Below are 56849 nucleotides of genomic sequence, written 5' to 3' on the forward strand. Positions count from 1 at the left end.
GAAGGCGGCCGAAAAGATTATGGTCGAAGACATGCCGATCATCCCCATCTACTTCTACACGCAACCCAGATTGCAAAAGGCCAATGTCACCGGCGTTTATAAGCCGATCCTCTTCTACCCCATCTTTACCTACGCGGATATCGAGGCGAAGTAAGAGGCATGGAAATTGCATGACAGGCATATACAAATAGAGAGAGCCGCAGGGCGGTTCTCTCTATTCTGTGTATCGGCCCCAATTCGTTCGATTAGAAAGGACAGAACATGAAAAAGTTTGTGTTGCGGAGATTGCTCATGGCCATCGCCACCATGTGGGTAATCATCACCATCACCTTTGTAATGATGCACTCGATCCCGGGCGATCCCTTTGCCAAAGAGGGCAAAATGCCCGAGCGGGTGTATGAAAACCTGCGCGCACAGTACGGCTTGGACAAGCCTCTGGCGGAGCAATACGTCATTTATCTGAAAAATATCGTCCGCGGGGACTTCGGCCAGTCCATGAAATCCCAGGCGGAAACCGTCAACCAAATGATTCGAAGAGGCGCACCGGTATCGGCGCAAATCGGGCTGCAGGCCTTTGTCGTCGCCATGATTTTGGGCCCGGCCCTCGGGAGCATCGCCGCCTTGTACCAGAACAAGTGGCCCGACTATGTCACTATGATTATCGCGATTATCGGGATTTCGGTGCCGAGCTTTATCTTTGCGACGCTGCTGGTGCAGTTTGTGGCGAAAAACGTCGCCTGGCTTCCCATCAGCGGGTGGGGAGAATTTCGCCACAGCATTCTGCCTTCCTTGGCCTTGGCGCTGATGCCCATGGCATCGAGCGCGCGGCTGATGCGCTCTTCGATGCTCGAGGTGCTGGGCCAGGACTACATTCGCACAGCGCGCTCCAAGGGCTTGTCGCAATTTAAGGTGATTATGAATCACGCGGTGCGAAACGCCATTCTGCCGGTGGTCTCGACCTTGGGCACCACCCTTTCGGGGCTGTTGACGGGCTCGTTTGTCATCGAAAAGATCTTCGGCGTGCCCGGTTTGGGCAGTTTCCTAATCTCCTCCATCACCAATCGGGACTACACGCTGATTATGGGGACAACGATCTTTTACTCGGCGGTGTTGATCGTGCTGCTCTTGATCGTCGACATTCTGTATGTGGTCATTGACCCGCGGATCCAATTGACGGGAGGGAAACGATGATGCAAAAAGACAACTTCAACCGCACCGCCGTCGACCCCTCTTTGTTTGCGCCGGCGGTCAAAGATGAAAACAGGGAGCGCATTACCCGCCCGGTGATCGGCTACTGGGCCGACGTGTTCCGTCGCCTGCGCCAAAACAAACTCGCCATGGTGGGGCTGATTACCATCCTCCTCCTCTTGATCCTCGCCTTTGTCGGCCCCGCCATCGTGGGCTACGACTACGCGTCCCAAGACTATACCAAGATTAATATGGCCCCCAGTGCCGAAAACCTCTTCGGCACCGACGAATTGGGCCGCGACCTCTTTACCCGGGTGTGCTACGGGATTCGCTATTCCCTCTTGATCGGGATTTTGGCGGCGGCGATGGACTTTGTCGTCGGCGTGACCTACGGCGGGATCGCCGGTATGGCGAGCGCGCGCGTGGACAATATCATGATGCGGATCGCCGAAGTGGTCTATGCCATTCCCTACTTGCTGATCGTCATCTTAATTTCCGTCATGTTTTCCAGCGAACAGGGCGCGAGCCTCTTTACCCTGGTCCTCGCCATGAGTATCACCGGCTGGGTGCCGATGGCGATTATGGTGCGGGGGCAGGTGCTCCAGCTGCGGGAAAATGAGTATGTAACGGCATCGCGTTCCTTGGGCGCGGACAACGGCTATATTCTAAAAAATCACATTATCCCCAATACATTGGGCCCCATCCTCGTCAACATTACCCTTACCGTGCCCCGGGCGATCTTTTCGGAGGCGACCCTGAGCTTTATGAGTTTGGGACTGCAGCCGCCCCAACCGTCTTTGGGCGTGCTCTCCAACGACGGGCTCGGCGTTATGGGCATCGGGTTATTCTATCAGATCTTTTTCCCGGCGCTGATGATTTCTCTCATTATGTTCTCCTTTAATGTGTTGGGCGACGGTCTGCGGGACGCACTCGACCCGAGACTTAGAAAGTAGGTAGGCAAGTGACTCAAAATATACTGGAAATACAGGACCTTTCCGTATCCTTCGCGACCTTCTTCGGCGAAGTCGAGGCCGTGCGCGATGTCTCCTTTAATGTGGAGCGCGGCAAAACCCTCGCCATCGTCGGCGAAAGCGGCTGCGGAAAGAGCGTCACGGCAAACTCGATTATGCGGCTTTTGCCCCAGCCCCCCGCGCTCTATAAATCGGGCAAGGTCCTCTTTAACGGCGAAGACCTCTTGCAAAAAACCGAAGAAGAGATGACCGGCGTGCGCGGCAACCAAATCTCGATGGTCTTTCAAGACCCGATGACCAGCTTAAACCCCACCATGAAAGTGGGCGATCAGATCGTCGAAGGGGTAAAGCGCCACAAAAATATTTCGAAGGAAGAGGGCCGCGAACTCGCCATCGATATGCTAAAGAAGGTGTCGGTCCCCAATCCCGAAAAGCGCGTCGACCAATACCCCCACGAATTCAGCGGCGGTATGCGTCAGCGGGTAATGATCGCCATCGCCATGGCTTCCCGACCGCAACTGTTGATCGCGGACGAGCCCACCACGGCGCTGGACGTCACCGTACAGGCGCAGATCCTAAAGCTGATGAAAAAACTCAAAGACGATATGGATACCTCCATCATTATGATCACTCACGATCTGGGCGTCGTGGCCGATATGGCGGATGACGTCATCGTGATGTATGCGGGACAGGTGATCGAGCGGGGCAACGTGGACGAGATCTTTCAGGCGCCCCAGCACCCCTATACCGTCCGGCTGTTGGGCGCGGTGCCGCAACTGACCATGGACCGCGAAGAGACCTTGCACGCCATAGAAGGCACGCCGCCGGATCTCTACAAGCCGCCCATGGGCTGCGGTTTCTTCGACCGCTGTTCCGAGGCCATGCGCATCTGCGAAGAGCATATGCCCGCATTTTTTCACCACAGCGGCGACCACAGCTGCCGTTGCTGGAAGTACCATCCTTCCTACCCGAAGGCGAAGGAGGTTAGCCATGAATGAACCCCTACTCCAAATCCGCAACCTTTCGAAACACTTTCGGGTCGAAGGCGGCTACCTACAAGCTGTCGACGGCCTGAACTTCGACATCTATAAGGGCGAGACCTTCGGCCTGGTGGGCGAAAGCGGCTGCGGAAAATCCACCGCCGGCCGCACCATACTGCGGCTCTATACCCCCACCGCGGGCGAGGCGATCTTCGAAGGCGAAGACATCTTCCAATACGACGACAAAAAGATGAAGGCCCTCCGCAAAGATATGCAGATGATCTTTCAGGACCCCTACGCCTCCTTGGACCCGCGCATGACCGTCGAGGAAATCGTGTCGGAACCCCTCGTCATCTACGGCATCGGAAACCGCAAAGAGCGCAGAGCGCGCGTGGTGGAACTCTTGGAACTCGTCGGGCTGAGCGCGGAACACACCCAGCGCTTTCCCCACGAATTTAGCGGCGGGCAAAGACAGCGGATCGGCATCGCCCGTTCCCTGGCCCTGCGCCCCAAATTCATCATTTGCGACGAACCCATCTCCGCCCTCGATGTGTCCATACAGGCGCAGGTCGTCAATCTCTTAAAGGACGTGCAAAAAGAGCTGGGCCTCACCCTCCTCTTTATCGCCCACGACCTCTCGATGGTCCGCTATATCTCCGACCGCGTGGCGGTAATGTATCTGGGCCACCTTATGGAAGTGGGGACGACCGAAGAATTTTACAGCCGTCCCCTGCATCCCTACACCAAGGCGCTTCTTTCCGCCATTCCCATCGCGGATCCCGAAGAACAGCGCAAGCGGGTGCAGATCGAACTCGAAGGCGACGTACCCAGCCCCATCAATATGCAGCCGGGTTGCCGCTTCGTGGACCGCTGCCCCTACGGCGACGACAGTTGCCGCGGCCGAGACCCCGATATGGAAGAAGTGCTGCCGGGACAATATGTCGCCTGCTTCAAAGTGCGGGAGATCAACAAAGATATACTGGGATAAAAAAACAAAGAAAGCAAGGGCACCGCAGCCCTTGCTTTTTGTATGGGCGCAACCGCCCCGCGTCGAAAGATCTCTTTCCCTATATAAAGTCCGCAAAGAAGCCGATGCAGAAACGCACGACCACCCCCATTGTCATTCTGAGCGAGGAATTTTAATTCCGAGTCGAAGAATCTCTTTCCCTAGAAAAAATGAACGGAGAGGCCGGTGCCGATACGCATGACACGCCCCTTCTTTTGCCTCAAACACTAAGACACGCAATAGGCACCATGCAACCCGTCGACCCGCAATAGCAAGCTCGAGATCCGTTCGACTCGAAGCACAGCTTCTCGCTCAGGATGACAAGTAAAAATTAGCAATAGCAGTGTGGCAGCATGCCTCGGCGCGACTCTCCCCCACCTGTCATCTTGAGCAAGGGGCGAAGCCCCGCGTCGAAAGATCTCTTTCCCTACATATTGCCCCAAGCAACACATCACGCAGTAGGCACCATACAACCCGTCGACCCGCAATAGCTTACGGAGATCCATTCATGACCTAACAGAAATCTTCGATTTCGTCGTAGGTCAGAAGCCGCGCAGTCCAAATCTTCGATTTGGCTAACGTAGCGGCCCGGCTCGAAGCATAGCTTCTCGCTCAGGATGACAAGGAAGAATTTCTCAATAGCCCTTGCCGGAACGCGTGACCTCCCCCTCTTGTCATTCCGAGTCGAAGAATCTCTTTCCCTGGAGATGACAATGTACCCCCCTATATCCCATGGCTCCACGGCATAAATTCACTTTCGGCATGGGCGCTCAGTGCCATGCAGGAGGCGCCGCAATAGCCCACGGCGTCTTTCCCCCAGCGGGCGCGGATGCTATGGAGGGCGCGATCGAGATTTTCCTCGTTCCGCCGTAGTTCCCAGCAGGAAAAGAAGTCGGTCTGCAGGGCCTCGGTCTCGGGCGAAAGGTCGATGGCGCGCAGGGTAAGGGCGCGCACGGGCTTGTCCCATTCGTATTTTTTCTGAAAGAGGGCGTAGGCGCCGTCGGAAAGGAGCGCCGCCGCTTGCCCGGGGTAGGGAAGCGGCCCCTGAAAGCTGCGGCTTAAAAGGGCGTTGTCGCGTACGTGCACTTCCACGCTTCGGGCGCGGAGTCCGTATTCCCGCAGGCGGCGGGAGACGCTCGTGGAAAGGATCTGAAAGATGCGCCGTACTTCCACCGGCCGCACAAGATCCGCCGGTAGGGTGCTCCCCTTTCCCACACTTTTTACGGGCACGCGCGCATCCCGATCCGCCACCGCCGCATCCTCGAGGCCCGATGCCTTTTTCCAGAGGGCGACGCCGACGATGCCCAGGCGCTTTTGGAGAATATGGGGCGAGGTGTCGGCGAGATCGCCCAGGGTAAAGATGCCGATGCGGTTTAATTTCTCTTTGGTCTTTCTGCCGATCCCGATCATGGCATCGACCGCGAGCGGCCGCACGGTAAGGGGATAGTTGATGCGGCTGATGACGGTGACGGCGTCGGGCTTTTTGAGATCGCTCCCGAGTTTGGCGAAGGTCTTGGTAAAGCTCACCCCCACCGATACGGTGATCCCCATTTCGCGCTTGATGCGCTTTCGAATGGTGTGGGCGATCTCTTCGCCCGTGCCGAAAAGATGCTGAGATCCGGTGACGTCGAGCCAGCACTCGTCGAGACCGAAGGGCTCCACCTGATTGGTGTAGTCGTAGTAGATCGCCCGCGCCTTTCGGGAGGCGTCGAGATACCATTCGTAGTGGGGCGCTACGACGATTAGATTGGGGCACTTCTGCCGCGCCTGCCACAGCGCCTCGCCGGTCTTTACGCCGAATGCCTTCGCCTCCTGGGATTTGGCGAGGACGATGCCGTGGCGCTGTGCCTCGCTCCCGCCCACGACGATGGGCTTGCCTTTCAGCGAGGGGTTGTGCATGGCTTCGATCGAGGCGTAGCAGTTGTTCATATCCGAATGAAGAATGACGCGTTCCATAACCCTTCCTTTCTTGACAAAATGCGCAATCAGCGGTACGATTTACGCACCTGAGTTTCGTGTTACTCTTATAATACGCAACCTAATTTCCTGTTTCAAGGATTTTATACAGAAATACGCAATTTAATTTCATAAGGGAGGGATCTATGATCTTCGGAGAAAAATTAAAGGCCCTGCGGGCGGAACGAAATATGACCCAAAAGGAGTTGGCGAAGGCGCTGGGGGTGTCTTTGCGCACGGTGTCGAATTACGAAACCGGCGGATTGCGCCCGCGCTATGCGTCGGTCTACGACGATTTGGCGCGGATTTTCGAGGTGCCGAAGAATTATCTCCTCACCGACGAGGACGCCTTTGTGTTGGAGGCGCGCTCTCGCCACGGAAATAAGGGCGCCCGGGAGGCGCAGGAGCTGGTAGAAGGGGTGGTGGGGCTCTTTGCTGGGGGCCGTCTCGACGAAGCGGACAAGCAGGCGGTGTTCGAGACGATCCAAGAGGCGTATTTTCGGGCAAAGCTCGAAAACAAAAAATACACCCCGAAGGCCTATCGAAAGGACGACGAGGTGTAATATGTCGATGTATAGACGCCTCTACGAGGATGCGACGGCGCTTCGGGCGCGCTACGGCGCCGATCCCCGCAGAATTCTCGAGGAACGGGGCGTAACGCTTCTTCCGATGCGCACCTCGACGAAGGTCTTGGGTATGTATAAGGTGATTCTTCGAAATGCTTTCGTATTTTACAACGACGCCGTGGACGAATCGATCCTGCGCATGGTCTTCGCCCACGAGCTGGGCCACCACTTGTACCACCGGGACTACGCCGCCCGGGCGGAACTGGTCGAGTACACGCTCTTTCACCTCACCGGCGAGATGGAGCTCGAGGCGAATATTTTTTCCGCCCATCTGCTCCTCGAAGACGAGAAGGTCTACGAGATGGCGAAGCGCGGCTATTCCTACGGGGATATGGCGCGCGCCTGTTTTGTCGACGTGAATCTGATGATCTTTAAGCTGAACGAAATGCAGCGCATGGGCTACGATCTGCCCTTCGACGAAATCGCCGACGCGGGGTTTTTTTCGAAGATCGACGGGCGGGATGCGCAAAACGCCCGGACGGATATATAGGCGCAACGAACAAGAAAGCGAGGCAATGATGGAACGAATTTTACGCAATTCTCTGGTGGCGGCGATCCTCCTCTGCGTGCTCTGTTTGCCGCAGGCAGCGCAGGCGGCTTCTGTCACCGAAAAGGGGCGCGCCGAGGTCTCTCCCGGTGTCACGCGCCTGGAGATGGAGGCGAAGGTGGGCGGACGCCGCCATATCGTCGACGTGCTGCGGGTGGATCTCGCCAATCCCTATGCGGATCTCGAGGTGCTCACCGGCCCCGGCGGCTATACCCGGCGCGACAGTGTATCCGGCATGGCGGATCGGTCGGACGCTTACGGCGCCATCAACGGCGACTTCTTCAATATGTCGAAGCAGGGCGCGCCCTTCGGCCCCTCGGTGATCGGCGGTAAGCTGCAGTCCTCGCCGCTGGAATCGATCGGCCTGTTCGGCTTCGGCGTGGACGCGAACCGCAAGGGGCATATCGAATCCTTTACCTTCTCGGGCGGGGCCTATGCCGAAGACGGGGCGAGCTATCCCATTAGCGGCCTGAACAAGACCGACTATATCATCAACCACACGCAGGTGCCGTCGCACAAGGACAGCATTCAGCTCTACAACGACTTTTGGACCTCGGTTTCTCGCGGACTGGCGGGAAGCGGCGAGGTAATGGTGTCCGAAGATTTTGTGGTAGAGAAGATTTCGCTGGATCGCCCCCTTGCCATGGCGGTGCCCAAGGGCAAATACATACTGCAGGTAAACGGTAGGGCCAAGGAATTTGTCCGCAAGCACGTGCGCACGAGTCGCCGCCTCAAGCTGGATTACCGCCTGTCGCCGGATCGCAACTGGCGCTTTTTGATCGGCGGCCACGCCATGCTCGTAAAAAACGGCACGCCTTTGGTCTACACCTTAGATGCCGCCGCCATCGACGGGCGCCGCGCCCGCAGTGCGGCGGGGATCTCAGCCGACGGAAAGACCGTCTGGCTCTTTGCCACCGAAGGCCGAAGCGCCAAGACGCCGGGCATGCGCCTGGCGGAATGGGCGGCCACCGCGGCGGCATTGGGCTGTGATCGGGCGATCAATCTCGACGGCGGCGGTTCCACCACCATGGTGGCGCGGGGCCACGGCGACTTTCAAAATACCGTGATCGCCCGGCCGGAAAAGGGCGACGCACAGAGAAAGATCACCAATGCAATCGGCGTCATGAACCGCGCCCCCGCCGGTCCTCTGGCGGGCGCCGAGATCTCGGGTCCGCGCCATGTGGTGCGGGGCGAGGTGGCGACCTACGGCCTCGCCAAGGCGTGGGACAGCTACTTCCACCCCGTCGACCCGAACCATGTGGGCTATAGCCTCACCGATACCGCCTTTGGCCCCGGTGCCTGGGTATACAGCCGCTTCCTCTCGCCCCAAGAAGGCAATACGGAGGTCGTACTCACCACCGAATCGGGCGTAGAAGCGCGCCTCGCGGTAGACGTACAGAGTCCCCATGCCCTCGCCGGATTTACGGCGAAACACGAACGACGCGGCGACCGGCTCGTCGTCTTCCCCGCCGGCAAGACCAAGGCGGGACGGCAGATCGCCCTGGATCCCGCACAGATCGAGTGGACGGCGGAAAATATCGACGTAACTGTAGACACGGATTCCTGGAAGCTGCCCGGCGCCGGCGTACAGCCCCCCGCCGCCGTATTCGACGTATCGGATCTGGCGGGCCGCGCCTACGGCGCCGTAACGGCCACCTTCGGCAAACACAGGGCGCAGGTGCTCCTCGAAAGCCCCGGCTACCGCAAGGTGAAGATGGTACCCGGCAAGAATCGCTACATCGTAGACGGTGAGGCGAAGACGATGGATGCCGTGCCCGTCATCAAGCACGACCGCACCATGGTGCCCCTGCGCTTTGTGATGGAATCCTTTGGCGCAGAGGTCGATTGGAACCAAGAAAGCCGCATCGCGACGGTCTTTTACAAGGGACGCCGCATCACGCTTCCCACCGACGGTACGGCACCCGCCATCGACGGCAATCCCGTCACCTGGGATGTGGGCGCCTATATCGCCACCGACCGCACCATGATTCCCCTGCGCTTTGTGACCGAAGGGCTGGGCATGGAAGTCTACTACGATCCCGTAGAACGCTCGGTCTCGATTTACGACCGCCCGTAAAAGAAGACACGAAAAAACTCGGCTTGCGCCGAGTTTTTTATTGCCTCTCGAAAGTCATAAGGAGCGCTTCCAAGGGAGTTTGTATTTCACGAGGCAATGCTGCGCTTCGTCTGTACTCATAGTATTTTCCGTGTTTGTAGTCCAACAAAAAGCCTTCCGTCGACCGGATTTCGGGGGCGTCTGCGATTACAATCTCGCCGCCATAGCGACCGTCGATATAGATGTCGATGCCGCCCTTCCCCTTGCGAAATTGGATCCGCTCGATCAAAGATCGTTCGCCGAAGAGCGAAAAGCGAAATCCGCGGTGGTAGTAGTTGTGTTTGACGGGCGTCTTCGTCTCTTCGACGAGAATCACCCGCGCATCCGGATCCCACTCTACCCGATCGCCAAAGATCTCGGCGATCGCCCGCACCGGCAGATACACCTTACCCGCTTCGATGCGGGCGCCGACCTTGCGGTCCAGAAGCACACCGTTTACGCTGCCCCCCGTACCCGATGTGGGCAGGCTGATCATGGTGTCCTTTCCGGTAAGTACCACGCGGCCTTCCTCCATCCGCAACTTGGCGGAGTAGGCCTTTTCGATCACATGGCTCGCCACATAGCCGATGTCGTCGCGCAGGAGGATATTTTCCTCCCCACGGTAGGGCACCCGGTGCATATAGCCCGAGACCGCGCCGTTCGCATCGGCGGCATGGACCTTGCCCGCGAGGGCAAACAGAAGGAGCAGGACCAGTACTATTCTCTTCATACCATTCCTCCTCAAATGTATTTTACCAAAGCCGCTGCAAAAGGTGATGACATAGCGGTAACAATCCGAAAGCATTTTGATGACAGGATATACAAAACGGTTATATTTGCCACAAGAAGCCATTTGTGCCGCAAAACGCCGCGTCACGCTACTCGGCTACCATGCAATCACAGAATGCCCCGTGCCTCGCGCCCATCCAAAAAGCCCGCGACATATGTCGCGGGCTTTTTGATCTCTACAAATCGACACAAAAAAAGAGGCTGCGGCCTCTTTTTTTGTTTTCGACTTAGATTACACCTTGTGCCATCATAGCGTCTGCCAAGCGAACGAATCCGGCGATGTTGGCACCTGCAACGAGGTTGTAGCCCAAACCGTATTCTTCGGCAGCGTCTACGGACATTTGATAGATGTTGTCGATGATTTGTTTCAGTTGTTTGTCGACTTCTTCTGCTTGCCAGCTCAGACGTAAGCTGTTTTGGCTCATTTCCAATGCGGAACCGGCAACGCCGCCTGCGTTAACAGCCTTGGAAGGAGCGACGACCTTGACGTTTTCCATCAGGTAGTTCAAAGCTTCGTTGGTGGTAGGCATGTTTGCTACTTCGATGTAGTATTCCAATCCCTTTTCTACCATGGCTTTGGCTTCTTCGATAGTGATTTCGTTTTGGTAAGCAGCCGGCATAGCGATGTCGTATTCTGCGTTGATCCAGGGTTTTTCTCCCGGGAAGAATTCTACGCCGAATTTGTCTGCGTAATCTTGTACCTTGTCGCGACCGGAAGCACGCATTTCGAGCATGTATTCCACTTTTTCTTCGGTGCTGATTCCGTCGGGATCGTAGATGTATCCGTCGGGACCTGCGAGGGTTACGACCTTACCGCCGAGTTGTTGTACCTTCTTGCAGAGACCCCAAGCGACGTTACCGAAACCGGAGATAGCGATCTTCTTGTCCTTGATGTCTTCGCCGAAGTGGTCGAGTACGTTCAAGAGGTAGTAAACGGCACCGTAACCGGTTGCTTCGGGACGAACGCGAGATCCACCGTAGGAGAAGCCCTTACCGGTGAATACGCCGTTTTCGAATTTACCTCTGAGGCGACGGTATTGACCGTACATAAAGCCTACTTCTCTTGCGCCTACGCCCATGTCCCCTGCCGGAACGTCGGTGTCGGGACCGATGTAGCGATAGAGTGCGGAGATAAAGCTTTGGCAGAAACGCATGATTTCGTCGTCGCTCTTTCCGCGGGGGTCGAAGTCACTGCCGCCCTTGCCGCCGCCGATGGGCAGACCGGTCATGGAGTTCTTGAAGCATTGTTCAAAACCGAGGAATTTAACGACGGATTGGTTTACGGTCGGGTGGAAGCGGATACCGCCCTTGTACGGCCCAAGTGCGCCGTTAAATTGTACGCGGTAGCCGATGTTGGTGTGGTATTGGCCTTCATCATCTTGCCATACCACGCGGAAGCTGAACATACGGTCCGGTTCAACCATGCGTCCGAGAAGGTCGACCTTTTCGTATTCAGGGTGTTGGTCGATAACCGGTTTCAAAGAACCGAGTACTTCTTCGACGGTTTGTACGAATTCCGGTTCGCTACCGTGTCTTTCTTTTACTCTTTCGATTACACTATCGAGATAGCTCATGCATATTCCTCCTTAAAGAAAATAAGTAGACTCTAAAAGTCTTCGTAAGCGGAGCAAAGGATTTCCTGCGAGCGAAAAATTATAGGGCAGCCAAAACTGCATAATTTTTGCCGGCATCCTCTTCCCCGGCGAATCCATCATAACACAAAGGAAATGATATTTCCATGAAGATTTTCTTTTTTCCTACCCATCTTATACGGCTGAATTTCGGTGTTTGAGGGGCGCATCGGCGTTTTGCGTTAAAATGCACCGTTTTCCCGCCCCTGCGTTTTCATTCTTTGCGTCCATACAAAAAGACGCTGAAAAAAAGCGTCTTTTTGTCCGATAAAGCGGGGAATTCTATGCATTTTTTCAAAATTCGTGAAAGCCTTTCGATCCACTTTTCCTACCCGTCGCGGCGAATGACAAAGCGCGTTTTGCCCCGCTTCTTTGCGAGATACCCCGTCACGAGAACATACAATAGCGTAAGCACGGGGAGCGCGCCCACGAGCACAGGACCCTTTGGCCGGATGGCAAAGATCGCATAGGAGAGAGCAATGGTAAAGTTGAAGAGGACGCGATAGGAGGTGCGCCGGGTCTTCCCGCTTTCGGTAAAGGGCTGAAAATACAGATAGCTAAAGAGCAGGTGCCGCACAAAGAACAGGAGCACGAGCGCGGGCACCACCAGGGCGAAGAGATAGGCATCGATGGAAAGGCGCCAGCGGACGGCGATGGAACACAGCCCCGCCCAGAGGGCGATCAGGACCGGCAGGTTTTCGAGCAAAAGCGATCGCTCGCGCCCGCGAAAGACGGCCCGTAAGAGATCGCCCTCTTTATACATGCCGTAGTACAAGAGGGGCAGGTCGCAACCCGAAAAGCAGGCCCGCAAAAAGTCCTCGTCGAAGAAAAACATCGCACCGAAAAACGGCACTAAGCAAATCGCTCCATAGAGCAGTTCATACCCCACGGGAAAGCGCGAAAATATCGCCGGCGCCGCGTGCACAAACAGTGTCGCCGCCAGCAGAAAGACCAATGCCGCGCGCACGCGTTTTCTGCGCTTCTTGCCGTGGCGCAAAAAGAACAAGCGGTTGAGCTCCGCCCCGCCGAAGGCCCCGCTCACGGGCACATCCCGCACATCGTCCGCCCGGGCGGATTCTCGAAATGCTGCCCGCTCTATATTCTCCGCATCGAACACTTCCTGCCAGTCCTTGTCGAGCCAGGGCAGATACTTGCTATACCGAGAAAACTTCAGGAGATAAGCGGTAGACAGGGCGAGGGCGATCGCCGCGACCACGGCCCCGGTCTTGAAAAAGCCCGCGGGAAGCGTAAGCCCCACCGCATAATGCGTCCACAAAATGCCCGCCAAAAGAGAGAGCTCGAGGAGCACTGGCGCCATACTTCGTGGTTTTTTTCCAAATACCAAGAGCGAACACGCCTCGCCCGTCTGCATGGCGGCCGCGAGCATGAGCGCAAAGGCAGCGCCCGACGGCCCGTCGTTAAAGGCGATCTTTCCCGCAATTGTCGCCACCACGGCATCCCCACAAAATAGAAGGATTGTCTCGGCGATATAGACCGATCGCATGCGCCGCTTGGGCGAGATGCGGAAGTAATTGGAGAGCGCGTAGAGTTCGTCGCCCATCCCTATAAAGCGCGAGCGGAAAAAGCGCACGACGAGATACAGCCACACCACCGCGGGGAGGAGAAACGCCGGCGTAATTTGCCGCTTCAGAAAATAAGCGGGTAAGGCGGCGAAGATGGTGACCCATCCCCAGGCGAAGATCCGCCGAATGAACGCCCACAAGATTTCGAAGGGAACGCCGAGGAACAAGAGCACCCGTTTTATGTCGCCGTAGCCATAGCGGTTCTTTTTGCTGCCGAGGAGGGGGAGATCCCGCAGTTTGTAGAGGATCGTATTCACCCGCTCCAACACCCGCCGGCGGTAGAGGAATACGAGCAGGCGGAACATCATGACAACCGCTTCGCCAAGAGGCGCTCGCCGGCGGATGCGCGCAAAAAGTCCGAATCCGTCTCGACCAGCTTTTTCCCTTGGATCAAAACCGCTTCGTCGCACAAATCCTTTGCCAGGGCGACGATATGGGTGGAAAATAGGACCACTCGATCGCGTTTTAGATCCTTAAGGACCTCTTTGATCTTTTGCTGAATCACCACGTCGAGACTCGTCAAAGGCTCGTCCATCAGAATCACCCGGGGCGCGGTCAACAAAAACATCAGCATCTGCAGTTTGTTCTTGGTGCCCAGCGAATAGTGCTGAATCAGCATATCCCGATTCTTTTCGTCGATTTCCGCGTAGTCAAAGAGCGCATCCGCATCCTCCCGCCGGCCGTAGAGGTCGAGATATAAGCGGATAAATTCCCGCCCGGTTAAAAAGTTCGGAAATTGCGGATCCGCCACCATATAAAACACGTCTCCGTCTACGATTTCGCGCCGCTTTCCGTCTTCTTCTATGGAAATGCCGCCCGCGTCATAAGGCTTTTTGCCGCTGATCAGGTCGAATAACGTCGTCTTTCCCGCCCCGTTTCTGCCCAGGATGCCGTAAATCTTTCCCGCCGAAAACCGCGCGCTCGCGCCTCGGAGCACCTGGTTGTCTCCGAAGGATTTGTCGATTGCGTCGATGATCAGTTCCATATTGCGCCTCCGTTTCGTTCCTTTTGCAAATCAATCTCTTCTTGATTTCATTTTTTTATTGTAACGAAAAGCGCGGCGAGATTCAAATGACCCGCCCGTTTGATACAATAAGGCGTATGACAAATAAGGAGGAAACCATGACCCATACCCCCTGGACACAAAATATCGAGGCCGCCTGCACAAAAAAAGCGGCCCTCTTCTCTGAAAGTCCCCTGCGCTATTTGACGCGATCGGCCTTTGCCGGCGCCTTTTTGACCCTTACCACCTTGGCGGGCTTTGTGACCGGCGATCTACTCGCCGCCATCCACCCCGCCCTGAGCCGCCTCGCCTTTCCCCTCGTCTTTTGCTGGGGGCTGATCTACATCTTATTTCTAAACGGCGAACTCGTCACCTCCAATATGATGTATCTGACGGCGGGACTCTACCGCCGCGCCGTGTCTCTGCCCCACGCCCTCGGCATCCTCTCGCTGTGCACCGCCGGAAATCTCGCGGGGGCCATTCTCGTGGGCACCCTCGCCGCACAGACATCGGTGCTCGCGTCCTTTTCGGCGCCCGATGCCATGGCGGGTGCGGTCGTGGCGGCAAAACTCGCGAAGCCGAGCGCAGAGCTCTTCTTTTCGGGCGTCCTCGCCAATGTCTTCGTCAATATCTCCATTCTCTCGTGGCTTTCGGTAAAAAACGAGGCGGCGCGCATCCTCTGCGTCGCCACCCCGATCATAATGTTTGTGCTTCTGGGACTGGAGCACGTCGTCGCTAACTTCGGCTCCTTTTCGCTCGTATACTTTTCCGGCGCGGGCGCGGCGGGACTGAGCGCGGCGAATACCGCCCGCCAATGGCTCTTCGCCTGGCTCGGCAACTACATCGGCGGCGGCGTACTGATCGGCCTCGCCTATGCCTGGCTGAACGGCGGCTGTAAATCCTATAGGGATTAGCTCCGCTTATTCCCCTATTTGATACACTTCCATATCGACCACCCCATCGGCGACAATGTTCAAAAAATCGATATCGTGGGAGACTACAAAAACAATCCGCTCGGAAGATGCCGCCCAGGCGATGCTCTCCGCAATCCTAAGCATATTCTCATAATCCATTCCCGAGGTAGGCTCGTCGAAAAAAAGCAACGGAACGTCTCGGTATAGTGCCGTTGCGACGGCTACGCGTTGTTTTTCGCCGCCGGATAGACTATGCGGGTGTCTCAGGCGAAGCGGCTCGAGGTCGAGTTCTCCTAAAATCTGATCGAGTCGTTGTTTCTCGTAGGCACCGCCCAATGTGATTTCCTTTTCTACCGTCTCGGCAAACAATTGTCTGTGCACATCCTGCATTACGAGGCCCGACATCGCAATCCGCTCCGTCTTGGTAAGGCGTTTGTTTTCATAAAAAATCTCGTCCTTCAAAGTGCGCTCTACGCCAATCAATGCCCGCAAAAATGTAGACTTGCCGCAACCATTTCTGCCGACGATGCCATAGACCCTTCCCTTTTCAAAGAACATATTGCGCATATCGATGCCGCGTCTCTTTCCCAGCGAAATTTTAAGCTGCCGTATATGGAGCGCGCCACGCTCCGGCAGTTTTTTACATGCGAGTACAGGCCGTTTTCGGCTTCGTATGCCCTTTGCGCCGAGCACATCCTCGTCCAAAGCCCAAAAACGATCTCGGTCCAAAACCGCATCGACGCGCCCGCCCTCTAAAAGCAGCACGCGATCCGCGAGGGCTGCTACATCGTGCATTCGATGCTCTGCGAGTATCAGCGTGACGTTTTGTTCTTTAAGCTGCCGGAGCATCTCCACCAACACTCTTGTATAGTGCGCGTCCAAATTGGCCGTGGGTTCGTCGAACACGATGACCTCGGTGCCTGCGATGTATGCGGCGGCAACACATAGGATTTGCTTTTCACCGCCGGAGAGCTTGAAGATATCGCGGTCCATCAAATGCCGAATCGGAAATAGAGCGAGCATATCCGCAAGCCTTTTTCGCATATCGTCGCGGGAAAGTCCTATGTTTTCTAGAAAAAATACGAGTTCTAAGGTGGTGTCTACGTTAAAAAAATGGGTCTTGGGATTTTGAAATACGCTGGATACGATCTGCCCGACTTCGTAGATCGGCATCTCTTGGATATCTCTCGTGCCGATTTGCACACTGCCCTCTATTTTTGCGCCCAAAAATTCTGCCGCCAACCCATTACATACATGAATCAAAGACGATTTTCCCGATCCGCTCTTTCCCGCAATCAATAGACATTCCCCTTTTCTTACCGAAAGAGAAATGTCGGAGAGAACAGGGGTTTTGGGGGCATATGCGAGCGAAAGATTTTCGATTTCTACCATAACCACCCTCCTACGGTAAACAAAACGATAGGCAGTAAATACAATAGATCCGCCGCGCCGATGGCGACTTTTGTATAGCGCGTCTTGGCCACGGGATTGGCGATACATTTTGCCTCTGCCGCCATGGCGATGTCATCGGCGATCTCGGAAGAAGCGATCAATAGCGGCACCGCCACATATTCCGGATACCGCCACGGGGCGCCCTGCAAAACGCCCCGAATCCGCATCGCCGTTCGGATATTTCTTCTCTCTTCCCGAAAAGCGGGGAAAAATCGAAAGATTACCGCAATGGGGATAGAGACCGAAGCGGGAATCCGCAGCGCGTCCATCGACGAAAGAATGCTCCCCACATCGGAAGTGCGAATCAAAAACTTTCCAGCCGCAAAAGGCAAAAAAAATAGGCGAATCACCATCAGGAGGGATAGGAGCATCTTTACGACAAAAGGCGCGCGGTATAACGCAAAAAGCCCCGGCAGACCGAATAGGACCGCGTACAGCAAGAGTTGCCGAAAGGCGGTGCGCTTTTGGCCATTTAAAAAAAGAAACAGAGAGATCACCGACAAAACGCCCCACGCACAGACATCGGGCAGGGAACGCACAACGGTGGTGCCCAAAAGAATCACGGCGATGATTTTGCTGATGGGGTTCGGATTGCATCCCCGTCGAAGTCGCGTCGTCATTCGACAATGCCCGCACGACGGAAGTGCTTTTTCAAAAATGCACGTCCGATATAGGCGCCGACGATGCCACCGCAAAATGCACCGAGATAGACCAATGCCATATGGGGGTAGGTGATGAGCCGCTCGAGCATCTCCACATATTCTTTGCCCATCATCATGGACATCTCTATATATTGCTCTTTTGCGAGGAGCATCTGCATCAGCGAACCGCAAATCCAAGTGGAAAATACCGCATAGGAAAGCATATTATAGCGAAAAGAGCGGTACAATCCGATGCGGCGAATGCCTTCCGCCAAAGTGACGACCACCAGTGACAGTATGGGGAGTACAAAAGTGTGTCCCATGGCAAACATTACGAGAGGCGTAATCATGCCGAAGATCCATAGTGCCCCGGGCTTTTGGATTTTCGCCATCAAAAGCATGACGACGACGCCCGCCGCCACAGCGAGGACAGCGGGATAGATCAGAAACAAAATCGGTACCATACCCATCATACCGATGCCGAACATAAGCACAAAGTAGACCACGCTAAAGACGCCGATGGTTACCAAATTCTTTACGGACAATTTTTCTTCAGCACGCATTTTTTCCTCCTTGTTCTTCTCGTCCCATGTGGACGAGGGCAGTATATTGCATCCATAGGCCCGCTACGATCACCACGGCGTCCACCGCTGGTTCTGCCCACCATACGGCGCTCGGCCCGAATACTTTGGGCAGAATCAACATGGCGGGCACAAAGCCGATAAGTTGTCGCAATAGGACCAAGATCCCCGCCTTTTTGCCGTCCCCTATTGCTTGGAAAAACGTGATTGTCATCACCATCACGCCATATAAAGGAAACACACTATAAAACATGCGAAAATTCTGTGCGCCCGTCGCGCGCAAAGCGGTTTGCACATTGAAGGCGGATAGGATTTGCGGCGCAAAAACTTGCGCGGGGATCCAAAACGCCAAGGCGAGCAAAAGACCGCCCCAGCAAAATACTTTCATGAGTTTTCGTACGCGCTCGAATTGTTTGGCGCCGTAATTGGCCCCCGCCGCCGGTTGTAGACCTTGGCTCATTCCCCAAAGCGGTATAAACGAAAACGCATAGATTCGAAGTGTAGCGGCCATCACCGTTCCGTAAGCGTCTCCTCCATAAGCAAAAGCCTGTTTATACAATAGGGTCTGTTGGATCATAAACAGGAGTTGCATAACCATCGCCGATGCGCCCACCGCAAACATTTCGCGGGCAATCGCGGCATTTCTGCGAATGCCTAGGATCTGCACAGTCTCGCTTTTATGGAGGAAATAATAAAGAGTGATTGTGGCTTGCACGACTTGGGCGATTACCGTCGCAAGCGCCGCCCCTTCCACGGCATGGTCTCCCATCGCCGTCATCAGGATCGGGTCCAGGGCGATATTGATGATAGCGCCCAATGCCATAATGCCCATAGCGCGCTTCATAAGACCCTCGCCGCGCATCACCATATTGGCGGACTGGGTAAAGTTTACGAATACAGACCCCAAAAATAGCACCCGCAGATAGCGGATCCCCATCTGCTTGATCGCCCCGCTCGCGCCCACTGCTTCGAGAAATAGGGGTGCGAACAGTGCGCCGCCGAGTGTGATCAGCGCGGAAAACAGAAGCACCCAAAAAATAAGATTCCCCATAATGCCGTCGATCGTCTCCTGATCCTTCTTTCCCAGTGCGCGAGAAAGGATCGAAGCACTCCCTACACCCAAAAGCGTAGAGATGCCGCTATTGACAAAGGTCATGGGCAAGGCAATACCGCAAGCCGTCATGGCTTCTTCCCCTATAATATGGCCCGCGAAAATGCCGTCCATCAGCGGGTATAGGCCGATCACCAACATGCCGATTACAGCGGGAATCGACAGACGAAATAGGAGAGAAATCGGAGAGTCGACCAACAGTCTTTCTTTCATCGTTTTTTCCATATGCGCCCTCCTAATACACAAAGGCTTCCGACATGGCGGACTTTTCGATCAAGTTCTCGTACACCGGAGATTCGGAACGTAGCGTTTCGTGCCGGCCTACACTTTGTACCTCCCCGTCGTCCAAGACCACGATCGAATCCGCATTTTCTATCGACTTCATGCGATGAGAAACGACGATCACCGTCTTATCGCCGATCAATGTACGCAGACTTTCTTGAATCTTTCGTTCGTTTTCCACATCCAAGCTCGCAGAAATCTCGTCTAACAACAGAATCGGCGCATCTTTCAAAAAGGCGCGAGCGATGGAAAGACGTTGTCGTTCGCCGCCGGAGAGTTCGGCCCCATTTTCTCCGATGAGCGTGTCAAAGCCTTGGGGCAATCGCTCGATAAATTCAGTACAGTGGGCGAGGCGCGCCGCCCGCATCACTTCCGCATCGGTGGCGTCCTTTCGACCGATACGGATATTTTCGAGAATCGAACCGTTAAAGAGTGTCACGTCCTGAAATACGACGGAAATATATGCAAAGAGTGAATCCGTGTGGATCTCACGAATATCGTTTCCGCCGATTCGAATGCTCCCCTCGTCGTAGTCGTATAGGCGAGAAATCAGCTTCAGAATCGTCGACTTTCCGCAGCCCGAAGGACCGACCAGCGCCGTGACTTCTCCCTGTTTTGCCGTAAAACCGACACCGCGGAGCACAGGCGTATCTTTGTAAGAAAAACCGACATTTTCCAGTTCGATGTCGAATCTTTCGAGTTGTACCTGCCTTCCCCGCTGCACCTCTGCCTCTTTGATCTCCCGTATGCGCGCGACGCGGGGCGCAATATAACAGATTTCCAGAGAAAGTTCCGAAGACACATCCACAAGATCCTTAAGTTTTATGGCCGAAAGGATGTATCCCAAGAGATACAATAGCGAGATTTCGCCATTCGCCATCAGATGCGTGCCCACCACCAAGACGACGCCGAGACCGACGAAGGAAAACAGTCCCGAAAGGGCGACGGTCAGTAAGGTGGCGCCTTCGGTCTTGATATGGACGGCTTCGCTATGGTCCATCTGCGAATATAGACTGCCGCGTGTGGCATCTGCCAACTGAAAGTCCCGAATTTCTCGGTACATCTCGATCGCCTCTTGAAAGCGCTCGGAATTTTCGCGCAATACCTTGTGGTAGCGATCGTTATGCGCCGTCGATCGATCCCAAAATAGCGCTAAAACGAGGTAGCGGCACAAAATTGGAACGATCACCGCAAGACCCAATTTGAGATTGCCCCACAGTAGCAACACGCCCAATATCGGAAGAAATAAGTATAGTGCATAAACCTTGGGGATGGCATGCGACATAGCGTGTTCCACCGCCTCCACATCGGCCATCACGGATTGAGCGAGATCCGATAAATCGTGCTTGGAAAAATAAGAAAGAGGCAGCTGTGCCAGGCGCTCGGAGATATCGATTCGGAGTGCCGCACTTTCCTTATAGGTGGCGCTGTAAAGCCGATCGTATTCTACCGAAAGAGCGAGGTATAACGCCGCACATACGGCGATGGACGCACCCGCATACAATAGCGGATCGCGAATCTGCCCTACAAACATTTTCTCGGCAAAAAATAGTAAGAGAAATACCGGCCCCATCGTAACGATATACACGACAAGACTCGCCAAGGTCGCCCTCCAAAGGCCCTTTGCCCCCAATGCGGATATGGCGAATTTTCGCTCAAACCACTTTTGCATCGTTCAACCTCCATTCTTCGGCGCTATGGTAGAGTTCGACCAACTGCTTGTAGCGCCCCTTTGCGCGCATCAGCGTCCTATGATCTCCCCGCTCGACAATGCGCCCCTTTTCGAGGACGAGGATTTCGTCGACATTTTGGATGCTCGAGAGCCGGTGCGCGATCATAATGACGGTCTTGTTTTTCATCAGATTTTGAAATGCCTGCTTGAGTGCATACTCGTTGTCGGCGTCGATCGCCGCACTCGCCTCGTCCATAATGACGATGGGCGCATCCTTCAGAATGGCGCGAGCGATGGCGATGCGTTGTCGTTCGCCGCCCGAGAGGTGCACGCCTTTTGTTCCGATTACCGTCTCCTCTCGAAGGGGGAGTTTCTCGAGGATTTCATCACAACCTGCGAGGCGAAGCGCTTCCATCACCTCGCTTTGCGTGGCGTCTCGATCGGCCAATGCCACGTTTTCATAAATTGAAGACTGAAACAGCTTGGGGTCCTGAAATACAAAGGCGATCGCTTTGCTAAGCGCCTCTTCCGTATACGCTTCTGTCGGCTTTTTGCCGATGGCAATGTGTCCGACGTCTACGGCATAAAATCCGCTCAAGAGTTTTGCCAAGGTCGACTTACCCGATCCCGAGTTTCCCACCAAAGCATAGGTCCTGCCTGCGGGTAGAGAGACCGAAAAATTGCGAAAGACCTCGTGATCGCCGTAAGAAAAATCGACGCCGCAAACATCGATGTCGTATGCCGTGACCTGCGCCTCTTCGCCGAAGGCCGGGCGGCTTTTAAGCATGTCTCTATATAGAGATTCCAGATTGTCCAAGGCATAATTTGCCTGAAATAGGTACATTCCCGCATACATAATGCGCATAAAGGCTACAAAAACAATGCCACTTAAAAACAAAAGCATCATCAGTTCTGCGGCGAGCGCTTTGGGATCTCCGATGCGTCCCATCACAAACGATAGTAAAAGAATCAATAGCGCGACAATGCCGTAAAACAGCCATTGATAAAGCACATAAGGTCTTTTACAACGCAAGGCATATTGGTACGCATAATGCGCGTAATCGCGAATGGCATCGTAGAGAGCACGGAAGGATCGAACATCGGCTTTGAAGATTTTTACGACCTGTATGCCCCGTATGTATTCCACCGTTTCACCGCTCAGTTTTTTTAACGCGTCCTGATACACTTGCATAAATGTACTTTCTCCGCCGGCCATCGCTTTGAGCAACAATCCGCCCAAAGCAACCACACCGAGGAGCACAGCCCCCAGACGTATGTCGATCAGAAACCCGATTGCAAGCGCCAAGATCGGCGTCAAAATCGCCTGCCCCGTGTCGGGAATCATATGTGCTACGGCGGAATGGGTCTGGGCGGCATTGTCGTCGACAATTTTGCGCACGACGCCGCTCTGATGCAGGTCGAAAAATCGAAAACCCGCCTTTAGGATTCCGTCAATGCCTTTCTTGCGAAGATTGGTCTCGAGCCGAAATCCCAGTTTGTGCGAAAAAAGACCCGAAAGATAATAGGCAATGCCGCCGGCGGTGAGCAGGACGACGGTCTTTGTCGCCAATTGTAATGCGCCGGATGCATCGCCTGCGATGGCCAGGCGCTCGAGGATTCGGCAGACGAGAAAATAGCCGTAGGCGGTCATCAAGACCGACGAGATCGACAAGCACAGTGATACAATGCCATCACTTTTTCCCTCGGGTACATATCCGAATATGCGTTGATACGTCTTCACGTCCTCCTCCTTTATGGATAACAATTATCAATGGTGCGTAAAATTTTTCGGCCCTCTCGAGCCGATTCCCACTTACTTCTCTAAAATTTGTTCGATCATTTGGACGAGGTGTGTCTTATGCCGCACAAAATTTTCCCTCGCCCCCAACGTATTGGCGCCGATGATCATGCTGTTAATCACGTCGGTCAAAAGATCAAAGCGCTCCCCTTTCAGCATATCTTCCGTAAAAAAGTCTTCCATGGCCAATAACTCTACGCGTGTCTGCTCTTTTAGGGCGGTAAATAACCGGTCCAGTTCCGGATCTTCTTCTTTTACCAAGAGAAACTCGACATAAATTTCCATCAGCGGATTTTCGTCTACAATTTTTTCGACAATGCGTTCAGCAATAAAACTCGCCTCGCACCCTTTTTGTAGATCTTCTTCATAGGAAGCGATCACGCGATTGCGATATTTAATCCCCATAACCATAAGATCTTTGAGAATTTCTGTGGTATTCCCGTAATAATGGTAAAGCCCGCCCTTCGAAAGATTCGAGGCGGTGGCGATGTCCTCCATGGTCGTATTGCGAAAGCCCTTTTTGCGAAAAAGATCTGCCGCGGCTTCGGTAATTAATCTTTTTCGCTCCTCCGGACGAAGTCGTTTTCCGGCACACATACTTTCCCTCCTTACCGACGACGCCGTCGGTAATTGAATCTTATGATAGTTTCTACGTATTGTCAATACTTTCATGGATTTTATTTGCCACAAAAAAAAGACCCCCGCGGGCGATTTTCGCCATGGGGGTCTTTGTATATTTGCTTACCGCATGCGGTGTTTGTCGGTGATGTAATCTTTTACATTGACTACGCGGCCGTCGTCCAGGTAAATGTAGAATTCCCAGCGACTCAAGATGCCGATGCCCACGCCCATCAGTGCGGCCACCGGTGCGATGACGGTCCAGATGGCGCCCAGGTTCATGGATACGTTCAGGATGACTTCGTCGTGTTCGTCCATAATGACGAGTTTGGTGGCATTGCCTTTTTCCCAGAAGTCGCGAACGGCGTCAATGATTTCCGATCCGAAGTTCGAGATGGAATCGGACATATCTTCCATTTTGGTGCGCTTGGCGTTTTTGAAGTCGTAGGATTGTTCGTTTTGTTCTTTTTCCGCGTCGTCTTCGCCCATGATCATGCGAATGGCACGATCTACATCGCCGTCACAGGATAAGAGCGCTTCGCGCACTTTGCCGTATTCGGCGCCGGTGACGGAAATCACGTAGTCGATTTTTTCCATGGTAATCATTGTGCATTCCTCCTATATCGGTAGTAACCTTTTGCTACTGTTATTGTACCCGATAAATTGCTGTGCGCACGGAAAAAGCGGTTCTTTTTACCTTTCTTTACCTTTCTTTAAGATTTAGCCGAAGACCCGCTTGCAGATGGCGTGGGCGGTGGGCGTGCCGGCGAGGCCGCCGATGCCGGTTTCGCGCAGGGCGGCGGGCATGGCGTTTCCGACTTCGTTCATGGCCTGGCAGACTTCGTCGAAGGGAATGACGCTGGTGGTGCCGGCGAGGGCCATATCGGCGCTGATGCGGGCGTTGGATACGCCGGAGGCGTTGCGGAAGGTACAGGGATATTGTACCAGGCCGCCCAAGGGGTCGCATACGAGGCCGAGGATGTTGACGATGGCGATGGAAGCGGCGTGGAGACATTCTTCCACGGTGCCGCCGTAGAGCTGCACGAGGGCGGCCGCCGCCATAGAGGAGGCGGATCCGCATTCCGCCTGGCATCCGCCTTCGGCGCCGGCAAAGGTGGCATAGCCCGCGATAAATTCGCCGATGCCCATGGCGGTAAAGAGCGCCGCCACGAGGTCGTCATCGCTGCAGTCGAGGTTTTCCTGTGCGGTCACCAAGGCCGCCGGTACGATGCCGCAGGAGCCGGCGGTGGGCGCCGCTACGACGACTTGCATGCCACTGTTGGATTCGAAGGTCGCAAATGCCCGTGCCATGGCGCGCAGGGTATCGGGATCGGTGACGTGTTTGCGGTCGCTGTTGGCGTATTCCCAGGTCTTTTTGCCGAAATCGTCGATCATACCGTGGGGCAGTCCGCTCCCCTTTTCGAGGGTACGACCGGTGGCTTCTTTCATGACGCGGAGCATTTCGCGCGCTTCTTTTAAGATTTCTTCTTTTTTGGCGGGATCTCCGTGGGATTCCTCTTCCAACACATAGTCGGAGATCTTCCAGTTGTTTTTCTCACAAATTTCGATAAGCTCTTTTGCCGTATTCAGCATACTAGGCCTCCTTCTTTTTGATGTCGATGTATTTTGCGAAGTCGAATCGCTCTTGGGCGAGGATGGGCTCCATGATTTCCGGTTTGACGGATTCGGTGGTTTCGATGACCAAAGTCACCGTATCGTCGATCTTTTTGGTGACGGCGGTTTCGATATTGTAGTCGTTGTCCGAAAGAATCGAGGATACGTACGAAATCACGCCCTTTTGTTCGGGATATTGCAGAATGAGCGTGGGGAACTCGTTCTTAAACTCTACTTCTATGTCGTTGATGGCGACGATCACCATATTGCCCCCGCCGATGGAAGAGCCGATGACCGACAGATGGCCGCCATTGTCGTAGTGGAAAATAATTTCCACGGAGTTGGGGTGCCGATCGCCCAGGTCCGCCTTTTCGAAGCTGTACTCGAGACCGCGTTCTTTGGCGATGGCGAAGCTGTCGCGCAGGCGCTCATCGTGGGGCAAAATGCCCAAAACGCCCGCTACGAGCGCCATATCGGTGCCGTGTCCTATATAGGTCGATGCGAAGGAGCCGTGCAGACGGAATTGTACCTTGTGAAAGGGATCGCCCCCGCTGATCGCCAGGGCCGCGTTTCCGATTCTGCAGGCGCCGGCGGTGTGTGAACTGGAGGGCCCGACCATAATCGGCCCTACGACGTCAAATGCCTTAAACTTTTTCATTCTCCACCTCTATCTTGTAGTTTCAGATATACTGTGAAATAATACCTTCCAGTAGTATATTTTAACACAATTTGGTAATTTTTAAACAGGAGGAATGCCGTGGGAAAAATATGCATCGAGAATGTGCAAATTGTCGATCCATTTTACAGTAGCGTGAAAAAGCAGGACATCGAAATCGACACCGAGACCCCCGATACCGTCGAAATCGACGGGACGGGCAAATATGTCTTTCCCGCCTTTGTCGACGTACACATCCACCTGCGCCACCCCGGCTACCCGGAAAAGGAAACCCTCGAAAGCGGGGCGCAGGCGGCGCTCCACGGCGGCTTTGCCCACGTGATCGCCATGGCGAATACGAAACCGGTGATGGCCGGCGAAGAGATCAGCGCCTTTTACGAGGCGGCAAATTCGCTCCCGATTCACGCCTATACGGTGAGCGCGCTCACCGAAGGGCTCAGGGGCAAGCGGCTCGTCGACATGGCTGATGCAGCACGCCGTGGCGCGGTGGGCTTTTCCGACGACGGCTTTCCCGTGGCCGATGCGGCGCTTTTGGAGGCGGCGATGGAAAAGGCGGCGGCGCTCGATTTGCCCATCAGCCTCCACGAGGAGCACCCCGACTTTGTGCACCAGGCGGGGATCGACAGCCGCTACGCGGACCTATACGCCCTCGAGGGCGCGGAAGTCTACGGCGAGTACGCCCTGGCGGCGCGGGATTTGGCGCTCGCCAAAAAGACCGGCGCGAAGCTCGACATTCAGCACATTTCGGCGGAGATCACCGCACGGCTGGTGGCCGCCTTCGGCGCATCGGGCGCCCGCGTACTCGGAGAGCTTACGCCCCACCATATGACGATGACGGCGGCGGATGTGCGGGCGCACGGGCCCATGGCGAAGATGAACCCGCCCCTTCGCACCGCCTTCGACCGCGACGAACTGGCGAAGCTGCTCAAAGATCCGCATCTCTGTGTCGCCACCGACCACGCGCCCCATACAAAAGAAGAAAAGGCGCGTCCCTTTCCCAAGGCGCCATCGGGGATTGTGGGGCTCGAGACCGCCTTTTGTCTGCTCTACACCGAACTGGTGCAAAAAGATGTGCTCTCTCTTTACGACCTCGTCGACGCCATGACGCGGATCCCCGCCCGCTTCTACCGGCTGCCGCACAAGGGCATCCTGGGCGGCGAATTCGTATTGTTCGACCCCGCGGGCACGACCGAGGTCACCGAGGACTTCTTCTGGGGGAAGGGCAGCAATTCGCCCTTGCTCGGACAAACGCTGAACGGCCGCATCGAAGGGGTGATGGCAAAGGGCGTCTACCACGCCTTTTGACGCGCATGTTTCTTTTGCGGGCGTATTCGAAAAATGTATTTGCACACCAAAAAAGCCGCCGTATCGGGCGGCTCTTTGTGTGTCTTTATTTCCAGTCGGCGGGCTTTTCTTCCACCACCATGTCCTCCGCCTTGGCGCTGTCGCCGTAGGTGGGGGCGAGGGTTTCTTCGTAGGCTTTTGTAAAGAATTTTTCGCCGTAGAGTTTTTCTACGAGGCCGTTTACGAATTCGAGCATTTCGGCATTGCCCTTTCGCACCGCCGGGGCGATATAGTCCACATCGCCCAAGGAGGTGACGCCGACGTCGAATCCGGGGTTTTCTACCGCCCACGCCAGTACCTCGGTGTTGTCGGTACTCATGGCGTCGCCGCGACCGTCTAAGAGCGCGCCGTAGGCTTCGGCGTATTGGTCGTATTTTTGCAGTTTGACTTCGGGATGGTTTTTGGTGAAGTAGGTCTCTGCCGTGGTGCCCTTGCTGATGATCAAGGTCTTGTCGGCGAGCTGCGATACATCGGTGATTTCGCCATTGGGGGAAACAATGCCCAAGGCGACCTTCATATAGGGCAGGGCGAAGTCCACTTGTTCGCGGCGCTCGTCGGTGACGGTAAAGTTGGCGAGCAAGAGGTCGATCTTGTTGGCGTTTAGGTATTCCACGCGGCTTGCGGCCTCGACGGGCACGTATTTCGCCGTAACGCCCAATTCCTTCGCCACGGCATCGCCCAGGGCGATGTCATAGCCTTGGAATTCGCCCTTTTCGTCCATATAGCCGAAGGGCTTTTTGTCGCCGAATACGCCGATGACGATTTCGCCGGATTTCTTGATTTCTTCGATACTGCGGGTGGCGCCGCCCCCCGTGGTTTCTGCGCCTTCTTCGGCGACGCCGCCGCAGGCGACGAGTCCCAGGGCGAGGACGGCGAGGAAAAATAGGCTTGCGATTTTTTTGAGTTTCATAGGAATGTCCTTTCTGTGGGTTTTATACATCTTCGTAGCGAAAGCCCGCGAGGAAACGGCGCGCCCGCTCCGTCTTGGAATGTTCGAAGAAGCGGATCGGATCCGCATCTTCTACGATCGTTCCCTTTTCCAAAAACAATATGCGATCGGCGACGTGCTTAGCGAATTCCATCTCGTGGGTGACGATGAGCATGGTCTTCCCCTCGCGCGCCAGCTCGCCCACCAGGGCGAGGACTTCTTTGACCATCTCGGGGTCTAAGGCGGCGGTGACCTCGTCGAAGAGATAGATCTCCGGCTCCATCAACATGGCGCGCAGGATCGCCACCCGCTGCTTCTGTCCGCCCGAAAGGCTTCTGGGATACACCGCCGCCTTTTCGGCGAGGCCCACCCGGGCGAGGAGCGCCATCGCCTTTTCTTCGGCCACGGCTTTCTCCTCGCCCTTGGCCTTTACGGGCCCCAGGGTCAGATTGTCCAGCACCGTCATATGGCCGAAGAGCTCGTAGGACTGAAACACCATCCCGATTTTTTTGCGCACTTCGTGCATATGGCGCTCGTCTTTGACGATGCTCTCGCCGTTTAGGCGAATGTCGCCCGCCTGAATGCTCTCCAGGCCGTTGATACATCGAAGCAGCGTACTCTTTCCGCAGCCCGAAGGGCCGAGGACGGCGAGGACCTGTCCCCGCTCTACGTCGAGGGAAAAGTTGTCCAGCACCTTTCCATCGCCGTAGTCTTTGGTTAAATTGCGTATCTCTAAAATCGCCATTATGCCTCCTTCCATTTCTGTTCCAGCCGCGACGCCCACTTGGACAAGGGGTAGCAGACCGCAAAATACAACACCATTACGCCGAAGTAGATCCAAAGCGCCGCGGTGGGCACCGTAAGGCGCGTGGCCTCGATAATCTGTTGGCCCGTCTTAATGACTTCGATCACCCCGATCAGAGCGATGAGCGAAGTGGTCTTGATCATGCGGGTCACCAAATTCATCGCCTGGGGCAAGAGCCTGCGCATCGCCTGGGGCGAAATCACATAGCGGAGGATCTGCCGCCGGGTGAGGCCGATGGCCTTTGCCGATTCGTACTGGTGCCTGGGAATCGAAGATAGGGCCGCCCGCACCAAATCCCCCATTTCGGCCGTGCCCCATAGGGTAAAGACGATAACCGCCGAGTGAAAGCCCGAGATATGGACTCCCAGTGCCCGGGCGAGGCCGAAGTAGACGACGAAGAGGAGCACCAACTGGGGCAAGAGCCGCATGGCTTCGAGGTAAAACTTCGAGACGATGCGGATCGCCTTGGACGGTTTTGTCATCAGCCAGCCGAAGAGAATGCCGAAGACGACCGAAAGCGCCACCGACAAAAACGAGACCAGAAGGGTTACCGAAAGCCCCGTAAGGAGCCTCTTTACGGTAAAGGGGTTAATGAGCAGTGCCAAGCCCGATTCCACGGCGCAGCCTCCTTTCCAAGAGCGTAAAGATCCCCGCCACCGGCAAAAGGATCAAGAGATAACTCACGACCAGCATCAACAGCGCTTCATCGGTCTCGTAATAGAGGCCGATGAGATCTTTGGCGACAAACATCAAGTCGGCGAGCGCCACGGCACTGAACACCGAGGTCTCTTTTAAGAGAAAGATCGTATTTGCGCCGATCGAAGGGATCGCCACCGCCATGGCGTGGGGCAGAATCACATAGCGCAGGCGCTGCATCTTGGTCAGGCCGATCGCCTTTGCCGCCTCGATCTGCCCGGTCTCCACTGCCTCGAGACCCGAGCGAATGCTCTCCGCCATATAGCTCGCACCGAGAAAGATCAGCCCGATTACCGCACAGGCCTCGGACGAGAGCACGATGCCGAGCTTGGGCAGGCCGAAGTACAGGAAAAACAATTGGATCAACAGCGGCGTATTGCGCGAGACCTCTATGTAGGCCTTACAAATGCCGTTTAGGATCGGCACCTTTTCGGCGCGGATAAAGGCGATCAAAAGACCCGCCACAAATGAGCCGAGTACGCCGATCAATCCGATGCGCACGGTGAGGATGCCCGCCTCGACGTAGTGGGGCCACATGGTGGCGATAAACTCCCCGTTCATGGAAACTCCTTTCCGGTAACAAAAAAAGCGGGCCGCAGCCCGCTTTTACAGAAAATCGATTCTCCTCGCGTAATCCTATCCCGTGGGTAGAACGACGCCGCGGAGGCACATCTGCGCAGGCAAAAATCCCGTATCGCAACAACAGATACAGGTACAGTCGCAGATGCAGATGGCAACCATAGAATCGATCATGATAACTCCTCGTAATTTCTTTTTTTACAGAATACCACGGCGCCCCGCGCTTGTCAAACCAAATTGGTAGGAATTCCCCCTCCGCCGAAACGCCGTTTCTATAAGGACCGCAGCAATTCGCCGAAGCCGTCGATCTCTTCTTTCGTGGTCCGGTAGGTCGTCACCAGCCGCACCAGCGACGGATCGCCCTCGGCGAATACCTCGAATTGCCCTTCTGCGTCTAGCCGTTGAACCACATCGGCGGGAAGCTCGACAAAGACCTGATTGCTTTCGACCTTGCGATACGGCGGAAAACTCGCTTCGTGGAGCACTTCTTCGAGGTAGAAGGCCATTTCGTTTGCCTTTCGGCCGATCTCGAAAAACAGATCGTCGGTAAATAAGGTCTCGAACTGCACCCCGAGGGTAAAGCCCTTGGCGAGGAGCAGGGAGCGCTGTTTTTGAAAGTAGATAAATTCGTCGGCGAGGCGCTTGTTGCTAAAGACCAGCGCTTCGCCGAAGAGGGCGCCGTTTTTGGTGCCGCCGATCGAAAAGATGTCCGCAAATTCCGGATATTCGGAGAGTTCCACATCGCTCACCGGCGAGGTCAGCGCCGATGCCATGCGGGCCCCGTCGATATAGACCGAAACGCCGTGTTCGTCGGCGATCTCTTTGATGCGCCGCAGTTCGTCTTTGGTGTATACGAGTCCGGTCTCGGTGGCATTGGAAAGGTAGATCATGCCCGGCAGCACATTGTGAAAATTGCCGAAGCTCTCGAGCGTCGCCTGAAGGCGCGCGGGGTCGAACTTGCCGTCTTCGGTTTCGACGGTGATGATCTTGTGGCCGCCCGCCTCGATCGCGCCCACCTCGTCGCCTACGATATGGCCGCTGTCGGCGCTGATGACCGCCTCGTGGGGCCGGAGTACAAAGCCGATGGCGAGCGTGTTTGCCGCCGTGCCGCCGGGGACGAAGTGGACCGGATACGATGCGCCCAGCGCCGCAGAAATCTTCTCGCGCGCGGCCTCGGAGTGGGCGTCGTAGCCGTATCCCTCGCACCCCTCGTCCTGCACGCGAAGAAGCGCCCGCCAGATCTCGGGGTGGCATAGGTCGTGATAATCGTTTCTGAAATTGAACATCGTAGCTTTCCCTCCTTATTGTCATTTGATTTGTGTAATTATATCATAGTGGTGTAAAGAAGGAGGCATCATGAAAAAGAATCGACACGGGGCGGATCTCTACGCCCTGGAACGCCGTTACAAGTGGAAGCCCGAGGAAGTCTTGGACTTCTCTTCGAATATAAATCCCCTGGGCCCCTCGCCCCGGGCCTTGGAAGTGCCCGCAAAAAACGCCGGCGCCGCCGCGCGCTATCCCGATCCCGAATACCGAAAACTCAAAGCGGCGATCAGCCGCTACGCCAATGTGGCGCCGCAGCATATCCTCTTGGGAAGCGGCACCTCGCAGCTGATTCAGGAATACATCGCCTATATTCATCCCGCCCGCGCGCTCCTCAACAGCCCCTGTTATAGCGAATACGGCAAGGAATTGGAGAAGGTCGGGGCGAAGATCGTCGAATTTCCCCTGGACTACCACGAAAACTTTATGCTCGATGTCGACCGCATCATCGAGACCATTCGACGAGAAGAGATCGACCTCTATGTACTCACCAATCCCAACAATCCCACCGGCACCGTGCTTACCCGGGTAGAGATTCAGCGCATCCTCGACGAGACCGGCGTCCGCATGCTCGTCGACGAGACCTATATCGAATTTACCGACCGCGGCGTCTACTCCGTCTGCGCCCTCGCCGCAGGACGCGACGATCTGTTCGTGGTGCGGGGCACCAGCAAGTTTTTTGCCACGCCGGGCATCCGCCTGGGCTACGGCATCACCGCCGATGGGGCCGCTGTGGAGGCCCTGTCGGAAAAACTTTCCCTCTGGGGTATCAATATCTATGCCGACCTGATGGGCCGCGAAATGTTTTCGGACGAGGCCTATAAGGCGAAGACCTATCATCTGATCCAGAGCGAAAAAGAGCGCATGTGCGCCCGCCTGGAAGCCATCGACGCATTGAAGGTGTTTCCCTCTTACGGGAATTTCGTGCTGGTAAAAATTCAGGACCGCTCCCACACCGCCGCCGAGCTCCGAGAGGCTCTTTTGGAGAAAAAAATGGTCATCCGGGATTGTTCGAGCTTTCGCAATCTCGACGAGCGCTTCTTCCGCTTCTGCATTTTGAAAGAGGCGGCGAACGAAATGCTCGTCACAGAAATCGAGGCCTTCTTTCAAAAATAGCGCCGTCGCAACCGAAAGAACCCCGTGTTTTCAACGATGCAACCGGCGGTTGACAAAGTTCCACCCCCGCTGTATAGTTCGCAACCGGATTTTTTCGTATGATTTTCTCAGAACGAAAGCCCCCCTGACGAAAGGAGATTCCTATGATCCTCGCAGAAAAAATTATCCGATTACGAAAAAAGCACAATCTGTCCCAGGAGGAATTGGCGGAGCGGTTGAATGTGTCGCGGCAGTCCGTCTCGAAGTGGGAGGGCGCTAAGGCGATCCCCGAGATGGCAAAAATCGTCGAGATGTCGAAGGTATTTCACGTCTCCACCGACTATCTCCTCCGAGACGACATCGAAGAAGAAGACGCCGCAGGCGGCCCCGTCTACGACGAACCGCGAGAACCCGTGCGGCGTGTCGATATGGAAGCGGCGAATCGGTTTTTGGATACCAATGCCCGCCAAGCGCCGAAACTCGGCGCGGGCGTGGCGACCTTTATCCTCTCGCCCTTGGGCGTGATGTTGATCGGCGTGTATTTGGCAACCCGCACCGCAGACGAAAACTTCTATATCTTCGGGGTGATCGCCACCCTCGTCGTGGTGGCCTTGGGCATTATGCAGATGATCCGCCTAGGCAGTATAATGGAGCCCTTTGAATATTTGGAAAAAGAATATATCGAGACCGCCTACGGCGTAGACGGCATGGTGCGAAAGCACCAAGAGGACTTCCGCCCCCGCTACACGCGGGAATTGAGCGCGGGTATCGGCCTGCTCGTCCTCGCCGCGATGCCGATCCTGTTGCTGTCCCTTTCGGGGAACGATCTCTATGTGGGCCCCGCCGTGAGTCTCACCCTGCTTTTCGTCGCCGTCGGCGTCTATTTGATCGTCCACGCCTCCGCCATTCAGGGCGGGTTTCAAATGCTTCTCGAGGAAGGCGATTACAGCCGAAGCGCCAAGCGCTTTGCCAAAAAATCCGCCCATCTCACCACCGCGTATTTTCTGGCCCTGACGGCGATCTATCTCGCTTGGTCCTTTATGACCAACCGCTGGGAAATCAGCTGGGTCGTCTGGCCCATAGGCGCCATCCTCTACGCCGTCATTATGGCGCTGTATCGCCAGTCCCTCGACGACGAATAACGCAAAGAAAAAAGATCTGCTTCGTGCAGATCTTTTTTGATGGTTGGATCTAGCGGCGATTGGCACCAAAAACGCCCCGTTTCTTTGAAACGGATCGTTTTTCCTTACCAGCTATGTTCAATGGCACTTTCTACACTAAATGCTTTATGCTTTCGGTTTCTCTAGCAGTTTGCGAATTACTAATATCAAAACGATCAGTAACGCAATCCTCGTCAAGCTATCTATGCCCGCAAATATTACAGAAAATAACTCTAACGCATCAAATGTATGCATATCTCCTCCTGTATATTCTCGACTTAATATGTGCTAAGCTCCGTCCACACTTTTTCACTGTTCACATGGGCTTTCACCCAAACTCGTTTCGATCCTATATCACCTGGCGCTTTATAGTAGATAGCATACCACGCATTCGGTTGTTTTTTCCAACCCTTTACAAAACCGATAGTATCCTCAGTAAAACTGCCTCCATAGATCTTGATTTCTTTGTTGTATTGGGAATCAATGATCGCCAACTTTTTTGTAGTATCTCTTCTAGCATTGATACAAAACGACATTTTCATGGCAAAACCATTTAATTCCGCCTTATATTTTTTTACCGATTTAATCGCTCTCAAGGATGCTTCAGGGCGAATCTCATGGCACCGCAGTACCATCATAGAACCGTCCGGATAGGTGGTTTTACTATACCCTTCTTCAACGATTTGGGGTTTCAAATTGTTGTATTTCGGGTTAAACGAGTCCCACACTTCTCCTCGTTCTAATTTACCTATTAAGTGAGAGATAGTCTCCTCGGTGGCCCCCTCTGCTCTTAATTCCTTCTCGATGGCATCGCTGCTGAGCGTTTCTTTTTGGATTTCTGGTTCTTCCGTTGAGGTGGCAAAGGCAGTGATCGGCAAAGATACAAATGTCAATACAAAAGCGAGTAATAAAGCCATGTTAAATACTTTTTTTCTCATCGTCATCTCCCTCATAGTCATCTCATTAATAATAAATGCCATTTTCATAACCGATTTATTAATATCATATATACTTTACCTCTTCAATGAATCTGTAGTCTATTGTAAAAGAATATAATTCTAATTATATATTTAGAATCTCTATTCTAAGCAAAACGCCCCGTTTTTTTGAAACGGAGCGTTTTGGGTATCTTCTCAGCTCGTGCGCTTTACGGTCTTTACGGTCTTTAGGATCTCCATAAAGGCGTCTTTGGAGGTTTCATAGGAATTTACGAGGTGTATATCGGCCGGATCTTCTACCCGCACGCCCTCGGCGTAGGTGAATACCAGATAGCCGCCGGGGACGGTGCCCAAGACGACCACGGGGCCTTTGACCGCCCGGGGGTCTTCGAGTTTACAGAGTTCCCCGATGCGCCCCATGCGCTTGGTGACATCGTAATTCGCCTTGTCGAAGACGACGACCTCTCCGCCCGTGTCCTCGACGACGAAATTGTGCTTATACATCTGCGGCTCTGCAAAGGAATAGCCTTCCTTGGTGGTCAGGCGCGGCGCTTCCGGAAACACGCCAGCATCGTAGTAGTCGCCGATCAGGGCGATGCGATGCGCCTCGTCCCAGTGGACGGGGAGGTCGAAGGCCTCGGCCGCAAAGCGCAGGGGCACCCAGATTACGCCCGCGTCGGCAAAGGGGGCGGCGTCCATAAAAAAACGCTCTTCGCCCTTTGCGTATCGGTCTTCATCAACGACCATCTTGACCGTCTCGCCGCCCTTTGTGAGGCGAAGGGTATGCGCGCCCTCGTCCCAATCCGCCGTAATTTCGCCCAATGCCGCCAGGGTATTGAGGGGCAGATACAGACGATTGCCGGCGATGCACGGCGTCACCTCGGCACCCGCGAGTTCGCTCGATTCTATGCCATTCACGTAGATCGTAGCCGCTCGACTTTCCTCCGCTCGCGCCCAACCGGGAATCATGAGCAGGACAAAGAGCAATACGGCCAGTTTTTTCATAAAAGCCTCCTTTCCGCGGGCTGCGCCCGACGTATACATTGCACGATTTCGCCACGAAAATCGCGCAGAACGACGAATGCTGCAATCGCCGTCACGGTAGAAATTGCAACGCCTTCGGGGGTATTTTCTTCTATCTCGAGCATACACCGCGGGCGCCAATAAAACAAGGGGTTTTTCGACTTTTATGAAATTATTTTTCGTCTATGGCCGAAAATTCAATAAATGATGAAATGAATGCGCGCCGAGTTTTTATAAATTGCTTTCAATATACAGTTTTTCTTTATTTTTTGCGACTTCGCCGCCGTTTTTTCTGAAAAACAAAAAAATTGTGCGCAAAAAAAGAAAACGCCGAAGCGTTTCCTATCCCAGGGCGATATCCAATGTCATCATTAACGTGAAGCCCGCTGCAAAGGCGAGGACGCCGATGTTGGAGTGGGTGCCCTCGGCGGTTTCGGGGATGAGTTCTTCGACGACGACATAGACCATGACGCCGGCGGCAAAGCTCAGAGAATACGCCATAAACGGAAGCACCCGGCTCGCGAGAACCATGGTGATGACGGTGGCGACGGGCTCCACGACGCCCGAGAGGAAGCCGTTTATAAACGCCTTTTCGCGTTTCATGCCCCGGGCGTGCATGGGCAGGGAGACAATGGCGCCCTCCGGAAAGTTCTGGATGGCGAGACCCACCGCCAAGGCGAGCGCCGCCCCTTCGGAGATGGAGACGCCGCCGGAGAGCCAGCCGGCGATGACGACGCCCAGCGCCATGCCCTCGGGGATGTTGTGGATGGTAACCGCGAGCAGGAGCATGGTAGAGCGATCCAGCCCCGTTTCCGGTCCTTCTTCGCTTTTGCCGTGGAGATGGGGCACCATGCGGTCCAAGGCGAGCATAAACAAAGTGCCCAGCCAAAAGCCCGCCACGACGGGAAAGAACGCGAATTTTCCCATGCTCGTCGTGCGGTCCAGGGCGGGAATCAAAAGACTCCAGACCGATGCCGCCACCATGACGCCGGCGGCGAAGCCGTTCATGGCGCGTTCTGCGCGCTTGTCGATTCGCTCGTGAAAGAACAGCACCGACGCGGCGCCCAAGGTGGTGCCCAACAGGGGCGTAAAGATGGTTCGTAGTATGGATAACTCCAAAATTCCTCCTCCGTTATTTCAGCTTTCTGCGGAGGGTTTCGAGTTTCCTCCTATTGCGCTCGTCCAGGGCGCCGCCCATGCGCTCCCTGGTGACCATGTGTTTTGCCTGCTGCCGGGTGCGGTTTTTTGCCGCAGAGACGACGATTTCAAGCTCCCGGGCGCTGATCCGCTTGCCGCCCCGGGCGAGGATGATCTGCTGCTCCACATAGTCGCTGGTGGCGACGACGACTTCGCGCACGCGGCCCATCGAGGCGATCTGCGCTTCGATATAGTGATCCGCCGTCTCGAGTTCCTTGGTAAAGACGATGTCCATGCCCTTTCGCTGTAAAAAGGAGCCGGGGTTTCCCTTTACGCGGTAGGCGTCGAAGACGAGGATGACGTAGATATGTTCGGTGGCGGCAAATTCCTCTAAGATTTCGATCAGGCGTTCCCGCGCCTCCTCGAGCCGATCTTCTACCAAGGGCTTGAGCGCCTCCCAGTCGTTGATGATATTGTAGCCGTCGACAAAGAGGTAGCGCCCCTGGCGCTTATACCTTCTTTTGTTTTCCATCTCTCTGCCTCAGGGTCTCGTACAGAAAAATCGACGCCGCCACCGAAGCGTTTAAGGACTCGAAGCCGCCGGGCATGGGAATCGAAAGCAAGACATCGGTATGTTCTTTGGTCTTTTCGGCGATGCCGTCGCCTTCGTTTCCGACGACGATGGCGATGGGCCCGGTGAGGTCGGCGGTATAGAGGGGGGCTTGTCCCGCGTCGGCGCCGTAGACCCAAATGTTTTTCTGTTTCAAGTCCTCGATGGTGCGATTGAGATTGGTGACCTTGGCGACGAGCATCTCGTCCACCGCCCCGGCGGAGGTCTTATACACCGTGGCGTTTACCGACGCGGCGCGGTGCTTGGGGATGATGACGCCGTGGGCGCCCATGGCGAGGGCGCTTCGGATGACGGCGCCGAGATTGTGGGGATCGTGCACGGAATCGAGGAGGACTAGGAGGGGATCTTCGCCCCGCGCCTCTGCCAGGGCGAGCATCTCGTCGATTTCCGCATAGCGAAAGTCCGATACAAAGCAGACCACGCCCTGGTGGTTGGCGCCGGCGGTCATTTCGTCGAGGCGAGATTTTTCCCGCTCCTGCACGAAGATGCCGAGTTCTTTTGCCACGCGGCGGATCTTTCCGATGGATCCGTCTTTGGCGCCCTTTTGAATGTAGAGTTTATCGACTTTGGGCCCCAGCGTTTCGAGCACCGGGTGCCTGCCGTAGATCATTGCCGTTTCCATATTTCCTCCCTATACATTTTTCTGACGGAATCGATCTTTCCGCAGGTCATCTTCCCCTCGGGGCAGGGACCTTGAACACAGGGCGGCCCGGCCTTTTGAAAGAGGGCGGGGGCCGTGGACAGCACCGCTTTTAACATGGCGAGCGCCACTTCGCGGATCTCCCACTGCGCCCGAAGGCACAGCCGGGTCTCGAAGAAATGAAGCAGGGTGCGGGCGTTCATGGTGACGACGATTTTGGTCTCGCAGGCATTGGGAAGCACGTAGCGGGCGTCTTCGATGGCGCGCTTTTCGGCCTTACGGGCAGCCGCCTTCTCGTCTTCCCCCGCTTCTGTCAGCGCGCGCTCGTAGCGGGCGCGCAATCGATCCGTCAGTTCCCGATACGCCGATTCCGCCTCTTGCATGGCCCGCTGAAAGCGCGCCGCGGCCTCGGCGTCGTCTCGAATGGCGGGGGGCGTGATGTATTCCATGGCGTCGAGGCGCACATACCGCTGGGACTGCTGGGAATAGCTGGCGATGCGGTGGCGCACCAGTTGGTGGGTCATTACCCGGCTGACCCCTTCTACGGCGAAGGTGAAGCTCGCGTGTTCCAAGGGCGACAGATGGGAGAGGCCGGCGAGCATGCCGACAAAGCGCTCGGTCTCCTCGTCGTCGAGTTTCGCCTCGATTTCGTCGACCCCCACCGGGGAATAGCAGAGTTTCGCCGCCTTGGCGATCAGTTCCTGGGCGTCGGGGGTGTGGCCGATCAATTTAACCTTCATCCTTCCAGATCCTTTCTATTTCCGTAAAATAGGCCCGCAGCCGCTCGCTCTTTCCGGCGCCGTAGAGATAGCCGATCAAGCACTCGAAGCCGGTGGCGTTTCTGTATTCGGCGACGGTGGCGTTTTTTGCCATGGTCTTTTGGTGGGTGTTTCGGCCGCGCAGAAAGATCTTTTCTTCCTCTTCGGTAAAAAAGTCCGAAAGCGCCGCCGCGAGTTCCGCCTGTGCCCGCGCCTTCACCCGATCGGCGGAGGCCTTATGGAGGGCCGATACCTTTTCGTTTCGGGCGAGCACATCGCTCCGTACAAAGAGTTCGAAGACCGCATCGCCTATATACGCAAGAACGAGGGGATTTTGGCCCCTCGCCTCGCGTTCCGTCCACAGCGGGGCGGAAAAATATCTTCTTAGATTCTCTTCCATAGGGTCCCTTCCCGGGTGTCCTCGATGACGATGCCCATATCGTGGAGCGCATCGCGGATCTCGTCGGCACGGGCGAAGTCCTTATCGGCCCGGGCCTCGTTTCGCTCTGCGATCAGCGCCTCGATTTCCGAAGCGTCCCCGTCGTCTCGGCGGTAGAGGATGCCCAGCACCTCGGCGAGTTCCATATAGACCGTATAGGCCTTTTGAAGCGCCTCGCGCTTTGCGCCCTTGGCGATATAGCTGTTGATCTCCCGCGCCAGGGTAAAGAGGATGCCCACCGCCTTGGCGGTATTCAGGTCGTCTTCCATGGCCGCGACAAATGCCTTGCGCTCCGCTTCCACCGAGGCGATAAACGCGTCGTCGTCGCCTTTGGGCAGTTCGCCCTTTAAGAGCTGTTCCATATGGTCGCGCACGCCGTAGAGGCGTTCTAGGCCCGCCTTGGTCTGTTCCATGGCGTCATAGGAATAGTTGATGGGACTGCGGTAGTGGGCACTCAGGAGGAAGAAGCGGAGCACTTCCAGATCGAATACGCCCGCCACTTCGCGCACGGTAAAGAAATTTCCCAAAGACTTGCTCATCTTGGTGCCGTCGACGGTGATCATGCCGTTGTGGAGCCAGTAGTTGGCGAAGGGCTTTTCGGTGAGGGTCTCGGACTGGGCGATCTCGTTTTCGTGGTGGGGAAACTGCAGGTCTTCCCCGCCAGAGTGGATGTCGATGGTATCGCCTAAAATGGTCTTCGCCATTACCGAGCACTCGATATGCCAGCCCGGCCGGCCTTCGCCCCAGGGGCTTTCCCAGAAGGGTTCGCCTTCCTTTTTGCCCTTCCAGAGCACGAAGTCGCCGGGGTTTTTCTTTACGCTACTGACCTCGATCCGCGCGCCGCTCTGCAATTCGTCGATGTTTTTTCCCGAGAGCTTGCCGTAGTCCTTCGCCTTGGTGATGTCGAAGTAGACATCCCCGCCGGCGGGGTAGGCGACGTCTTTGTCGACCAGACCCTGAATAAAGTGTATGATCGGCTCGATATATTCGGTGGCGCGGGGATTGATGGTCTCGTAGGTATAGAGGTTCAGTCCCTTGGCGTCTTTCTTAAACTCTTCGATATAGGTGTCGGCGATTTCCGAAACGGTGCGCCCTTCTTCTTTGGCCCGGTTGATCAGCTTGTCGTCGATGTCGGTAAAGTTTACGACAAACTGTACGTCCATGCCCTTATAGATAAAAAAGCGGCGCAGGGTGTCAAAGACCACCAGGGGGCGGGCGTTTCCGACGTGGATAAAGTTATAGACCGTGGGTCCGCAGTTATACATGCGAACGGCATTCTCCTCCAATGGCACGAATTCTTCTTTAGTTCTCGTCAGGGAATTGAATAATTTCACGGTATCGTCCTTTCTTGCCTCTAGCGGTAGTAATAGCTTCCGTTTTCCAATTTGTCGCGAATGGCCGAGAAGATGCTGCCCAAGTCCTTGTCCTTGACAAAGAGCACTTCCAGATCGCGCTTTTTGACGCCGTCGCGAATCCGCGCCACATCCGAGGGGCGCACGGCATCGAGATATACCAGCACCAGATCCGCCCCGTCCATGTTGCGCTCTACGCTTCTCGGCTGGGTCAAATCCTCCACGTGGATCACATCTCCGCCCGCATCGAGCATGGCCTTTACGTGGCGGGAGATCTCTTCGCCGCCGCCGAATACGGTGATCTGCGCGTTTCGTATAAAGCCCGCGTCCTCTTGGTCCAAGGGCTCGTTGTTGTCGAATTCGGTGAGCACATTGTCACTGTCCAGATTATGTTTCCAAATTACCTTGCCGTTTAAGGGGTCCTTCTTCCAATAGGCGTAGTCGACGATATCCCCTTCGGACACATTCAAATTGCCGAGCAGATCGTGCTCGAGGTCGATCCGCATTTCGCCGTCTTCCCCTTCGCCCAAAATATACAGGCCCGGGTAGCCGTAGTCGTATTGCACTTGGGCGTAGCGGATGACGCGGCGCTCTGTATCGGCATCGCCGTCGAATTTGCGTACGAGTTCGTAGTTGTAGATGGTCTTTGTACGGCCGTTAGAAAACAGCTTTCTCGCCACGGTGGCGCACACCTCGTCGCCTTCGCCGATATTTTGCAGGCGCAGGATCTTTTCGGGAATAAAGACCTTTCTTTCGCCCACGACGCCGCCGCCCAGCCGCAGGTGGACGCTGCCTTGGTAGGAATCACCCTCTTCGGATTCTTCTTTACGGGGTTCTTCCGTCTCCCAGGGGGAGGGGGCGAAACTTTCGTCGATTTCGTAGAGGAGCTCCAAGAGCTCGAAGTATTTTTCCCAGCGATTGCGGGATTCGTAGAGATTTTCCGCCTCCAGGGCGTCGATACAGGCTTTCATGTCTTTTTTAATTTCATTAACGATATATTTTTTATTCATAGTATCTCCTATTCTTTTCGCCTATCTTTGTTCATTCTATCACTTTTTACCCCTTTCGACTACATGATAAGAGCCTGCATTCTCTGTATAAAAAAAGAGCGGATCGCTCCGCTCTTTGTCTTTCTTGTTTTACATCATGCCCATGCCGCCGCCCATGCCGGCTGCCGCGCCCAGATCGGGCATGTCTTCTTTGATATTGGCGATGGCCGCCTCGGTGGTGAGGAGCATCGAGGAGACGCTGGCTGCGTTTTGCAGCGCGCTTCGGGTAACCTTGGTGGGGTCTACGATGCCCGCTTCGATCATATCCACGTATTCGGCCTTGTAGGCGTCGTAGCCGATGCCGTCGCGTTCGCCCTTGACGCGATCGACGATGACGGATCCTTCTACGCCGGCGTTTTCCGCGATTTGACGCAGGGGTTCTTCCAATGCGCGTAGGATAATCGTCATGCCGGTCTTTTCGTCGCCTTCGGCGTCTTCTGCCAAGGCTTCTACGCCCTTGATGCAGTCGACGAGGACGACCCCGCCGCCGGGGACGATGCCTTCTTCGACCGCCGCGCGGGTGGCCGCCAAGGCGTCTTCAATGCGGAGCTTGCGCTCTTTCAGTTCCACTTCGGTGGCCGCACCCACTTGGATCACGGCGACGCCGCCGGACAGTTTTGCCAAGCGCTCTTGCAGTTTTTCGCGGTCGAATTCGCTTTCGGTCTCTGCGATTTGTGCGCGAATTTCTTCGACGCGTCCGTCGATGGCCGCCTTTTCGCCGGCGCCGCTGACGATGACGGTCTTGTCCTTTTCGACGCGAACCTTTTGTGCGCGTCCCAGCATATCGACGGTGGCTTCCTTGAGGTCATAGCCCAAATCTTCGGTGATGACCGTGCCGCCGGTTAGGATGGCGATGTCTTGCAGCATGTCCTTTCTGCGGTCGCCGTAGCCGGGCGCCTTGACGCCGACGACATTTAAGGTGCCGCGGAGTTTGTTTACGACCAAGGTCGCCATGGCTTCGCCTTCGATGTCGTCTGCGATTAAGAGGACGGGACGGGATTCTTGAAGGATTTGTTCCAATACGGGGAGGAGGTCTTGAATATTGGAGATCTTCTTATCCGTAATGAGAATATAGGGATCGTCGAGTTCCGCCACGCGCTTTTCGGTGTCGGTGACCATATAGGGGCTTACATAGCCGCGGTCGAATTGCATCCCTTCGACGACGTCGAGTTTGGTGCCCATGGAACGGCTTTCTTCGACGGTGATGACGCCGTCTTTTCCGACCTTTTCCATGGCTTCGGCGATCAGCTTGCCGATGGTCTCATCGGCCGCGGAGATGGCGGCGACATTGGCGATGGCCGCGGAATTGTCCACGGGAACGGAGAACTTCTTCAAGTCTTCGACGATGGTCTCTACCGCCTTTTGGATGCCCTTTTGGAGCACCATGGGATTGGCGCCGGCGGCGAGGTTCTTCAAGCCTTCGCGGATGATCGCCTGTGCCAGTACCGTCGCGGTGGTGGTGCCGTCGCCGGCCACGTCGTTGGTCTTGGTGGCGACTTCTTTGACCAGTTGTGCCCCCATGTTTTCGAAGCGGTCTTCGAATTCCACTTCGCGGGCGATGGTCACGCCGTCATTGGTGATCAAAGGCGCGCCGAATTCCTTGTCCAAAACGACGTTTCTGCCCTTGGGCCCCAAGGTGACTTTTACGGTGTCGGCGAGTTTATTGATGCCCGATACGAGATTTTGTCTCGCTTCGGAACCGAACTGAATATCTTTAGCCATAATTCCTCCTGTATTTGTGCTCGTTTGTCGCTGTGTCTTTCGATCCGATTAGCTTAAAGAAGCCAACAGATCCTGATATTTAATGACGATGACGCTTTCGCCGTCGATTTCTACTTCGTTGCCGGCGTATTTGCTGTAAATGACCTTATCGCCTTCCTTCAAATCGCAGTGGATTTCTTCGGAATTTTTCAGCTCTTCGCTGACGGCGATAACGGTGGCCACATTGGATTCTTCCTTTGCGGAATCCGGCAATACGATGCCGCCGGCGGTCACGTTTTCTTTTTCTATTTTTTGAATGACGACGCGCTCGCCTAAGGGTTTAATGTTCATACAGACCTCCTGAAAATCTTATTAGCACTTGCAGTCATGGAGTGCTAGCCTTCTCCTATATAATACCACATTTTTGTTGCTTGTAAACCGCTCCTCGGGCAAAAAAATTTGTCCCGCTAGAAAGCGCCACCTGTGGCGGATCGCGGGCCGATGGATACAACTATGTATGTGTTTTGCCGCCTTCCATGCTTTATTGTTCCCCTTTCCTCCTATATACTAGGGGTACTTGTCCCCTCCCCGGGACGAGTTCTGTTTACACCGTCCGCGGCCCTCAACACCCGCGGGCATTCCGGATATAGTGATCGGAACGCAATCTGCCTCTGAATCATACCGGAAAGGAAGTTTTATAGATGCGCAATCTGACCATCGTAAAACGAGACGGTCGCATCACCGGATTCGACCGCGAAAAAATCGTCGTCGCCATCGAAAAGGCCATGCACTCCCCCACGGGGTACTTTGTGCCGGGCCAGGGCGAGGACATTGCAAGAGAAATCGAAGACGAGATTCTGGACGGAAATTTGGAATCCACCGTCTATCAGGTGGAACGACGGGTCTTCGAAAAGCTAATCGAAAAATCCAATATCACCACGGCAAAAGCGTACGAGAGCTACCGCTCGGTACAGTCCTTTAAGCGCGAAACCAACTCTACGGACCGCTCGATCATCGGGCTGTTGACCTATTCCGAAAAGGACATTATGGACGAAAACTCCAACAAAAACGCCGTGGTGGTCTCCACCCAACGGGATCTGATCGCAGGCGAGGTGTCCAAGGACATCACCCGGCGTAGGATCCTGCCCGCGGACATCGTCACCGCCCACGATTCCGGGGCCATTCACGTCCACGATATGGACTATTTTATTCAGCCCATGTTCAACTGCTGTCTGATCAATCTGCGGGATATGCTGAAAAACGGCACCGTCGTGAACGGCAAAATGATCGAATCCCCCAAGAGCTTTCAGACCGCCTGTACCATCACCACCCAAATCATCGCCCAGGTGGCATCGGGCCAATTCGGCGGCCAGTCCATCAACGGAATCGACCGCATCCTCGCGCCCTATGTGCGCCGTTCTTTCGAGAAGTATTTGCGCGCGGCGATCGAGGAACAGACCGAGATCTACGGCATGGACGCGCCGGATGTCGAAAAGGCGGAGGCGGTGGCGTGGCGCCGCACCAAGCGCGAGATCAAAAGCGGGGTACAGACCATTCAGTACCAGATCAACACGCTGATGACCACCAACGGCCAGGCGCCCTTTGTGACCTTGTTTATGTACTGTAAGCCCGAGGACGAATACGCCTACGAGGCCGCTTTGATTACCGAAGAGATCCTGCGCCAGCGGATCGAGGGCATCAAAAACAAGGACGGGGTACACGTCACCCCCGCCTTCCCCAAGCTGATCTATGTCTTGGACGAACACAATATGTACGAAGACAGCCCCTACTACTACCTTACCCGCCTGGCGGCGGAGTGTACGGCAAAGCGCATGTATCCGGACTATATTTCCGCCAAAAAGATGCAGGAAATCTACGAAGGCAATGTGTTTTCGCCCATGGGCTGCCGCTCGTTCCTCTCTCCCTGGAAGAACGCAGACGGCGAATACGTCTTCGACGGTCGCTTCAATATGGGCGTGGTCAGTTTGAATCTGGCACAGATCGGCATTCTCGCCGCAGGGGATGAAGACGCGTATTTTCGGATTCTCGAAAAGCGCTTAGACATCGCGAAAAAGGCGCTTATGCACCGCTACGACCTCTTAAAGGACGTCACCAGCGACGTATCGCCCATCCACTGGCAAGACGGCGCCATCGCCCGCCTCGCCCCCGGCGAAAAGATCACCCATCTGTTAGAGGGCGGCTACTCCACGCTCTCTTTGGGCTATATCGGCCTATACGAGGCGTCGAAATGCGTCACCCATAAGAGCCACACCACCCCCGAGGGCCGTGCCTTTGCGATGAAGGTCATGCACACCCTTCGCGATGCGGTGGACGGCTGGAAGGAAGAGACCGGACTGGGCTTTGCCCTCTACGGCACGCCGGCGGAGTCGCTGACCCACCGCTTCTGTTCCATCGACCGGGCGACCTACGGCGAGATCGAAGATATTACCGACAAGGGATTTTATACCAACAGCTATCACGTAGACGTGCGCGAAGAGATCGACGTGTTCTCGAAATTCGTCTTCGAAAGCGAGTTCCAAAAGATCTCCACCGGCGGCTGCATCAGCTACGCGGAGATCCCCAATATGGCGAACAATATCGAGGCGATCCTCACCATGATGCGCTACATTTACGATCACATTTCCTATGCGGAGTTTAACACCAAGTCGGACTACTGCCACAAATGCGGCTTCGACGGCGAGATCCTCGTCAACGAAGCCGGCGACTGGTACTGTCCCCAGTGCCACAACGACGACCGCAACGCCCTTACGGTGATTCGCCGCACCTGCGGCTATTTGGGCGAAAACTTCTGGAACGAAGGACGCACCAAGGAAATCGACGCCCGCGTCCTCCACATTTAGCGCCATGACCAAATTCGGACGCTGCGCGCAAATTCGGACGCTGGATGTGGCAAACGGCGAGGGCATTCGCGTGTCAGTCTTCGTGACCGGCTGCTCCCACGGCTGCAAGGGTTGCTTTAACGCCGCCTACCAAGATCCCGCCTATGGCGATCGGTGGACCGACGCACAAACAGAGGCGCTGATCGCGGCCCTCGCGCGGCCGCAGATCGCGGGGCTTACCCTCTTGGGGGGCGAGCCCATGGAAAATCTGTGGCTCGTCCCGGTGCTGGAGGCGGTGCGAGAACAAGTGGATACGAATATCTGGATCTACTCGGGCTATACCTTTGAGGAGATCCTCCGGGATCCCGCCAAGCGCGCCCTGCTTGCTTTGACCGACGTGCTGGTGGACGGCCCCTTTGTGGAGGCCGAAAAGGACTTGCGCCTCGCCTTTCGGGGGAGCGCCAACCAAAGGATCCTGGATGTAAAAGAGAGTTTGAAGACAAAATCCCCCGTCTTCAGAGCCTAAAAGACGCCTCCCCGGCCATGCCGCGAGAGGCGTTTTTTGTCGCAAAATTTATGGTTTTTAGAAAAACCCCATCATCCAGCGGATCAAAATGGGCAAGAAAAACGAAGGCAACATATTGGCGATGCGCACGTCTTTGATCTCCGAAAGGCCCAAGCCGATGGCAAAGATCATAATGCCGCCGACCGCTGTGAGATCGGCCATCAGCGCCTCGCCGATCAAGGGCGCAAGCGTCGTCGCCATCAGCGTGATCGCGCCTTGATAGATAAAGACGGGAATCGCCGAAAGGGCGACGCCGAAGCCCATGGTGGAGGCAAAGACCACCGAGGTGAGCCCGTCGAGGGCGGCCTTTACCAAAAGCACCTCGTTGTCGCCGTTCATACCCGCCTGCAGGCTTCCCACGATCGCCATCGAGCCGACGCAAAAGAGGATGCTCGCCTGTACCCCGGCAGACACCGGCCCCATAGCGCCTTTGTCGGTTTCGCTTCTTCGAAACTTGGCGTCTACGGTCTCGCCGAAGCGGCGAAAGGCGGCGTCGATGTCTAAGGCGGTGCCGATCGCCGTGCCCACGGCCATCGAGACGATCACGATCAAAAATTCGTCCGCCCCCATTCCCATCTGGGCGCCCATCACCATCACGCAGAGGGCGAGGGCGATCATAATCTGTTTTTGTACCCGCTCGGGGATGCGATTTCCGATCAATGTGCCGAGGCCCGCGCACAATACGATGGCGACGGCGTTTGCAATGACTCCGATCACGGCTTCCTTCCTTTCTCTCTTTCCGACACAAATAACAACTGCTGCACATAGCCCGCATAGGGGCCGAATCGCCGCACGCCGTAGCGGCACATCGCCTCGCGGGAAGGAAATTCCCCGAAGCGCGCCATCGCCTTGGCGATCCAGGTATCCACGGGAAAGGCGTCGAGCTTGCCGTAGCCGAAGAGCAAAATACAATCGGCGACCTTGGGTCCCACGCCCGAAAGCGTCTTCAAATACGCCTTCGCCTCGGCATAGGACAGGTCGTACGGGGCGTTTATATCGAATGCGCCCGATGCGACCTTCTCGGCCGTCTCGACGAGATAGCGGTCGCGGTAGCCCGCCCCCAGCGCCCGCAGATGCGCCGGATCCAGGGCCGCCGTCGCTGCGGGAGAGGGCAGGGCGAATGCCGCCCTCCCTTCGTATTCCGCCAGTTGCTCGCCATAGGTCTCGGCCAGGGCGAGGACGGTGTTTTGAATCCGCCCGAAGTGGTTGTTCGCCGAGAGGATAAAGGCGACGATCGCCTCCCAGGGATCTTGCCGCAGAATTCGAAGGGATAGGTAGGCGCGAAGATCACGGAGATCCTCCGCTTCTAAAATATGCCGGCGGATCGGGCCGTAATTTCGCCCGGCGTCGACAAAGCGGCGAAAGCGGTCCCGATCTCCCACCAGACCCTCTTTCGTGAGGAAAAAGGCGTCCGCGCCGTTTGCCATGGCGACGACGCCATTTTCTTCTTTCCAATGGAAGTACTGCCCGCTGTTTAGCAGACTCTGTAAGGCTTTGTTCACGTCGATCCGCTCGTTTCTAAGTAAATCGGTATAAAAATAAGGGCGTGGTCGTACCACCCGCCCCTGTTATCGATCCTGTTCCGTCAGATAATAGCTCAATGTCAAAAGGCTGTCCGTCAGACGAATGTTCTCGACGATCACATCTTCCGGCGCCTCCAGATCCTCCGGCGCGAAGTTCCAGATGCCGCGAATCCCCGCCGCCACCAGGCGATCGGCGACGGCCTGTGCCCCGATCTTCGGCAAGGTCAAGATGGCGACGCTGACTTCGGGATGTTTCTTCAAAAACTCCTCGAGCCGCGCGACGGATTTTACCTTGTGCTCGCCGATATAGGTGCCGACCACGCGCTCGTCGCGGTCGAACATGGCGACGATCTCGAATCCGCTCTCCAAAAATCCGCGGTAGTTGCTGATGACGCTCCCCAAACGCCCCGACCCGATAATTACGGTCTTATAGACAGTCGAGATGCCCAATATATTTTCCAGTTCGGATTTGAGTACGGTTACCTTATAGCCGTAGCCCTGTTGCCCGAATCCCCCGAAGTTGTTCAGGTCCTGGCGAATCTGCGAGGCGGTAAAGCCGGTTAAGTCGCTCAGTTCCTGCGAAGAGATGCGGTCTTCTCCTTTTTCGTGGAGTTCGCTTAAATATCTATGGTATTTCGGCAACCGACGGATGACGGTTTCCGATACTTTATTCTTTGTATTTTCTGCCACTTCTATCACCTTTCAACGTACTGTCGGAGGCATGAACCTAATTCCCTCTCATTATAGTATACAGAAGTCCATCTCGTTTGAAAAGACTTTCACATATAAATCACAGGCGCTTTTTCTGCCGCCCGTTTTCTGCTATGATACCTGTAGATTAGGGAGGAATACAATGGCAATCGTATCGGCGCGCAATTTGACAAAGACCTTTTACATAGAGCCCATTTTCGAGGGCATCGGCTTTCGAATCGAAGAGGGCGAAAAGATCGGACTGATCGGCAACAACGGCAGCGGAAAGACGACCTTGATGGAGATTTTGGCGGGCACACTGAGCCCCGACGAAGGGGAACTCGCTTTCGCCAAGGACCTGCACATCGGCTATCTGTCGCAGCACGTCGCCGTCACCCCCGGAGCGAGCATATACGAGGAGTGTATGGCGTCGTTTCGCGCGGTGATCGAGATCGAACACGAAATGCGCCGCATGGAAGAGGAGATGGCGCATTTGGAAGGAGACGCGCTCGAGTCGCTGATCCACCGCTACCAAAATGCGCGCGATCTCTACGAAGAGAGCGGCGGCTACGCCCGCGAAAGCGCCGTATTGGGAGCGCTGCGGGGGCTGGGCTTTTCGGAAGCGGAAATGCAGATGGACGCCTCTACCCTATCCGGCGGCCAAAAATCCCGCCTCGCCCTCGCCAAGCTGCTCTTGCACCGTCCCGATCTCCTGTTGCTGGACGAGCCCACCAACCACCTGGATATGGAGTCGATCGCCTGGCTCGAAAAATTCCTGAAGGCCTTTGGCGGCGCCGTGGTGGTCATCAGCCACGACCGCTACTTTCTCGACAATGTGGCGGATCACATCTTGTTTTTACACGACAAGCGCCTCGACGGCTATCGGGGGAATTACACCAACTTTGTGCGCCGCCGTCGCGAAGAAGTGGCGCGGCAAAAACACGCCTATGAAATGCAGCAGCGGGAAATCAAGCGCCAGGAAGAAATCATAAAGCGCTACAGTTCCTGGAACCGGGAGAGGAGCGTAAAGGCCGCCCGCAGCCGGCAAAAACAGTTGGATAAGGTAGAGCGGCTCGAAGACGTCACCGCAAGCCGCACCATGACCCTCGCCTTCGAACCCGAAAAAGAGAGCGGAAAAGACGTCCTCCTCCTGGAAGAGGCGGGAAAGGCATTCGGCGAAAAGACGCTATTCTCGCACGTGTCCTTTCCCGTCTATAAGGGCGAGCGCGTGGGGCTGATCGGCCCCAACGGAATCGGAAAGAGTACGCTCTTTAAGATGATCCTCAAAGAGACCGACACCACCGAAGGCACCGTGCACCTCGGCAAGGGCGTCGAGATCGCCTATTTCGACCAGGAGATGGCGACCTTGGACGATGCCAAGACGGTGGCCGAGGAGCTCTGGGATCGCTATCCGAAGCTCGACCGGTTTCAGATCCGCTCGTATTTGGCGCGCTTTCTCTTTACCGGCGACGACTTGGAAAAACAGGTGGGGGACCTTTCCGGCGGGGAAAAGGGACGGCTTTCGCTGTTGATCGTCATGCTGAGCGGCGCGAATTTTCTCTTGCTGGACGAGCCCACCAACCACCTGGATATCGACAGCAAGGAAGCGCTGGAAGATGCCCTCAAGGACTACACGGGCACGGTGCTTACCATCAGCCACGACCGCTATTTCTTAAACAGCGTCACCGACAAGACCGTCTGCCTGCTAAAAGACGGGGTCTTTCTCGTCGAGGGCAATTACGATTACTTCCTCGAAAAGTGGGAGGCCGCCCACGAAGAACCGGAAGAGGAGGAGGCGGTCTCCAAGACGCAGATCGCCAAGGAAAAGAAAAAAAACCGCGCGCGCCAAAAAAACGAGCGCAAGCGCCGGGCGGCGGTGCGCAAGCTGGAGGAGGAAATCGCAACCCTCGAGGCGGATCTGCAAGCGCTGGATGCGGCGCTCGCAGAACCCGAAACCTATGCGGATCACGAGCGCGCCCTTTCCCTTGCCGCCGATCGCGAGCGACTGCAAGAGGCGCTCGATCAAAAATACGAAGAATGGATGGAATCTTCCGAAGCGTAGTGCGCTTCGGATTTTTTTGTGCGCCGTTTACACGCCCTTAAATCGGGCTTTGTAAGGGAAAAGGCCTTCCAAATTTCTAAGTTGCACTTTTTTCCCTTATCTTCCCCATTCTCAATGCTCTTTGCCATTTCCGCGGACGGCGAGAAATTCCGCAATCCACATCTTTCCCACAGTATGCACAGAGTTATGCACATCTCCACCGTGGATTTCTCGACATTCCACAGAGTTATCCACTTTATCCACAGACTTATACACGAATTACCCACAGTTTTCACACGACATTGTGCCCGTCATATTTTTCTCGAAGAGAGCGGAGCATTCTGCGATTTTCCCGCAACCTTGCACTATTTTTCCCTTGCGCCCGTTGATTCTCAATATCGATGCGTAAAATTTCGGTAAAATTGCGCCTGCCGATTCTCTAGGAAAAATGCCCACAAAAAAAGCGGGGTGTCCCGCTTTGTATCAATCTAAGCCCAGATTGGGATCGGCAAAGATCGGACTGTCTTCTCCCTTTTTGTAGCTGTAATAGCCCACGGAGGCGATCATGGCGCCGTTGTCGGTGCACAACACGGGGTCGGGATAGTAGATCGAGATTCCCTGTCGCGCGCCCCGCGCTTCCATGGCGCGGCGCAGACCCGAGTTGGCGCTCACGCCGCCGGCGAGGACGATAGTCTTCTCGCCCAGCGCTTCGGCGAGGCGGAAGGTCTTTTCCACCAGCACGTCCACCACCGCCTGCTGAAAAGAGGCGGCCATATTTTCTATCACAATCTCTTCGCCCTTTTGTCTGTGTTTGTTGATTTCGTTTAAGACGGCGGTCTTGAGCCCCGAGAAGCTGAAATCGTAGCTGTCCGCCTCCAACATCACCCGGGGCAGATCGTAGGTCTCTTCGCCCTTTTGGGCGAGTCGGTCGATCACCGGTCCGCCGGGATAGCCGATCTCCATCGCCCGGGCGACTTTGTCGAAGGCCTCCCCGGCGGCATCGTCGCGCGTCTTTCCGTAGAGGGTAAAGTCGATATAGTCGTGTACGTGGATCAGATAACTGTGCCCGCCCGATACGATCAGCCCCACAAAGGGCGGCTCGAGATCCGCATGGGTCAGGTAGTTGGCGCAGATATGCCCGCGGATGTGGTTGACCCCCACAAAGGGTTTGTTCGTCGCCAAGGCGAGGCCGCGCCCGGCGGTAAGGCCCACCAAAAGCGCGCCGATAAGCCCCGGACCCCGGGTGGCGGCGATCACGTCGATATCGGCGAGATCCACCCCCGCTTCTTCCAAGGCGAGATCGAGCATGGGCAAAATGGCGGAGACGTGCTTTCGCGAAGCGATCTCGGGCACCACGCCGCCGAAGAGGCGATGGATCTCGATTTGCGAGGAGATCATATTCGACAGAATCTTGCGCCCGTCTTCCACCACCGCGACGGAGGTCTCGTCGCAGGAGGATTCGATTCCCAAAGTCAACATATTACCACCTCTTCCAATAGATCAAGCCGTCGCGTTTTACGTCGGCGTAGTAGTTCTTGCGCACGCCCTCCACCCGAAAGCCCAAAGATTCGTAGAGGACGATGGCGGGGTAGTTGTCGTCGCGCACCTCGAGGGTGGCGCTCGTCATCTCTTTTTCATACAGGGAAAACAGATAGTGGTTCATCATATAGCGCCCGTAGCCGTTGTTGCGGAACTCTTCTCGAATGGCGACATTGCCGATATGTGCCTCGTCGCCCAAGAGAAAGGCGCCCACATAGCCGATCACCACGTCGTGATAGAGGAGCACCTCGTAATAGGCGAGGGGATTTTCCAGTTCGCGCTTCCAACCCCCTTCGGTCCAGGGATTGGTAAAGCTCTCCTGCTCGATGGCGATAATCTCGTCGAGATCCGCCTCATTCGCTTGTCGCATTGTCAGATTGTCCATGTTTCCTCCTGTATTCCCGCATCGCCTGGGACGGCCGCAGATAATTGGGCTCCAGGGCATAGGGATTGTCCGGCCCCTTTTCGCGGTAGCGCGCCTCGGCGAGATAGGCGATGTATTCCGCCCGCACCTTTCCCAAGGGGTCGGGATAGAGCACGAGATCCGGACGCGCCGCGGCGAAGTCGTCGCGATACGACAAGAGCCCATCGCCCAAGAGCACCGCGCCCTCGCTCGCCGCTTCCGCCACCGCCTCTACCGAGCGGGCGTCGTCTTCGCTGATGCGCAACAGCCGTCCGCCCGCGCCGCGCCGAAAGCGGCTGCAGTAGACGCGATTTCGGCGGGCGTCGAGTACGGGGATAATCTCCTCCCCTTCCGCCGCCTGCGACGCAAGCGCCTCGAGGGTCGATACCCCCACCAGGGGAATGTTCGAAGCGCGGGAGAGGATTTTGGCGAGTACCACCGAGATCCGAAGGCCCGTAAACGAGCCGGGCCCCGTCCCCGTCGCGATCAGATCCATATCGGCGATCTTCAGGTCCAAACCGTTTAACATTCCCTCGATCATGCCGATTAGGGTCTCGGAGTGAGACAGCGTACTGTTGATCGCGGATTGGGCGAGCTTTTTTCCGTCTTCGACGACGGCACAGGTCGCCTCCATCGTGGCGGTATCAAAGGCGAGTGTCTTCATACTTCGCCACCTCCTGTTCCAATTCCTTGCCCCGCGGCCCCACGCCCTTTGCGGTGATTTCTCGGGTGGTTTCGTCGATCCGCCGAAATTCGAGGACCAAATAATTTTCGGGCAGGCTCTCTTCGATCAAATTCGCCCACTCGATGGCCGACACCGCGGCATCGCCCAACAAATCCTCGCCGCCCACCTGAAAGAAATCCTCCTCGTCGCGGAGGCGGTACGCGTCGAAATGGTAAAGCGGCGGATCGCCCTTATAAATATTTACGATGGCAAAGGTGGCGCTGGTCACATCGCCGTGAAAGCCCATGCCCTCCGCGAGCGCCTTGACGAAGGTGGTCTTTCCCGCGCCCAAATCGCCGATGAGGGCGAGAATATCATAAGCCTTGACCCGCTCTCCCAAATAGCGGCCCAATGCTTCGGTTTTGTCTTGTCCGTTGAGTATCATTGCTTCCCTCCTAAACTGTAATTATATCCAATTTTGGCGACAGAAAAAAGCGGCGACAGGCTTTTGGCATCTGTCTCGAGGATTCGGGGCGAATTCGGGTATCTTTTGAACGATCTATAAAGGAGGTAGCTATGCAAACACTGACCGTACGACTCTATGTCGACGACCCCGATGCCGCATCGTACTTTTATCTCGACCTGTTTCGCGCATCGATCGTCCATCGATTCGAATACGAGGGAAGGGCCGATCGGATCGAGATGGAAATCGAAGGCGTGCCCTTTACGCTGATTCGCTATCCGGGTCCCAAAATCCCCGCGAACTGCCTGGAATTTCAGGTGGCGGTCGAAAAGGACCGGCTCGCTTCCCTCTATGCGGATGCCCTGGAACGGGACGCCGTCGCCATAGAAGCGCCCGCCACGTGCACCGAAGTGTGGGAGACGACGGCGTGCTTCGACGATCCCTTCGGTTTTCGCTGGAACCTCTATCACAAAGACGACGAGATATAAAAAACGCCCTCCGAGAGGAGGGCCCTTTTACTGTCCGAATCGCTCGTCGTGGCGGGGACTGTCCGCGCGCTCTTTTCGGGCGGCCGGCGTCTCGGCGGGATGGCCCACGGCAAGAACGCAGCCGACATAATATCTATCCGGCACATCCAGGAGCTTGCGCACATACTCGGCGCTTTCGATCCCATCTTGGGTGCGGGCGCCGTCGACATGGATCCAGCAGGAACCCAGACCCAGATCCGCCGCGGCATACTGCATAGTGATCGCGGCGATGGCGGCATCGTGGACATAGGTGCCCTTGCCATTTTCGGTATCGGCGAGTACCGCTATGGCGAGCGCCGCCCCGGCAAGTGGCGCACTGCCCACCGGCTTCAGCTCCGACAAAAGCGCGAGCGTCTTGGGATCGCGTACCATTACAAACTCCACAGGTCGGCGGTTCATCGCGGAGGGCGCATTCAATGCCGCCTCGGCGATCAGATCCATATCTTTGATATCCACCGGCTCGTCGGTGAATTTTCGAATACTTCTGCGCCTTTCGGCCAAATCCAAAAACATAGTATCACCTCGTATATTTTATACCCGAAAGTCGATCGGTTCTCCCGTTTGTACCGTCGAACGCCGCATTTCTATGTCTCTTTATGTAATATATGGGTAAAGTTTTCGGTAATATAGGTGTTTTGCAGGCAAATCACTTTAATGTACCGCCGCCCGAGAGTGTACTATTAGACACCGGAATCACAATTACAGGAATTGTTTCTAATTATTTTCCGATTCGTTGCCGGCGTACGAGTAGTTTTATATATTCAGACGCCCGATCCTTAGGACGTTTGTCAAAGGAGGATGATGATGAAGAACAAAAAGAAAATTTTGTCCGTCGCACTGGCCGCTTCCCTCGCCCTGCAGATGAATGTGCCGGTAATCGCACATGCCGCCGAAGCCGATGCGCCGAAGCGCCCTGCCATCGGCAGCCGCCTTTCTGCGGGCATTTTGGACTTGTCGAATGAAAGCATCGTCGGCAAATTGATCGCACGGCTCAAGGCCTACCAAGCGGAAACCACAGGCCCCCGCTACGAATTGGCGACGACGGCGATCGAAAGCACCACGATTGCGACGCGGGATCTGCGCATGAAGCCCGAGACGGTACACCGCCGCATCGGATTTGAAATCACCCGTGCGGTCGGCTATCTGGCAGAGCATCGAAAGACGCCATTCAAAAAGAAACCGAACGCCTACAAGCCGTCACCCAAGAAGGGATCGATTCCCCCGATCTGACCGCCGACGACTACGCCACGATGTATATAAAAGAGGATTCCCTGCGGGTGGACATCCGCCAAGCGCGCAAATACCGCAGCCAAGAATTGGCAGGCCCCCTGAAAAAAGAACTCCGCCAAAAGCTCACCGAATATATCCACGATGCGGATCGTCTGTTGGCGAAAAACCGCATTACCACCGGCGAAGTTTGGGAATACGCGCTCCTCTTCCAACAACAGTTCCAAGAAATCAAGACCGCCAATGAAGGAATTTCCGCAGAAATCGCAGAAATCGACGCGGCCAAAGAAATCTTGGCAGAGGCCATCGAAAAGGGCACCGCACTCCGCAAAGAAGCCACCGGCACAGAACACGCAGAACTGCGCCGCGCATTGGGCAAGGCACTGGCCGAAGCACGCGCCGTAAAAAACGATGCTAGCGCCTCTAAGGAAGCCGTAGACGCACAAATCGAAGCCTTGGATGCGCTTTTAGAAACGGCAACCGATGCGCTCGCCACCGAATCTCCCGAAGAAGTCGCTGAAGACGCCGAAGAAGCCGTCGACGCGGAAGACAATGGCGAAGACGCGGCTATAGAAGGCGAAGAAACCGGAGAAGCCGAAGTCGCACCCGACGTCGAAAAAGTGCCCGCCGAATAAAACAAGGCAAAGCGCGCAACAAAAAAAGGCCGCATGGCCTTTTTTTGTTGCCTTTTGTATGCATTACCGCTTATCCCAAGGGCGGGAAAAATCCCCGTCGCTTTCTGCTGTTTTCGGTGGGCGCCTGCGGAGCCTGGTAGTCGGTAAAGGTGAGGTCGACGACGAGTTCTTTGCCGTCTCGCATCAATGTGAGCTTCACCGCATCGCCCGGCTTGTACTTATAGAGTTCCCTGCGCAGCTGCGCCATGGATTCGATCTCCCGGTCGCCCATTTTTAGGATAATGTCGTTGACCTGCAGTCCCGCCGCCGCGGCCGGGCTGTCGGCCTGTACGCCGCCGACGAGGACGCCCTTACCGTCGGTTCCCAAATCGTAGCCGCTTCGCTCTACGGCGCTTACGCT

The 56849-nt window shown here is 55.6% G+C and carries 58 protein-coding genes (2 of these 58 cut by a window edge); 18 read left to right on the forward strand and 40 right to left on the reverse strand.

Going from position 1 to position 56849, the window contains the following annotated elements:
- From EL294_RS07105 to EL294_RS07125, 5 genes are all read left to right on the forward strand, one after another.
- A protein-coding gene (locus EL294_RS07105; RefSeq protein ID WP_126466137.1) for a peptide ABC transporter substrate-binding protein crosses the window boundary here: on the forward strand, nucleotides 1–154 show its 3' end. It extends 1526 nt beyond the left edge of the window; the window shows 154 of its 1680 coding nt (coding positions 1527–1680); the start codon falls outside the window, past its left edge; it ends in the stop codon at nucleotides 152–154.
- A 107-nt stretch (nucleotides 155–261) separates the two neighbouring features.
- Nucleotides 262–1191, forward strand: coding sequence for an ABC transporter permease (locus EL294_RS07110; protein WP_126466138.1), 930 nt, complete (start codon nucleotides 262–264; stop codon nucleotides 1189–1191).
- Nucleotides 1188–2141: an ABC transporter permease gene (locus tag EL294_RS07115; RefSeq protein WP_126466139.1), complete on the forward strand. Its 954-nt coding sequence runs from the start codon at nucleotides 1188–1190 to the stop codon at nucleotides 2139–2141. The genes EL294_RS07110 and EL294_RS07115 overlap by 4 nt, the downstream gene beginning before the upstream one ends.
- Before the next feature lie 8 nt (nucleotides 2142–2149).
- Nucleotides 2150–3157 carry an ABC transporter ATP-binding protein gene (locus EL294_RS07120; RefSeq protein ID WP_126466140.1) on the forward strand — a complete coding sequence of 336 codons (1008 nt, stop codon included), beginning with the start codon at nucleotides 2150–2152 and terminating at the stop codon, nucleotides 3155–3157.
- Nucleotides 3150–4127, forward strand: a complete 978-nt coding sequence (locus EL294_RS07125; RefSeq protein WP_126466141.1) for an ABC transporter ATP-binding protein — start codon at nucleotides 3150–3152, stop codon at nucleotides 4125–4127. Before EL294_RS07120 ends, EL294_RS07125 begins: the two co-directional genes overlap by 8 nt.
- Nucleotides 4128–4868: 741 nt before the next feature.
- Here EL294_RS07125 and EL294_RS07130 read toward each other — a convergent pair.
- Nucleotides 4869–6101, reverse strand: coding sequence for a DNA polymerase Y family protein (locus EL294_RS07130; protein ID WP_126466142.1), 1233 nt, complete (start codon nucleotides 6099–6101; stop codon nucleotides 4869–4871).
- Between the two features lie 146 nt (nucleotides 6102–6247).
- On the opposite strand from EL294_RS07130, the gene EL294_RS07135 reads away from it, so the two are divergent.
- Genes EL294_RS07135 through EL294_RS07145 form a run of 3 tightly spaced genes read left to right on the forward strand, consistent with a single transcriptional unit; the run spans nucleotide 6248 to nucleotide 9351 of the window.
- A complete protein-coding gene (locus tag EL294_RS07135) occupies nucleotides 6248–6664 on the forward strand; it encodes a helix-turn-helix domain-containing protein (protein WP_126466143.1) in 417 nt (138 codons plus the stop codon).
- Between the two features lies 1 nt (nucleotide 6665).
- Nucleotides 6666–7217, forward strand: a complete 552-nt coding sequence (locus EL294_RS07140; protein ID WP_126466144.1) for an ImmA/IrrE family metallo-endopeptidase — start codon at nucleotides 6666–6668, stop codon at nucleotides 7215–7217.
- A 28-nt stretch (nucleotides 7218–7245) separates the two neighbouring features.
- A complete protein-coding gene (locus tag EL294_RS07145) occupies nucleotides 7246–9351 on the forward strand; it encodes a stalk domain-containing protein (RefSeq protein WP_164715257.1) in 2106 nt (701 codons plus the stop codon).
- Nucleotides 9352–9388: 37 nt separating this feature from the next.
- Here the strand turns inward: EL294_RS07145 and EL294_RS07150 are convergent, their stop codons facing one another.
- The 4 genes from EL294_RS07150 to EL294_RS07165 all read right to left on the reverse strand — a co-directional run bounded on the left by EL294_RS07150 (nucleotide 9389) and on the right by EL294_RS07165 (nucleotide 14357).
- Nucleotides 9389–10099, reverse strand: a complete 711-nt coding sequence (locus EL294_RS07150) for a stalk domain-containing protein (RefSeq protein ID WP_164715258.1) — start codon at nucleotides 10097–10099, stop codon at nucleotides 9389–9391.
- Nucleotides 10100–10385: 286 nt separating this feature from the next.
- Nucleotides 10386–11732, reverse strand: coding sequence for an NADP-specific glutamate dehydrogenase (gene gdhA / locus EL294_RS07155; protein ID WP_126466147.1), 1347 nt, complete (start codon nucleotides 11730–11732; stop codon nucleotides 10386–10388).
- Between the two features lie 385 nt (nucleotides 11733–12117).
- A complete protein-coding gene (locus EL294_RS07160; protein WP_126466148.1) occupies nucleotides 12118–13680 on the reverse strand; it encodes a hypothetical protein in 1563 nt (520 codons plus the stop codon).
- A complete protein-coding gene (locus EL294_RS07165; protein ID WP_126466149.1) occupies nucleotides 13677–14357 on the reverse strand; it encodes an ATP-binding cassette domain-containing protein in 681 nt (226 codons plus the stop codon). The genes EL294_RS07160 and EL294_RS07165 overlap by 4 nt, the downstream gene beginning before the upstream one ends.
- A 137-nt stretch (nucleotides 14358–14494) precedes the next feature.
- Here EL294_RS07165 and EL294_RS07170 point away from each other — a divergent pair, with 137 nt between their 5' ends.
- Nucleotides 14495–15289, forward strand: coding sequence for a formate/nitrite transporter family protein (locus EL294_RS07170; protein WP_126466150.1), 795 nt, complete (start codon nucleotides 14495–14497; stop codon nucleotides 15287–15289).
- 6 nt (nucleotides 15290–15295) lie between these two features.
- On the opposite strand, the gene EL294_RS07175 is transcribed toward EL294_RS07170, so the two are convergent.
- The 10 genes from EL294_RS07175 to sdaAB form a co-directional block, all read right to left on the reverse strand.
- Nucleotides 15296–16681 (reverse strand): ABC transporter ATP-binding protein, encoded by a 1386-nt coding sequence (locus EL294_RS07175; RefSeq protein WP_126466151.1) that lies wholly within the window; start codon nucleotides 16679–16681, stop codon nucleotides 15296–15298.
- Nucleotides 16675–17361, reverse strand: coding sequence for an energy-coupling factor transporter transmembrane component T (locus EL294_RS07180; protein ID WP_126466152.1), 687 nt, complete (start codon nucleotides 17359–17361; stop codon nucleotides 16675–16677). The genes EL294_RS07175 and EL294_RS07180 overlap by 7 nt, the downstream gene beginning before the upstream one ends.
- Entirely contained in the window at nucleotides 17358–17945 is a 588-nt protein-coding gene (locus EL294_RS07185) for an MptD family putative ECF transporter S component (protein ID WP_126466153.1), read from the reverse strand. Before EL294_RS07185 ends, EL294_RS07180 begins: the two co-directional genes overlap by 4 nt.
- Nucleotides 17935–19299: an MATE family efflux transporter gene (locus EL294_RS07190; RefSeq protein ID WP_126466154.1), complete on the reverse strand. Its 1365-nt coding sequence runs from the start codon at nucleotides 19297–19299 to the stop codon at nucleotides 17935–17937. The genes EL294_RS07185 and EL294_RS07190 overlap by 11 nt, the downstream gene beginning before the upstream one ends.
- Nucleotides 19300–19309: 10 nt before the next feature.
- A complete protein-coding gene (locus EL294_RS07195; RefSeq protein WP_126466155.1) occupies nucleotides 19310–21028 on the reverse strand; it encodes an ABC transporter ATP-binding protein in 1719 nt (572 codons plus the stop codon).
- On the reverse strand, nucleotides 21012–22769 hold the full coding sequence (locus tag EL294_RS07200) for an ABC transporter ATP-binding protein (RefSeq protein ID WP_126466156.1): 1758 nt from the start codon (nucleotides 22767–22769) through the stop codon (nucleotides 21012–21014). The genes EL294_RS07195 and EL294_RS07200 overlap by 17 nt, the downstream gene beginning before the upstream one ends.
- 72 nt (nucleotides 22770–22841) lie before the next feature.
- Entirely contained in the window at nucleotides 22842–23423 is a 582-nt protein-coding gene (locus tag EL294_RS07205) for a TetR/AcrR family transcriptional regulator (protein WP_164715259.1), read from the reverse strand.
- Between the two features lie 144 nt (nucleotides 23424–23567).
- Nucleotides 23568–24050 carry a DUF4342 domain-containing protein gene (locus EL294_RS07210; RefSeq protein WP_126466158.1) on the reverse strand — a complete coding sequence of 161 codons (483 nt, stop codon included), beginning with the start codon at nucleotides 24048–24050 and terminating at the stop codon, nucleotides 23568–23570.
- Nucleotides 24051–24164: 114 nt separating this feature from the next.
- Complete coding sequence (sdaAA, locus tag EL294_RS07215) at nucleotides 24165–25037, reverse strand: L-serine ammonia-lyase, iron-sulfur-dependent, subunit alpha (protein WP_126466159.1); 873 nt, start codon at nucleotides 25035–25037, stop codon at nucleotides 24165–24167.
- 1 nt (nucleotide 25038) lies between these two features.
- A complete protein-coding gene (gene sdaAB / locus EL294_RS07220; protein ID WP_126466160.1) occupies nucleotides 25039–25716 on the reverse strand; it encodes an L-serine ammonia-lyase, iron-sulfur-dependent subunit beta in 678 nt (225 codons plus the stop codon).
- Nucleotides 25717–25815: 99 nt separating this feature from the next.
- On the opposite strand from sdaAB, the gene EL294_RS07225 reads away from it, so the two are divergent.
- Nucleotides 25816–27039, forward strand: coding sequence for a dihydroorotase (locus tag EL294_RS07225; protein WP_126466161.1), 1224 nt, complete (start codon nucleotides 25816–25818; stop codon nucleotides 27037–27039).
- An 85-nt stretch (nucleotides 27040–27124) separates the two neighbouring features.
- Here EL294_RS07225 and EL294_RS07230 read toward each other — a convergent pair whose 3' ends face one another.
- The 5 genes from EL294_RS07230 to EL294_RS07250 all read right to left on the reverse strand — a co-directional run bounded on the left by EL294_RS07230 (nucleotide 27125) and on the right by EL294_RS07250 (nucleotide 31372).
- On the reverse strand, nucleotides 27125–27988 hold the full coding sequence (locus tag EL294_RS07230) for a cysteine ABC transporter substrate-binding protein (RefSeq protein ID WP_126466162.1): 864 nt from the start codon (nucleotides 27986–27988) through the stop codon (nucleotides 27125–27127).
- A 22-nt stretch (nucleotides 27989–28010) separates the two neighbouring features.
- Complete coding sequence (locus tag EL294_RS07235; RefSeq protein ID WP_126466163.1) at nucleotides 28011–28751, reverse strand: amino acid ABC transporter ATP-binding protein; 741 nt, start codon at nucleotides 28749–28751, stop codon at nucleotides 28011–28013.
- Entirely contained in the window at nucleotides 28751–29428 is a 678-nt protein-coding gene (locus EL294_RS07240; RefSeq protein WP_126466164.1) for an amino acid ABC transporter permease, read from the reverse strand. The genes EL294_RS07235 and EL294_RS07240 overlap by 1 nt, the downstream gene beginning before the upstream one ends.
- Nucleotides 29400–30068, reverse strand: coding sequence for an amino acid ABC transporter permease (locus tag EL294_RS07245; protein WP_126466165.1), 669 nt, complete (start codon nucleotides 30066–30068; stop codon nucleotides 29400–29402). Before EL294_RS07245 ends, EL294_RS07240 begins: the two co-directional genes overlap by 29 nt.
- A 290-nt stretch (nucleotides 30069–30358) precedes the next feature.
- A complete protein-coding gene (locus tag EL294_RS07250) occupies nucleotides 30359–31372 on the reverse strand; it encodes a threonine aldolase family protein (protein WP_126466166.1) in 1014 nt (337 codons plus the stop codon).
- A 70-nt stretch (nucleotides 31373–31442) separates the two neighbouring features.
- Between EL294_RS07250 and EL294_RS07255 the strand changes: the two genes are divergently transcribed.
- Together EL294_RS07255 and EL294_RS07260 are read left to right on the forward strand one after the other, a co-directional pair.
- Nucleotides 31443–32525 (forward strand): pyridoxal phosphate-dependent aminotransferase, encoded by a 1083-nt coding sequence (locus EL294_RS07255; RefSeq protein ID WP_126466167.1) that lies wholly within the window; start codon nucleotides 31443–31445, stop codon nucleotides 32523–32525.
- 143 nt (nucleotides 32526–32668) lie between these two features.
- The gene (locus EL294_RS07260; protein WP_126466168.1) at nucleotides 32669–33646 is read left to right on the forward strand and encodes a helix-turn-helix domain-containing protein; all 978 of its coding nucleotides are present in this window, start codon (nucleotides 32669–32671) and stop codon (nucleotides 33644–33646) included.
- Between the two features lie 296 nt (nucleotides 33647–33942).
- Here the strand turns inward: EL294_RS07260 and EL294_RS07265 are convergent, their stop codons facing one another.
- From EL294_RS07265 to EL294_RS07315, 11 genes are all read right to left on the reverse strand, one after another.
- Nucleotides 33943–34602 carry a hypothetical protein gene (locus EL294_RS07265; RefSeq protein ID WP_126466169.1) on the reverse strand — a complete coding sequence of 220 codons (660 nt, stop codon included), beginning with the start codon at nucleotides 34600–34602 and terminating at the stop codon, nucleotides 33943–33945.
- A 195-nt stretch (nucleotides 34603–34797) separates the two neighbouring features.
- On the reverse strand, nucleotides 34798–35607 hold the full coding sequence (locus EL294_RS07270; protein ID WP_164715260.1) for a copper amine oxidase N-terminal domain-containing protein: 810 nt from the start codon (nucleotides 35605–35607) through the stop codon (nucleotides 34798–34800).
- A gap of 360 nt (nucleotides 35608–35967) precedes the next feature.
- Nucleotides 35968–36744, reverse strand: a complete 777-nt coding sequence (locus EL294_RS07275; protein WP_232006472.1) for a ZIP family metal transporter — start codon at nucleotides 36742–36744, stop codon at nucleotides 35968–35970.
- 13 nt (nucleotides 36745–36757) lie between these two features.
- Nucleotides 36758–37294 carry an NYN domain-containing protein gene (locus EL294_RS07280; RefSeq protein WP_126466171.1) on the reverse strand — a complete coding sequence of 179 codons (537 nt, stop codon included), beginning with the start codon at nucleotides 37292–37294 and terminating at the stop codon, nucleotides 36758–36760.
- Entirely contained in the window at nucleotides 37272–38015 is a 744-nt protein-coding gene (gene rlmB / locus EL294_RS07285) for a 23S rRNA (guanosine(2251)-2'-O)-methyltransferase RlmB (RefSeq protein ID WP_126466172.1), read from the reverse strand. The genes EL294_RS07280 and rlmB overlap by 23 nt, the downstream gene beginning before the upstream one ends.
- Nucleotides 38000–38773, reverse strand: coding sequence for an FAD-dependent thymidylate synthase (gene thyX, locus EL294_RS07290; RefSeq protein ID WP_126466173.1), 774 nt, complete (start codon nucleotides 38771–38773; stop codon nucleotides 38000–38002). The genes rlmB and thyX overlap by 16 nt, the downstream gene beginning before the upstream one ends.
- Nucleotides 38763–39191, reverse strand: a complete 429-nt coding sequence (locus EL294_RS07295; protein WP_126466174.1) for a Mini-ribonuclease 3 — start codon at nucleotides 39189–39191, stop codon at nucleotides 38763–38765. Before EL294_RS07295 ends, thyX begins: the two co-directional genes overlap by 11 nt.
- A complete protein-coding gene (cysS, locus tag EL294_RS07300) occupies nucleotides 39176–40564 on the reverse strand; it encodes a cysteine--tRNA ligase (protein WP_126466175.1) in 1389 nt (462 codons plus the stop codon). Before cysS ends, EL294_RS07295 begins: the two co-directional genes overlap by 16 nt.
- 20 nt (nucleotides 40565–40584) lie before the next feature.
- Complete coding sequence (locus EL294_RS07305) at nucleotides 40585–41592, reverse strand: hypothetical protein (protein WP_126466176.1); 1008 nt, start codon at nucleotides 41590–41592, stop codon at nucleotides 40585–40587.
- 129 nt (nucleotides 41593–41721) lie between these two features.
- The gene (groL, locus tag EL294_RS07310; RefSeq protein ID WP_126466177.1) at nucleotides 41722–43353 is read right to left on the reverse strand and encodes a chaperonin GroEL; all 1632 of its coding nucleotides are present in this window, start codon (nucleotides 43351–43353) and stop codon (nucleotides 41722–41724) included.
- A 48-nt stretch (nucleotides 43354–43401) separates the two neighbouring features.
- A complete protein-coding gene (locus tag EL294_RS07315; protein WP_126466178.1) occupies nucleotides 43402–43683 on the reverse strand; it encodes a co-chaperone GroES in 282 nt (93 codons plus the stop codon).
- Between the two features lie 350 nt (nucleotides 43684–44033).
- On the opposite strand from EL294_RS07315, the gene nrdD reads away from it, so the two are divergent.
- Nucleotides 44034–46193, forward strand: a complete 2160-nt coding sequence (gene nrdD, locus EL294_RS07320) for an anaerobic ribonucleoside-triphosphate reductase (protein ID WP_126466179.1) — start codon at nucleotides 44034–44036, stop codon at nucleotides 46191–46193.
- 4 nt (nucleotides 46194–46197) lie between these two features.
- Nucleotides 46198–46698 (forward strand): anaerobic ribonucleoside-triphosphate reductase activating protein, encoded by a 501-nt coding sequence (gene nrdG / locus EL294_RS07325; RefSeq protein ID WP_126466180.1) that lies wholly within the window; start codon nucleotides 46198–46200, stop codon nucleotides 46696–46698.
- A gap of 57 nt (nucleotides 46699–46755) precedes the next feature.
- On the opposite strand, the gene EL294_RS07330 is transcribed toward nrdG, so the two are convergent.
- The 3 genes from EL294_RS07330 to EL294_RS07340 all read right to left on the reverse strand — a co-directional run bounded on the left by EL294_RS07330 (nucleotide 46756) and on the right by EL294_RS07340 (nucleotide 48950).
- Entirely contained in the window at nucleotides 46756–47454 is a 699-nt protein-coding gene (locus EL294_RS07330) for a DUF554 domain-containing protein (RefSeq protein WP_164715261.1), read from the reverse strand.
- Nucleotides 47451–48239, reverse strand: coding sequence for a DNA-3-methyladenine glycosylase family protein (locus EL294_RS07335; RefSeq protein ID WP_126466182.1), 789 nt, complete (start codon nucleotides 48237–48239; stop codon nucleotides 47451–47453). Before EL294_RS07335 ends, EL294_RS07330 begins: the two co-directional genes overlap by 4 nt.
- A 66-nt stretch (nucleotides 48240–48305) precedes the next feature.
- Nucleotides 48306–48950, reverse strand: a complete 645-nt coding sequence (locus tag EL294_RS07340; protein ID WP_126466183.1) for a redox-sensing transcriptional repressor Rex — start codon at nucleotides 48948–48950, stop codon at nucleotides 48306–48308.
- A gap of 163 nt (nucleotides 48951–49113) precedes the next feature.
- Between EL294_RS07340 and EL294_RS07345 the strand changes: the two genes are divergently transcribed.
- On the forward strand, nucleotides 49114–51012 hold the full coding sequence (locus EL294_RS07345; protein WP_126466184.1) for an ABC-F family ATP-binding cassette domain-containing protein: 1899 nt from the start codon (nucleotides 49114–49116) through the stop codon (nucleotides 51010–51012).
- 462 nt (nucleotides 51013–51474) lie between these two features.
- Here EL294_RS07345 and tsaD read toward each other — a convergent pair whose 3' ends face one another.
- Genes tsaD through tsaE form a run of 4 tightly spaced genes read right to left on the reverse strand, consistent with a single transcriptional unit; the run spans nucleotide 51475 to nucleotide 54042 of the window.
- On the reverse strand, nucleotides 51475–52470 hold the full coding sequence (tsaD, locus tag EL294_RS07350) for a tRNA (adenosine(37)-N6)-threonylcarbamoyltransferase complex transferase subunit TsaD (protein WP_126466185.1): 996 nt from the start codon (nucleotides 52468–52470) through the stop codon (nucleotides 51475–51477).
- Between the two features lies 1 nt (nucleotide 52471).
- Nucleotides 52472–52915, reverse strand: a complete 444-nt coding sequence (gene rimI / locus EL294_RS07355; RefSeq protein WP_164715262.1) for a ribosomal protein S18-alanine N-acetyltransferase — start codon at nucleotides 52913–52915, stop codon at nucleotides 52472–52474.
- Nucleotides 52884–53597 (reverse strand): tRNA (adenosine(37)-N6)-threonylcarbamoyltransferase complex dimerization subunit type 1 TsaB, encoded by a 714-nt coding sequence (tsaB, locus tag EL294_RS07360; protein WP_126466187.1) that lies wholly within the window; start codon nucleotides 53595–53597, stop codon nucleotides 52884–52886. Before tsaB ends, rimI begins: the two co-directional genes overlap by 32 nt.
- Nucleotides 53578–54042 carry a tRNA (adenosine(37)-N6)-threonylcarbamoyltransferase complex ATPase subunit type 1 TsaE gene (gene tsaE / locus EL294_RS07365; RefSeq protein WP_126466188.1) on the reverse strand — a complete coding sequence of 155 codons (465 nt, stop codon included), beginning with the start codon at nucleotides 54040–54042 and terminating at the stop codon, nucleotides 53578–53580. The genes tsaB and tsaE overlap by 20 nt, the downstream gene beginning before the upstream one ends.
- Nucleotides 54043–54173: 131 nt before the next feature.
- On the opposite strand from tsaE, the gene EL294_RS07370 reads away from it, so the two are divergent.
- Nucleotides 54174–54548 (forward strand): VOC family protein, encoded by a 375-nt coding sequence (locus tag EL294_RS07370; RefSeq protein ID WP_126466189.1) that lies wholly within the window; start codon nucleotides 54174–54176, stop codon nucleotides 54546–54548.
- A gap of 27 nt (nucleotides 54549–54575) precedes the next feature.
- Here the strand turns inward: EL294_RS07370 and EL294_RS07375 are convergent, their stop codons facing one another.
- On the reverse strand, nucleotides 54576–55100 hold the full coding sequence (locus EL294_RS07375) for a nitroreductase family protein (RefSeq protein ID WP_126466190.1): 525 nt from the start codon (nucleotides 55098–55100) through the stop codon (nucleotides 54576–54578).
- A gap of 291 nt (nucleotides 55101–55391) precedes the next feature.
- Here EL294_RS07375 and EL294_RS07380 point away from each other — a divergent pair, with 291 nt between their 5' ends.
- Entirely contained in the window at nucleotides 55392–55817 is a 426-nt protein-coding gene (locus EL294_RS07380; RefSeq protein WP_164715263.1) for a CAMP factor family pore-forming toxin, read from the forward strand.
- Nucleotides 55799–56449, forward strand: coding sequence for a hypothetical protein (locus EL294_RS07385; RefSeq protein ID WP_232006521.1), 651 nt, complete (start codon nucleotides 55799–55801; stop codon nucleotides 56447–56449). Before EL294_RS07380 ends, EL294_RS07385 begins: the two co-directional genes overlap by 19 nt.
- Nucleotides 56450–56519: 70 nt before the next feature.
- Here EL294_RS07385 and EL294_RS07390 read toward each other — a convergent pair whose 3' ends face one another.
- Nucleotides 56520–56849, reverse strand: partial view of a S1C family serine protease gene (locus EL294_RS07390; protein WP_126466193.1) — the end only. It continues 906 nt past the right edge of the window; 330 of the gene's 1236 nt are visible here — the last part of the coding sequence; the start codon falls outside the window, past its right edge — the gene reads right to left on this strand; it ends in the stop codon at nucleotides 56520–56522.

This window comes from Aedoeadaptatus ivorii (assembly GCF_900638585.1).
GTDB classification, from domain to species: domain Bacteria; phylum Bacillota; class Clostridia; order Tissierellales; family Peptoniphilaceae; genus Aedoeadaptatus; species Aedoeadaptatus ivorii.

Bases quoted from the DNA above. Each gene is read 5' to 3' on its own strand.
- EL294_RS07110 (WP_126466138.1), top strand. From the start codon at position 262: ATGAAAAAGTTTGTGTTGCGGAGATTGCTCATGGCCATCGCCACCATG.
- EL294_RS07115 (WP_126466139.1), top strand. From the start codon at position 1,188: ATGATGCAAAAAGACAACTTCAACCGCACCGCCGTCGACCCCTCTTTG.
- EL294_RS07125 (WP_126466141.1), top strand. From the start codon at position 3,150: ATGAATGAACCCCTACTCCAAATCCGCAACCTTTCGAAACACTTTCGG.
- EL294_RS07130 (WP_126466142.1), bottom strand. From the start codon at position 6,101: ATGGAACGCGTCATTCTTCATTCGGATATGAACAACTGCTACGCCTCG.
- EL294_RS07135 (WP_126466143.1), top strand. From the start codon at position 6,248: ATGATCTTCGGAGAAAAATTAAAGGCCCTGCGGGCGGAACGAAATATG.
- EL294_RS07140 (WP_126466144.1), top strand. From the start codon at position 6,666: ATGTCGATGTATAGACGCCTCTACGAGGATGCGACGGCGCTTCGGGCG.
- EL294_RS07145 (WP_164715257.1), top strand. From the start codon at position 7,246: ATGGAACGAATTTTACGCAATTCTCTGGTGGCGGCGATCCTCCTCTGC.
- EL294_RS07150 (WP_164715258.1), bottom strand. From the start codon at position 10,099: ATGAAGAGAATAGTACTGGTCCTGCTCCTTCTGTTTGCCCTCGCGGGC.
- gdhA (WP_126466147.1), bottom strand. From the start codon at position 11,732: ATGAGCTATCTCGATAGTGTAATCGAAAGAGTAAAAGAAAGACACGGT.
- EL294_RS07160 (WP_126466148.1), bottom strand. From the start codon at position 13,680: ATGATGTTCCGCCTGCTCGTATTCCTCTACCGCCGGCGGGTGTTGGAG.
- EL294_RS07165 (WP_126466149.1), bottom strand. From the start codon at position 14,357: ATGGAACTGATCATCGACGCAATCGACAAATCCTTCGGAGACAACCAG.
- EL294_RS07170 (WP_126466150.1), top strand. From the start codon at position 14,495: ATGACCCATACCCCCTGGACACAAAATATCGAGGCCGCCTGCACAAAA.
- EL294_RS07175 (WP_126466151.1), bottom strand. From the start codon at position 16,681: ATGGTAGAAATCGAAAATCTTTCGCTCGCATATGCCCCCAAAACCCCT.
- EL294_RS07180 (WP_126466152.1), bottom strand. From the start codon at position 17,361: ATGACGACGCGACTTCGACGGGGATGCAATCCGAACCCCATCAGCAAA.
- EL294_RS07185 (WP_126466153.1), bottom strand. From the start codon at position 17,945: ATGCGTGCTGAAGAAAAATTGTCCGTAAAGAATTTGGTAACCATCGGC.
- EL294_RS07190 (WP_126466154.1), bottom strand. From the start codon at position 19,299: ATGGAAAAAACGATGAAAGAAAGACTGTTGGTCGACTCTCCGATTTCT.
- EL294_RS07195 (WP_126466155.1), bottom strand. From the start codon at position 21,028: ATGCAAAAGTGGTTTGAGCGAAAATTCGCCATATCCGCATTGGGGGCA.
- EL294_RS07205 (WP_164715259.1), bottom strand. From the start codon at position 23,423: ATGTGTGCCGGAAAACGACTTCGTCCGGAGGAGCGAAAAAGATTAATT.
- EL294_RS07210 (WP_126466158.1), bottom strand. From the start codon at position 24,050: ATGATTACCATGGAAAAAATCGACTACGTGATTTCCGTCACCGGCGCC.
- sdaAA (WP_126466159.1), bottom strand. From the start codon at position 25,037: ATGCTGAATACGGCAAAAGAGCTTATCGAAATTTGTGAGAAAAACAAC.
- sdaAB (WP_126466160.1), bottom strand. From the start codon at position 25,716: ATGAAAAAGTTTAAGGCATTTGACGTCGTAGGGCCGATTATGGTCGGG.
- EL294_RS07230 (WP_126466162.1), bottom strand. From the start codon at position 27,988: ATGAAACTCAAAAAAATCGCAAGCCTATTTTTCCTCGCCGTCCTCGCC.
- EL294_RS07235 (WP_126466163.1), bottom strand. From the start codon at position 28,751: ATGGCGATTTTAGAGATACGCAATTTAACCAAAGACTACGGCGATGGA.
- EL294_RS07245 (WP_126466165.1), bottom strand. From the start codon at position 30,068: ATGAACGGGGAGTTTATCGCCACCATGTGGCCCCACTACGTCGAGGCG.
- EL294_RS07250 (WP_126466166.1), bottom strand. From the start codon at position 31,372: ATGTTCAATTTCAGAAACGATTATCACGACCTATGCCACCCCGAGATC.
- EL294_RS07255 (WP_126466167.1), top strand. From the start codon at position 31,443: ATGAAAAAGAATCGACACGGGGCGGATCTCTACGCCCTGGAACGCCGT.
- EL294_RS07260 (WP_126466168.1), top strand. From the start codon at position 32,669: ATGATCCTCGCAGAAAAAATTATCCGATTACGAAAAAAGCACAATCTG.
- EL294_RS07265 (WP_126466169.1), bottom strand. From the start codon at position 34,602: ATGAGAAAAAAAGTATTTAACATGGCTTTATTACTCGCTTTTGTATTG.
- EL294_RS07270 (WP_164715260.1), bottom strand. From the start codon at position 35,607: ATGAAAAAACTGGCCGTATTGCTCTTTGTCCTGCTCATGATTCCCGGT.
- EL294_RS07280 (WP_126466171.1), bottom strand. From the start codon at position 37,294: ATGGAAAACAAAAGAAGGTATAAGCGCCAGGGGCGCTACCTCTTTGTC.
- rlmB (WP_126466172.1), bottom strand. From the start codon at position 38,015: ATGGAAACGGCAATGATCTACGGCAGGCACCCGGTGCTCGAAACGCTG.
- thyX (WP_126466173.1), bottom strand. From the start codon at position 38,773: ATGAAGGTTAAATTGATCGGCCACACCCCCGACGCCCAGGAACTGATC.
- EL294_RS07295 (WP_126466174.1), bottom strand. From the start codon at position 39,191: ATGGAAGAGAATCTAAGAAGATATTTTTCCGCCCCGCTGTGGACGGAA.
- EL294_RS07305 (WP_126466176.1), bottom strand. From the start codon at position 41,592: ATGAATAAAAAATATATCGTTAATGAAATTAAAAAAGACATGAAAGCC.
- groL (WP_126466177.1), bottom strand. From the start codon at position 43,353: ATGGCTAAAGATATTCAGTTCGGTTCCGAAGCGAGACAAAATCTCGTA.
- EL294_RS07315 (WP_126466178.1), bottom strand. From the start codon at position 43,683: ATGAACATTAAACCCTTAGGCGAGCGCGTCGTCATTCAAAAAATAGAA.
- nrdD (WP_126466179.1), top strand. From the start codon at position 44,034: ATGCGCAATCTGACCATCGTAAAACGAGACGGTCGCATCACCGGATTC.
- nrdG (WP_126466180.1), top strand. From the start codon at position 46,198: ATGACCAAATTCGGACGCTGCGCGCAAATTCGGACGCTGGATGTGGCA.
- EL294_RS07345 (WP_126466184.1), top strand. From the start codon at position 49,114: ATGGCAATCGTATCGGCGCGCAATTTGACAAAGACCTTTTACATAGAG.
- tsaD (WP_126466185.1), bottom strand. From the start codon at position 52,470: ATGTTGACTTTGGGAATCGAATCCTCCTGCGACGAGACCTCCGTCGCG.
- rimI (WP_164715262.1), bottom strand. From the start codon at position 52,915: ATGGACAATCTGACAATGCGACAAGCGAATGAGGCGGATCTCGACGAG.
- tsaB (WP_126466187.1), bottom strand. From the start codon at position 53,597: ATGAAGACACTCGCCTTTGATACCGCCACGATGGAGGCGACCTGTGCC.
- tsaE (WP_126466188.1), bottom strand. From the start codon at position 54,042: ATGATACTCAACGGACAAGACAAAACCGAAGCATTGGGCCGCTATTTG.
- EL294_RS07370 (WP_126466189.1), top strand. From the start codon at position 54,174: ATGCAAACACTGACCGTACGACTCTATGTCGACGACCCCGATGCCGCA.
- EL294_RS07375 (WP_126466190.1), bottom strand. From the start codon at position 55,100: ATGTTTTTGGATTTGGCCGAAAGGCGCAGAAGTATTCGAAAATTCACC.
- EL294_RS07380 (WP_164715263.1), top strand. From the start codon at position 55,392: ATGAAGAACAAAAAGAAAATTTTGTCCGTCGCACTGGCCGCTTCCCTC.